This is a genomic window from Phocaeicola plebeius, assembly GCF_003437535.1.
Taxonomy (GTDB): Bacteria; Bacteroidota; Bacteroidia; order Bacteroidales; family Bacteroidaceae; genus Phocaeicola; species Phocaeicola plebeius_A.
Map to the genome: position 1 here is coordinate 57672 of NZ_QSQT01000014.1, position 43922 is coordinate 101593.

A 43922-nucleotide genomic window follows, 5' to 3' on the forward strand; every position below is an offset into this window, starting at 1 on the left:
CTTCTGCATTCGCTGCCGGAAGTGTACGGAGCTTCCGTACCTCGTTTACCATACGGTCAATATAAGGTACGATTCCTGTCACAATCGACAAACACGCCTTTTTCACTTCATTCTGACGCTTGTTCTCCATCAGGTGAAGCTCGTGGACGTACTGTTCTTTTTCCAGTCTCTGCTGTTCCTCACCTAACGAAACCAGGTTCATGCCATGTTCCAGCGTCCAGGCCAGGTAAGGTAATAGCAATCGGATAAGTGTCTGCTCCTCCTTCCGCACAGGAACTGCAAACCACATCCACAGTTTTCCTACAATCACCTCCCTGTCGGGTAATTGAAGGTCGTACACCAACGAAGGGCCCTCATGCAATTCCCCGGTTTCTTCTTCCGTCTCTTCCTCATCGCAGAATGTAATGCACACGTCACGCACCCCAAACAATTCCGACAGCTCCGGTTTCATCACCTTCACTACGGCATCGGCCACCTCTTCCCGGCTGGTTGCCGAAACAGGTACCGCTCCCGTAATCTGTTGACAAAGTCCTAAAATGCGTTTGAGTTCCGTGAGATACATCGTATTCTTCACCCTCCAGGAACGGTTCAGCCAGACAAACAATACGACCAGCACCAGAAAACCCGCCGCCACAAGCCACAGCAGCACATTCAGCTGTCCGGTCTCCTTTTCCAATGCCAGGAAACGGCTTTCCAATTCCTTATCCTGCCGGGTGTAGTCCAGAATATCCAGGTACACATTGCGGTTATAATCCGATTCCGCCTTGCATCCCATGGCAGAATACGTACGACTCAGCTGTTCCCGCAACCGGGCTATCCATTCGGGTACCGTATTGATGCCCTCGTCATTAATCCATTTCAATTCGATGGAAGTACCGTCTCCCGGCAAATAGGCCTGCAAACGGTCGAGCGAATCCTTGCAATGATAATATTTCTCGTGATGCAGATTAACATAATTCAAAGCTCTCTTCAAATTGACCAAAGCCTTTTCGGGCTGTCCCGTATAATTATAGAATGTTGCAATGGTACGATAAGTGCCCGAAATCTGATACCAGTCACCATAACGCTTAAACAAGCCCAACGCATCTTTGGCAAAGACCAGCGGCAGACTGTCCACCGGCAAGTTATCCGGATTGACCAGGCGGAGCATACCCGCCCTCTTCTCGCTCAGCAACAGACGGTTGCTTCGGAACACTAACAACTCAGCCATAGCCTGAAGCGCATTGGCCTCGAAATAAGTATATCCCCTGAGTTGGGCCACCTGCAGACACTGCACCAGATAGCCAAATTCTCCAATGGTCACTTCTTCACGTGTAGGCGCCTCGTACATACCACCCGACCCGCGCATATACGCATAGTACAGCCATTGGGCCGTGTCGTTTTTCAAAGCCTCTTCCGGCACGGCATTGATAGCCTGCATGGACTCCTTGTCCTGCTGCAAATAATAATAATAAATTCCCGAAACAATATAAAACTCCGAAAGCGCATAACTCAACCGACCTTCCAAACCGTTCTTTTCAAGCGAAGAACGATCCTCATTAAGACGCCGGATGCGTTGCAATGCACTGTTATGATAATCGTAGAACTCCTTGTTCATGGAAGTACGCTGACAGATTTTCATCATCCCGACATCGGCCACCAGACGCTCAATCTCGTTGTTACTGGTTTCTGAAGCCTTTCGGAACAAACGGGCTGCATGCTCGAAGTCCATCCGCATGAATGCACAAAACCCCATGTTGTTCAATGCCTCTGCCCTGCCCGACGCATAGCCGTCGGACAATTTCCAGGCTTCCGCAGCTGCCTTAGAAGATAAAGAAAGATCCTTGTAACGGGCCTCATACGCCACGCGGTTCAATGAATCCACGTGTGCATACATCCTCTGATGTACCGGACGTTTGCACGAAAGCCACAGCATACCACACACGGCACACATCACACACACCAGTCCAATCTTCCGAAATCTCTTCATAAACACGTTCGTACAAGTCCACACAAATGTACGAAGTTCCCCTTTAATAAGCACCCCGCCGTGTGATAAAAAAACAAAAGAGAGATTATAGCGTGCATCTTAACCGCACCGGCTATAACCTCTCTCCCTCAGACATGAGTCCGTCTTGAAACTATTTATTTTTTTGACTCTTCCAGAGATACTTTTCTAAATTCTTTCAAAACTTTTTCCAACTCCAAGGATGCCTTACGGGCACGAGTTCCTGCAGCTTTGTTTCCTTTTTCAGCCTGCAATTCAGCATCTGCAACCAAAGCAGCATTCAATTCTTTGATTTTTGCAATTAATTCGTTCATAATTCTGACTATAATTTAAATTAAACGTATTCAAAGTAAATACAATTCCCTCAATGTGATAACTTTACCCTCTCTTTTTTTGCATCTTTTAATACAAAAATCTGCAGATTATGCAATTACACAAACTTTACCTTCATTTTTATGACCAACCGCGTCTCTGGCATCACTCTGAAACGATTATCTACCCGTTCATTGACGAGCCACACGATGCGGTCGCCATCACACACCACCCACTGACGCTCTTTCTCAAAACGGGAAAACTTTTTGTCACGCAAATAATTACGTACCGATTTAAAGCCTTTCATTCCAAATGGAATAAATTTGTCGCCCGACTGCCACTTGCGTAAAGTCAATTCCCCATGTACCATTGACGCATCGATATACGCTTCCTCATTAGTATGGGGTACTAAAAAATCGGTATCCACTTCCATTCTCTCCACACACAATTCGGGCTGAGGTTCTACTTCACCTGACGGACGACGTATCAACCGATCACGATCTATCAGTAACGTCCATTCGCGGCTGTGAAACATCCGCCCTGATTCTCCATGCAACGCACGAAACACATCACTTACCTGTGCCGCATTGAAACCCAAGGGGTATAGCAGTTCAAAAAGCAGATTCTGTGCGCCCGGCTCCCTGCACAAGGTAGGAATATTAATAGTTTCTCCATCAGGCATTACCCGTTTCCTGGCTGCTTGTATGGCCTCCTGATACACTTGCGCCACATCAGCCAACCTGCGTGCGGTTTCCACAATCGTATCACTCACTGACGGATTGATGGTTTCCAGCATCGGAATCACATTCAGACGAAGCTTGTTGCGCACAAACTCATCCTGCAGGTTAGTGCTGTCTGTCACATAATCCTGTCCCAACGAAGAAAGATAGTCCAAAATCTCCGCACGACTTACACACAGTAACGGGCGCACTACCTCTCCATTCACCGGGCGGATGCCTTGCAAGCCATTGATGCCTGTTCCTCGCACCAGGTTGAGCAGAAAAGTTTCCACACTATCATCACGGTGATGTGCTACAGCCACTACCTTTGCTCCGCATTCCTGCCGCAATTTTGCGAACCAGTCATAACGCAACTCACGGGCCGCCATCTCGACCGATACATTATGAGAAGCTGCATAAGCGTTTGTATCAAAATGAATCACATGCAAAGGCACTCCTAAGCTTTCAGCCAATGCCCGCACAAAACGCTCATCGCGCACCGACTCTTCTCCCCGAAGATGGAAATTGCAATGAGCCGCCTCACATACATAACCCAAACGCAGAAGCACTCGCAACAGAGCCACCGAGTCGGCCCCGCCGCTCAATGCCACCAGCACTTTGTTGCCAGAGCCCAACAAGTGCTTTTCTTCTATAAACTGACTGACTTTCCTTATAAACATAGTACAAACTTAGAGATAAAAAATGAAAAAGCCCCATACAGATGTCGTAATTTAAAAACATTCTAAATAGTTTGCAGAAAAAGATGCAATGCCCTATCTTTGCATCGAATTAAAACAGTGAATAAAACATGAAACTCTCTGAATTGAAAACTGGCGAAAAAGGCGTCATCATCAAAGTCCTCGGACACGGAGGATTCCGCCGTCGCATCATTGAAATGGGGTTCATTAAGGGAAAAACAGTGGAAGTGGTACTCAATGCACCGCTCAAAGACCCCATCAAATACAAAATAATGGGTTACGAAGTATCCCTCCGCCGACAGGAAGCCGATATGATTGAAATCGTCAGCGAAGAAGAAGCACGACGTACAGCCGCCACAGATACTTACCATGAACCTATTTCGCAGGGTATCCCCGTAAGCGATGAGGTAATGAAAAACATTGCTCAGGGAAAACGACGTACCATCAATGTGGCATTGGTGGGAAATCCGAACTGCGGGAAAACCTCACTTTTCAACGTCGCTTCAGGTGGACACGAACACGTGGGCAACTACAGCGGTGTGACCGTAGATGCCAAAGAGGGTTTCTTTGATTTTCAAGGTTATCATTTCCGCCTGGTAGACTTGCCGGGTACTTACTCCCTTTCGGCCTACAGTCCGGAAGAGCTCTATGTACGTAAACACATCATCGAGGAAACACCCGATGTGATTATCAACGTAGTGGACGCAGGCAATCTGGAACGTAATCTCTACCTCACTACTCAGCTTATTGACATGAACGTACGCATGGTAGTGGCACTGAATATGTACGATGCCCTGCAGCACAGCGGCAACAAACTGAACTACCACAAGTTGAGCGAATTGTTGGGAGTACCCATGGTGCCGACGATAAGCCGTACGGGTGAAGGCATTGACAACCTGTTCCACGTCATCATCGGCTTGTATGAAGGAGCCGACTTCATGGGGCAGAAAGAAGAAATCAAGAACGAAATTCTCCGCGACTTCCGCGAATGGCACGATGCCTATGTGCCCGGACATAAGTATGAAGGGGCAGGCGAAGAAGACAACTTCACCGCCAAAGGTTTTATCCGCCACATCCACATCAACCACGGACCGGAAATTGAACGGAGCATCAACAACGTAAAAAGGGAAATCAGTAAAAACGAAAATATCCGCCACAAATACTCTACCCGTTTTCTGGCCATCAAGTTGCTGGAAAACGACAAGGATATAGAGACACGCGTCATCGCTCCCCTGCCCAACGGAGCAGAAATCCTAGCTATCAGAGACAACGAAGCGACACGCCTGCGTGAGCTGGGCAACGACGACAGCGAACAATGCATCGCCGACGCCAAATATGGCTTTATCTCAGGAGCCTTGAAGGAAACCTTCACCCAAAATAATCATGACACGGAAGCGTTTACACGAGTGGTAGACAGCATCGTGACCAACCGTTTCTGGGGATTTCCCATTTTCTTCATCTTCCTGTATATCATGTTCGAAGGTACCTTTGTGTTGGGAGAATACCCGCAACAAGCCATTGAATGGCTCGTGGGACTTATTGCACAGGGAACAGAGACCTTCCTGAGTCCGGGCCCGCTGAAAGACCTGATTATCGACGGAATCATTGGCGGCGTAGGAGGCGTGATTGTCTTCCTGCCGAACATCCTGCTGCTCTACTTTTTCATCTCCTTTATGGAAGATTCCGGCTATATGGCACGTGCGGCCTTTATCATGGATAAAATCATGCATAAAATGGGACTTCACGGGAAATCGTTCATCCCGCTCATCATGGGATTCGGATGTAATGTACCTGCCATCATGTCATCACGTATCATCGAGAGCCGCAAGGCACGACTGGTCACCATGTTAGTGAACCCGCTCATGTCGTGCAGTGCCCGCCTTCCCATCTACCTGGTCATGATCGGCGCATTCTTCCCCGGCAAAGCCAGTCTGATTCTGTTGTCCATCTATGCCATCGGCATCCTGCTGGCCGTACTCATGGCCCGCATCTTCACCAAGTTCCTGGTGAAAGGCGATGACAGCCCCTTCGTGATGGAACTTCCTCCCTACCGTATGCCGACCGCCAAAGTCGTACTGCGCCACACATGGGAAAAAGGAAAGCAATACCTCAAAAAGATGGGCGGAATCATCATGGTAGCCTCCATTATCATCTGGTTCCTGGGATATTATCCTAACCACGAAGCGTACGAAACCACTGCCGAACAGCAGGAAAATTCCTATATCGGCCAGTTGGGAAAAGCCATTGAACCAGCCATCGAGCCGTTGGGATTCGACTGGAAGATGGGTATCGGTATCCTGTCGGGAATCGGAGCCAAAGAACTTGTGGTAAGTACCTTGGGAGTACTCTACACCAACGAAGACGATGTGGATACCGTCGACCTTTCCGAACGTATCCCCATCACACCGCTCGTAGCCTACGGATACATGTTGTTCGTACTGATTTACTTCCCGTGTATTGCCACCTTAGCTGCCATCAAGCAGGAATCAGGTGGATGGAAATGGGCCATCTTTGCCGCGACCTACACCACCATATTAGCCTGGCTTGTAGCATTCGGAGTCTATCAGATAGGAAGTTTATTCATCTAAAACTATTCGTAATATGGATATTCAAAACGTTCTCGTATATATCATTGTAGTCTGCTGCCTTCTCTGGGCCGGCAGGCACTTCTTCCACACCCTCATCCGCCGAAAAGGGAAATCAAACGGATGTGGATGCGGATGTAGTGGGTGCAACGGATGTCCTTCACACAAGGACTAAAGAATACTATTTCTCGCTCATTTCAAAATGCCATTCTCCGGCAGCCAGCGTCAGCTGACGTTCGTTTTTCAGTTCGCCGTTCACACTCCAGCGCTGGAATTCGGCAGGAAGCACTACCTGTGCGGAAGTTCCTTCCGGTACCCGCAGGTACATGGTTCCACCGTGAGCCGACTTGTCCATTTCAAACACGATGCGACGACCGCCCGACAACGGCACCTGGGTACGGATGAAGTTCAAATGTGCCGGATGAGGTGCCACACGGAATGTACGGAAAGCTGGTTCCAGCGTTTCAATGCCGGCGATGTATTGTGAAAGAATGGTCAGCGGACCGCCGCTCCAAGCGTGATTGTAGGTACCGCCTCCGAAACCTTCACTGCCGATGCCCCAGCCTTCCCAAAGTGTGGTCAGCGGACTTTCTATCATGGCGCTATAACGCAACTTCATGCGGTTCAGGGCGTCCTGATAATACCCCATCGTGCAAAGAGCTTCGAGCACATATTTCTCCATGTACGGACTGGCATGATACCAGGTGGAAAAGAAAGGACGAATCACCGGATACAGTTCTTTGGGCAAGACTCCGGATACGACGGCCAGTGCCTGCGCACGGTCATCGGGTTTGCCCTGATAACCCGGAGAGACGTAGTATTTTCCGTTCCAGAACGTACGGTGAAACTCTTTACGCAGCTTGTCGGCGGTGGTACGCGCCCAGGCAGCTTCTTCTGCCTCGCCAGCCAACTGGTTCATTTCTTCGTATCCTTTCAGGGCAATCGCATACCAGAGGTTGAACAGCAGGGTCATGTCCTTGTTTTCTCCCCAGTCGCCCCAGGTCCATCCGTCGGAACGGGGTATCACCAAGCCTTGGGCATCTGTTTTCCACACATGGATGTATTTCTTTACCCGTGGCAGCACGTCGGCAATGGTCTGCTGGTCGCCCGTACCCATATAGTAGGTCCAGAAACCGTAATGACTCACACTGGCTAGCATCTGCATGGGCAATTCATCCTTATAGTTTCCAGCCGGAACGGGTGCAAAGATGGTGCTATCGGCCCGCTGCCACCCCATCAGTTCATGAATACCCTTGCGAGTCAGCAGGTGAGCCTTTTCGTCGAGGGCATAGAAAGCTTCGCCCAATTCGTTCACCACGTCGCCCCACCACTGGGCACGCTCGCGATCGGGACAGTCCATATAGGTTCGCGCATGGTGATGTAGAGCGTACGCTGCGACTTGTCCCACAAACGGGTGAGCATCGGGTCATCGCAGGAGAAACTGCCGGCAAAGGAGGTGTCGTAACCCGTCTCACGGTACTTCACATCAAGCACTTCCACACCTTCCGGAAGTTCATACAGCACATAGTGGCCGTTCATCCAGCCCTTGCATTCAAATGTCTGTTCTCCTTCACACGTGCGATATTCGGCAAATACGTTGGTGGCCGAACCGCCCCGGTAATTATCCGTACGGATACGGATGCACTTGCCAGCCGGTGCTTTCAGGCGGATGTAAGGAGTTATCTGTGCATTGTAAGGCAGGTAAGCCCGCAGCAACGTATCGCCCTGCATCTCTGTCTTCGCATAAGGCTTCAGCCCATAATCTTTCCAGAACGGAATGGGGCGGTCTACCAGCTGATTCCATCCGGCTTTTTCCAGTGTTATTTCCGTGGCTTTCTTCCATTTCTTGTCATCATAATCGGGCGACATGAAAGGGATATCTTTCACTGCATCGAACCCGATGTTTGACTCTGCCAGACGATAGTTGGGCTGTTCGCCCTGCGGCACATAATAGGCCGGATGCTTTTTCACCCGCCATTTTGCATCGGGTTCCACCTCCTTGCCGTTGCAAGAAAGGGAGAAACTGATGCCTGCCGTAGAGGAATTGCGATGGCTGAAACCATCCTTGCCAAAGTACCACACCAGCAAGGCTACGGTATTCTCGCCCGCACGCAAGGCGGGAAGTGAAGTTATCACATCGCAATAGGTGTCCAAAGGGTTCGGACCGCGTTTCAATCCTCCTTCCGACACTTGCAACTCGCCGTTTACCCAAAGCCAGTATTTCGTATCGGCAGCCAGACGCAGTTCCAGTGAACGGGGCTGTTCGTCCAATGTCACCGTATTACGGAAACACCACCATGTGCCGGGAGCAGCCGGCTCTTTCTCTTTTAAAGTCCAGACCTGTGCCTGTACATAAACAGACAGGCAGCAGACTAACATACATAACCACTTTTTCATTTCACTTCTATTTTTGCTGTACGGAATGGAAGCACCGGCATATCCGCATCTGTACGGAGACTGCCAATGGTCGCTTCATCAAAACAATAATATACCTGATAAGGTGCTTTCAATCCTCGCAGCGGAATCTGCAAGCTCTTGCCTTTCAAGCGGGCATTAACTGCAACCTGTTTCCCTGTACAGTCTACGACCGTCAAGCCTGTCACCTCTTTGGTGGTGGAATGCAAGGTATTAAAATTCCCCTCCAACGTGACTTCCAGGTTTCGCTTCACCACGCGAGCATCGTGCAGACACGGACTCTCGTAAGCACCGGTGAACTGTCCGTAGACTTTGTCCATAGCCAGACAGGCCAGACGTTCTCCAATGGCCCGCTTGTTACGCGGATGAATGTCTTTTACATTCTCCACCAAATCAGAAATATTGATCATGGCAGTATTCTTTACCTGTCCTAACATGAGTTCCTGCTGCTCGCGCAACAAAGCCGGGGTGTTGTTCTTCGCTCCGTACGTATGAGGTGCAATCTGCACGTAATAGAACGGGAAGTCCCATTCGAAATCTTTTCGCCACGCCTCCACCATCTTGGATACCAGACGGGCATACGAAGGTGCATTTTCGTGATTGCTTTCTCCCTGATACCAGATGCATCCGGCAATCTGATAAGGCACCAGCGGATGAATCATCTGATTATACAATACACCCGGCTTAATCGGCCACCAGGGATAGTCTTTTAATTTATTCTTCGAAAGTATCTCATCTTTTTCCACGATTTCGGCCGGTGTCCACACTTCAGCCGGTGTACCTCCCCAGGCGGATACTAAAATTCCTACGGGCACTTTCAGATGTTCAGTCAGGTAGCGGGCAAAGAAGTAAGCAGTGGCACGCGCATACTTTCGGGAGTAGCCACCTCCCACTTTGTGCGGCAGTCGGTCTGAGGTGTATCGGCTCCTTGCTTGGGATTATGGAAGATACGCACAGACGGGCTAGCGGCCTGTTTCACCTCCTGCTCGCCATTCATGATTCCCATATTGGCCGACCATTCCATGTTCGATTGTCCGCTGCACAGCCAGACTTCACCCAACATCACATCCGACAATTTCCGGCTGTCGTTTCCGCCTTTCACTTCAAGTGTATACGGACCTCCGGCACGTCCGGTCGGCACCTCTGCCTTCCAGCGTCCCTGATTATCGACCACCGTACGCACGGTGTCACCCGGATTCCATTCGGAGAGAATCATCAGGGTTTCAGACGGATTTCCCCATCCCCATACGGCTACCTTACTGTTCTGTTGTAACACCATTCCATCAGAGAAAACCGACGGAAGCTGAATCTGTGCCTTCACCTCCATTCCGAAAGTCAAGGCCAGCATTCCTAAAATAAGATGCGTTGTGTTTTTCATTGTTCTATGTATTCATGTGAAAATTCCTGCAAACAAAGGTAGAAGAACTATCCCAAGTTTGCAGGAAAAAATGATATTTCTGTGGTTATTTTTGATTTTTGGCGGAAGACAAAATACTTAAATCTTTCGCATCGACTTCAGAAGAAGGATTGAAGCGGTCACTGCACATGTATTTCTTCAAGCTGTAGAGTAACTGACGGGCTTCCGTACGTTTATCCATGTCCTGCCAGAAATCGATTCCCGATACAAGTAGCTTGCCCTTACCCACCTTCGCTTCGAACAGCAAAGCCAGCGGACGGTTCGTAAACCAGTCGTCGATAACCCGTACAATCGGCTGCAAGTTCTTGTTAATCTTGGCCACTTCAATAGCACCGGAATGACTCATGGCATCCCACCACTGATAATCACTGTAATACTCTGTGGGGAACTCTGAAAGTGCCGGATGAGCAGGGTTACACAAGATACCTAGCGTGTGCGGTGCTTGTCCCAGCGTCCAGGCCGTATTCCAGAAGATGCTGGAGAAACCTATCTCAACTTCACCTCCCGCTTCAGCAGGCAAGGAGCCTTTCCGTAAAGAAAGCAGTACGTTGCCACCTTCCTGAAGACGTTGCAACGCTTTTGCATCCAGACGGTCGGTCATCAGCAGTTGTGCTTCATCAGCTACTTTCTGTACCGCAGCAGGATATACCCAGATGTGCCAGCTGTTGGCGTAATCTCCCAATGTAGCTTCCAGTGTCAGGCATGAAGGAACGTCCACCTTATCCAACGGAATCTCCAGTTGTCCCAGCGGAATACAGTTGCCGATACCTACCGGCTGATGTGCCAGCTTGCCCGAAGCGATAGTCTTTCCTTCTTTTGTTTTCAGAGTCCAGGCAGTAGAGGTCACCTCCAACGGAGCGGCTCCGAAATGCGCCACTTCCAGACTACCTTTCACGGTTTCCTTGTTGGTATAAATCAGCTTCGGCAAACGCAGCAATGGCACCGTGCTGTTACAAAAACGACGGTATTCTTCCGGACGGATGTAGCCTTTCTCTTCCCAAAACGCATCGAGCACTCCTACCAGCGCCGTACCCTGACCCGGGAAATCAGACAAGCCCAACAACTGGAATCCACCGAAGTCTTTTGTACGCAAGGCGGCTTCAATATCGGCCTTATAACACAAAGCCTGCAATTTTCCGGAAGCCAACAGGAAACTGTCTGCCAAATGTGCCATACCGTTTTCAGCCAGTGTTTCCTGGAATATCTCAAAGTTGCGCGGACGCATCACCCCATCGTATTTAGCCATTTCCTTAAAGTTGGGATATACACACCACTGACCGATTTCGTGGCTCACCATCGGCTGCTGGAAACGCCCGACATATTCCGACCAGTCATAATCGGTACGCGGTGCCTGTGCATTGATAATACTCTTTACTCCTTGTCCCCATGCCTGAATACGAGGGTTAGAATCGCTCAAGAAGTCGTTAACCGGCAAATTGGGCCATCCGGCACCCGAACAATATAAACGGCGGGCATCGCGCTCTTTCCAGGTAGTAACGAAATTAGTCAGATAGGCATTACTTCCCTCACCAGCCGGTTCGTTACCGTACATCATCATGCAGAAAGAAGGATGGTTACCAAACTCACGGACGATGCGTTCACTTTCCTCCCAGATAAAGCGATCCAGATCACCTCCGTCGCCAATGGTAGTCGACTGGTTAGCCCAGGAAGAACATTCTATCTCCAGGTACATACCCATCTCATCGGCAGCCACAAAAGCAGCTTCCGGCGGACACCAGGAATGGAAACGCACGTGATTCAATCCGTGTTGCTGGCAGGTGGTATAAATCTTTTTCCAGGACTCTACATCCGTAGGTGGGAAACCGGTCTTCGGGAATACGGCACAATCCAGCGTACCACGCAGGAACAAACGGCGGTCGTTAATGGTCAATTTTCCGTCTACGACCTTCACATCGCGGAAACCAAAGCGTTCCGTATAGACATCCGTTTCACCGCTCTCTGCATCCTTCACACTCAGCTTCAAATCATATAAGGATGGAGAAAACTCATCCCAGCACTTAATATCTCCCTTCATGGCCAGCGACATCACCACCTGATTCTTGCCCGGCTTCAAGGTAGACTGTTGCTGTACTTTTTCATTGCCTACCGTCATTTCGAGTACCACACTCGTTTCTTTCTCATAACGGTTCATCAAGGAAGCCGACACACTGACTTTCTTGGCCAGACGCTCCGGCATAATCTTGACAGAAGACACATTTACTTCCGGTTTTACCTCTAAGAACATGTCACCCACTACCCCATTCCAGTTTCCTTGCGTATGGTCGGAAATGCTGTGTGAGTTCTCCCCCGGATCGATGTTCTTCACCCGGTTATCCACACACAGCATCAACACATGCTTTCCAGCTGAAAGCTTGCCTGTCAGGTCATAACGGTGAGGAGCACCCAGGGCATTCCGCATACCGATTTCCTTTCCGTCTACATACAAACGGCTTTCCCAGTGGCAGCGTTCCAGAAAGAGAGAAATATCCTTTCCTTCCCAACTGTCCGGAATCACCACTTCTTTCTGATACCACGCCTTACCTTTGTAATATTTTACCGGTTGAAGCCAAAAAGGCACCTTGATATTTCCAGCCTCACGGTATTTGGCATACGAAGGTTTAAAGAAATAGGAAGAATCTACAATACCGCCTGTCCAATCAGTCCCCACGGCAATATCTTCCCCCAAACCGTTGGAAGCCATTGATCCCGGCAGTTCAATCACCCGGCTCCAGTCCATACTGTCCGTAGAGAACGTCCATGAGCCAGACAGATCAATCTTGTCAGTCTGCTGACTGCAAGAAAAACAAAGCAAAGAAAATGAGAGTAATGCTGCTGCTTTCATATTATCAAATTTTGAGTTTACAAACCATTTCACAGATGACAAAATTACGCATAAACCACCATCTCCGAATGTGGTATTTTCGCAAAAGGATGTAATATTTTTCGATTTTAAGTTTTATCTTTCTGAAAGGAGAAATCTCTTCAGGAAGTCTCCACTAAAATCCAAATAAATACCTACATTTGTCCTCACAAACAAATACACTATGGAAAAGAAGAAAGACGGATTCCCCAATGAGAAAGCCATCGTCATTCCTCAAGAGAATCTTTTGAAAATAAAAGAAAACCCCATGACTCGTCTGCTGCATCCCACAGATGTTGGCTACTATCCGCATGCGGAAGGTCACTACCGGGAACGTGCAGAAGGAAGCCCGCAGCACATTCTGATTTACTGCCACGAAGGAGAAGGCTGGTACAATATCGGAAAAGGAAGATGCACGGTAAAAAAGAACGATTTCTTCATTATCGAAGCGGGTACACCGCATGTATACGCCGCTTCTACCAGCCATCCGTGGAGCATTTACTGGATTCATTTTACCGGTGAACAAAGCCACCTGTTTTCCGAGCTGTTCAACCGTACCATCTACATTGACGATTCGCCTACGGCCCGTTTCAACGACCGCATCCAGTTGTTCAATGAGATTTTAGTAAACCTTGAAATGGGATACAGCATTGAAAACTTAGAGTACATCACGCTCTGCCTATGGTACCTGCTCGGCTCCTTCCGGTACATTCCTCAGTTCCGCGAAATCAACAAGCCCAAAACACAAGATACCATACAGAAAGTCATCAACTACATGAAGGCTAATCTGGACAAGCAACTGACACTGGAAGACATGGCCAAAAGCGTGAACTACTCACCTACTTATCTGAGTACACTCTTTACACAAAAATCGGGTATGTCTCCCATCAACTATTTCAATCAGTTGAAAATTCAGAAGGCATGCCAGCTCTTGGACTTTACCGACAAGAAAGCAAAAGAAATAGCTTTTGAACTCGCCTTTAATGATCCGTATTATTTTTCAAAAGTATTCACCAAATACATGCACATGTCACCTAAAGAATATCGGATGAAGAAAAAGGGATGAGAAAAACTCATCCCTTCTTTTTTTTAAATATTATCGAACAATTTACCCCTGAATCACCATCCTTCACTTGGTGTACACAAATCATTTGTCTCCAACTCCTTTGCAGGAATAGGATAATAATAATAACGGTTCGTACCATTCACTACACCCGTCATAAACTGCGAATAACGTACAGGATTACAAGTCTTCAAGCGTTCCTCTAACAGCCCCCAGCGGCGCAAGTCGTAAAAACGTTCCCCTTCCACAAAAAACTCAATAGCACGCTGATGTTCCAAGTCCTCAAAAATAGCATTTTCTGTCATAGCTCCGCTGTAATCATTCAGATTAGCCCGCCGACGTATCTCATTGATATAGGAGACAGACTTTACCAAATCTTTCTGTGTCGGACTGAACAAATAACACTCGGCCAACTGTAAAAGAACTTCCGCATAACGGATTGCACGCTCATTAATGCTTGACATACAACTAGCCGGTTCCCGTTCCATCGTATTCCAATTCTGATATTTCAATATCCAATACGTATTCCAATCCGCTTTAGGAAACACATCGCGGAACGGACGCAAATAATACATACATTCTGGATAATCCCATGCCACACTCATACGTGCGCGATAATCATAGTTCCCGTCCTTGTCACGTTCTTTCAGGAATATATCCATCATCTGCTGAGTGGGTTGGGCTTCAAACCAACCTCCAACTTCCTCAGCAGCATATTCTACCGGACGACTGTTTGTCTGAGTGGAATTAATATTCTCCCCGTCTCCCCAGACATCCGTCCCTCCGACTTGGTCTATCAACAGTTCAAAAATACTCTCCTCATTGTTCTCGTGTGCCTCATCAAAGTTCCAAGCAAAATCCACCAGTTTATATGTATAAGGCGAGTGGGTCAATGGTTCCAACACCTTGATAGCTTTATCATATTCCTCCATATATAAATAAATCTTCCCCATCGTAGCATAAGCCGCACCTTTACTCGGTTTTCCTTTTCCTGTCGGCTGAATCGGCAAAAAGGAAGCGGCTGCATCCAAATCCACCAATGCCTGGTTCCATACCTCCTGTTGGGTAGATTTAGCCAAAGGGAAGGTAGAGGGAGACTGGGATGCCGTCAAACGTAAAGGCACGTCCTTAAACTCCTTGGCCAACTGAAACAAATAAAAGCCACGGATAAACAAGCATTCTCCTTTTACCTTGTCTATAAAGTCAGCGGACAATATTTCCTGTTTTTCTTCCAGTCTCTGCAAAATGGAGTTCGTGCGATACAAGGCATTGTAGAACTGATAGAACATACCTTGCGACAAGGAATTTCCATTCGAGTTCGTAAAATAACATGCCTGATACACTTCACTAATATCATTTCGAAATTCTACTTCATCGGCACGTGCAATACGCATCATCACACCACGTGTCCCATAGTACCCTCCATTCAGCGCATTTTTTAACGGAGTGTAACAAGACACTAAAGCCTTTTCAAAGTCTGCTTCATTTTGCCAGAAAGTTTCTTCAGTAGCAGCATTCGGATTGACCTGATCCAACTGTGCATCACAAGAAGACAACAACACGATGCCCATCAATCCCATATAAAGTAAACTATTAATTCGTTTCATATTTTTTTCTTTAAAGTAATACATTTGTCGTATCGGAATGAATACTCTTCTCATTTAAAAGGTAACATTAATACCCATCATAAATGTACGACTGTTCGGATAAATAAACTCATCGAAACCACGACTATACATATTAGTAGAGTTCACGTCGGGAGAATAGCCTGTGTAAGACGTAATAGTAAACAAATTATCTCCACTGACATACACACGAGCCTTCTCTACAAATCCTTTGAACCATTTTTTCGGGAAAGTATACCCTATCTGCAAACTACGCATACGGAAATAAGATCCGTCTTCTAAAAAACGGTCAGACTCAGAACGCGCATTTCGATTCGTATCATTCCAAGTCAGACGGGGCACAGAAGCATTCGGGTTTTCCGGAGTCCAGTAATCCAATACTGTACTCATATAGTTACCGCCTCTTGTCACATCTTCCAGTTCCAAGCGAGTGGCATTATATATCTTGTTGCCCAATACTCCTTGGAAAGTCACAGCCAAATCCCAGTTTTTATACGTCACATTGCCGTTTATGGAGAAAGTAAAGTCCGGGAAAGGACTTCCACAATAGACACGGTCATCATCGGTGATACTTCCATCATTATTGGTATCCTTGAATCGAATATCACCGGGTTGTGCGCTCGGTTGAATCAATACTCCATCTTTCTGATGCGCATTCACTTCTTCCACACTATTGAAATATCCGTCACATGGAATAAGCCAGAAACCTGCAATCGGGTATCCTGCCAAAGTACGTGTAGTCCATGTACCTCCATGAATAGTACCACCTGTAATAACCTGTGAGTCTGTCCCCATATTAATCACCTCATTTCTATTAAATGAACCGATAAAGTTCGCACTATATGAAAAATCATTATTAATACGATCGTTCCATCCAATATTGAATTCAAAACCTTTATTACGAATCTTACCAGCATTACGTACGGGATCGTTAGCCCCACCTGTCGAAATAGGAATTGGAACAGATAATAAGATATCTTTTGTATTCTTAACATACCAGTCAACAGTAAGACTCAACCGATTCCTAAAAGCCATAAAATCAATACCGACATTTGTCATAGCCGTTTCCTCCCAGCGGATATCTAGGCTAGCAAAATTTTTCGGGAAAGCCCCAACCAACAATTCACCGTCTCCATCTGGATAGTTAATACCAGTAGTCACGACAGATGTATACTGATAATCATCAATTTCCTGATTTCCCAATACACCATATCCTCCTCTAATCTTTAACTGGTCCAACCAACTTAACTTGTTTTTAATAAAACTTTCTTCAGCCATATTCCAACCGACAGACACAGATGGGAAATTCCCGTAACGGTTATTACTTCCAAACTTAGACGAACCGTCCCTACGAATAGTAGCCGTAAACAAATAACGGTCTTTATAAGAATAAAACACACGTCCTAAAATAGAAGTCATCACAGAACGTGTACTATTCCCCTTAACACTCATTCCATCAGCAGAAGCATCAATCTCACTTATTCCAGCGGGCATATTCCGTCCGCCTCCACTCAGATAACGATAACGTGTATCCTGATAAGTGTAGCCAGCCAGCACAGAAATCTTATGCACATCAAACGTACGGTCGAAAGTCAGCAAATTCTCAACTAACACATTACGCGTACGAGTTTGAGTTTCAGTAGTCTCTGTAAAATCTTTTGTATTCAAACCAAAATCATATTCTTCGGTATGGTTATTATAGCGATAAAACTGAAAATCAGGTGTAATATTGATTTTGTACTTCAACCCTTTAATCGGTTCAATTGAAGCGTATGCATTCAGAAACACTTTCGTATTATCTTCCTGGCGCTTCATCAAGTTGTCATCGGCCATCCCTAACGGATGATACAAGTTAAACACATCCCCATACGTTCCGCCGTATCCGCCTGCATTATCAGAATCATACTGAGCCAGTGTCGGTATAGACTGGATAGTTTGTCCCACCATACCACCACGAATATCACTCAACAACGGTTTGTTCTGGTCATAGGTAAACACAATGTTCGTTCCTGCCTGAAAGATACCTTTTTTCAAATCCAGCTTGCTCTGCAAAGTATAACGCTGGTAATTTGTACCTTTCATAGTCCCGTCCTGATTGGTGTATCCCACACTGGTATAATAAGTGGAATATTTTCCACCACCTTTTACCGAAAGATTATAGTTCTGCATCAGCGCAGGATTGAACATGATGTCTTGCCAGTCATTGTCTTCCTTATTAGCCAAATCCTGAGCCATCTCCAAAGGAGGTAGTCCGGCCGCCTCACGCGATTTAGTCGTTACAGAAGCCCATTCCTCGGCATTCAGCAAATCCAGATACTTGGAAGGCATGTTCACTCCTAAATTCGCTGAGAAATCAATGATAGGTGCTCCTTCTGTGTTCAGCCCGCTCTTTGTGGTGACGATAACCACTCCATTGGCGGCACGCGAACCGTAAATAGCAGCAGATGAAGCATCCTTCAACACATCTATGCTTTCTATATCTGCCGGATTAATATGATCTATACTGGTCATATACATCCCATCCACAATATACAAAGGAGAAGCGTTATTCAACGTTCCGATACCACGAACCATGATTCGTGTACCTTGTCCAGGCAAACCACCTTGTGAAACGATATCCACACCGGCAATCTTTCCTTGCAACGCTTGACCGATATTGGCATTACTCTGTGTGTTAAGTTTGTCCGCGTTTACGTTAGCAACTGACCCTGTCAAATCCGCTTTCTTCTGCACTCCATAGCCAATAACCACCACTTCATCCAAGATTTCATTGTCTTCCTTCAACACGATATTGAATGTGGAACGACCATTTACCGGAATCGTTTGTGTTTTATATCCCACAAAACTAATCTCAATCGTAGCATCTGAAGGCACATTATTCAAGATAAAACCTCCCTCAAAGTCAGTAATAGTCCCGTTAGTAGTGCCCTTCTGAAGTACACTAGCCCCAATAATAGACTCCCCGTTTGCATCAAGCACTGTTCCCTTAATGGTTTGGTTTTGTGCCCAAATTGTTCCCACCATCAATAGTAGAAAACAAACATACAATCCCAGCCGCTTAGACCATGAATTACATGCGAAATTCTGAATTGTATTTCTCATTGCATTTAAAATTTAAAGAGTTGAACAATATAGATAATATCACTATAACATTTTCCTGTTTTTAGTCATACAATACACAGGCAATGACCTTTTCGCCCGGTGTGGTATCCGCCTCGCGCGGAAAATAGACTGGTTCATCGGCCTGCATAGGCAGAATACGTAATTCCAACTGTTTGACACCCTGAGGCAAGCGCCATAGCCCATACAAAAACTCACGGCCATTGTAGAAATTATCAGCCAACAACTTGCCATCTGCGTAAAGACGGGCACAGTCTCCCTGGTATTTGATGGACAGCAATCCTTTTTCTGAAGGAACATCTATCCGATAAATTGCAGCTTGTTCAAAATCGGCATCAACTGGTTCTTCAGCTACACCCGCCACACCGATAGTGATTTTACGAAGTAGACCGGCATCCTGTTTTTTATGAAACGAAACTGGTATGGAAGATTGTACTCGATACTTTTCTTCTTCCGGCAAAAACAAGTTTTCAGCCTCAGCGGAAGTAAGCAAATAAATATTCCTATATATCGGTGAAACAAGCCCTTTTGCCCTCACATTGCGCAATACCTTTCCATCCACTGCTATTTCAGTGGGGATGCCCACTATTTGTTCAAGATAAATCTTTCCATCCCGCTTGGCTACAATCTGAGCAGTCGCATATTGTATACCGTCAATGTTAACTGGAAAAATACAACAGGTACCCGCAGGAACGATCATTTTTTTTTGAGGAAATTTCACACCACACACCTCAAACTGTACACCTTTTTTATCGGTTATATTTTGCAAGCGCTCATAATTATTGACAAAAACAAACGCACTATTATCCTTTTGACGATAACTCCAACGCAAATAACTGTCTATTCCCTTTGTTTGAGGCTTGTCAGCCTGTGGGAAAGACGCATCCATAGAGGCCAAAGTCTCGCCATAGTCATGCATAAACAAATGAAGTTTGCGTAAAATATAATAATGAGGGTTTTTCTGTCCGAACTCTCCCAAAGGAGCTTGAAAATCATAAGTCTTAACCGGAAGATCATTCCAGTTTGTATAAGGCGTGCGCTGCATCTCATTCAGATAAGCGTGACCTTCCGGATTGGTTCCCCCATGATACATATAATATCCCAAGAGATTTGATCCAGACCCTAGTTTTACAATGGCAAGAGAATAAGCATCCTGAGGATAGACATACACCCGACGATGGTAACTAGTCATCATCCCTCCTCCTAATTCACAAGTAAAAAAAGGATACAATTCATCCCCCTTTGTAATCCGTCCGTTCACCTCTTTCAACTGCTCACTGGCGATGGCAGAAGAGGAACGAAACGGTTTGAAGTTAAATGCTTTCCAATAATCTCCTGCAGTTTCTTTAATGCTGCGATCCCAAAAACCATCCGCATAATCTCCATAAAGTGGAATCATCTCACCGTATGGAATAGGAGTTTTCAATTCCGGCCAGCCTGTACGCGTATAAAACGGTAAATCAAAACCTATTTCTTGAGCGATATGTTTCAAAGCCATCAAATAGGAGCTTTCACCTCCATACTCATTATCAAACTGACAAGCCACTACCGGCCCACCATCCTTCCACAAAAGCCCTTGAACTTGAGTAAAAATCTGCCGATAAAGCAACTTGACATAGTGTAAAAATTTAGGGTCCTCACTTCTCAACTCCACATTCTTCTCCAGTATCCAGTCCGGTATACCGCCACAACGAACTTCTCCATGGCAGAAAGGACCGATACGCAGCACTACAGGCAAGTTCTCATCCTTACACAATTCCAGAAAATGCCGCAACGAACGTTGTTTACTCCAATCAAAAACTCCTTCTTTTTCCTCGACGTGATTCCAAAATACATAGTTGGCTATCATCGTTACTCCTCCAGCCTTCATCTTTTGCAGTTCCTGACGCCATTCATTCTCAGGTATACGTGAATAATGTATTTCACCCATCACAGGAACCACGCGTTTCCCATCAAACAATAAGCTTTTGGAATCCCACTTTACGGTCTGCCCCAATGATTGACCATACATAGGCATACAACCAAACATTACAAACAAAAGTGCTGAACAAACATGTTTCATATTATAGATAAATAAAGGTTAATAACTAAAAGTTTTATAGTTCTTAATTTGTCTTACAAAGGAAATAAATCAAACCATTCTTAGAAATGTACTTTTTTACTTTTTACATGTATTTTCTTAAGAGGAGGGATACTGTAAAAAGTGAGCACATAGCCTTATCCACACATTTCCAGAAGTTGCTTTCCGGCCTGATGGTTGATGTCCAGACGAGCTACTTCAGACAGGAATTTGCGAGCCTGTTCCTTGTCACCCAATCCGAGATAGCCCATACCCATCACCAGGTTGCAGTGAATCTGGTTGCGTACGTTCAGGTCGTCGTCCCAAATCAGCAAGTCGGGAAGTGATACAGCAAAGTAGTCAATCTTCACCTTGTCGAACAGATGCTTTTCACCATGCTTAATCAGGCGGTTAAAGCGACTGCGTGCCTTATCTTCTTCACCCAGCTTACGCCATGCCAGTCCCTGATAGAAAATCTTGTCGGGCTGCTGATCGTTATAGAAGAAGGCGATGGCAGGTTCAGCAGACCCCTTGGTAGCTTTTGTAAAGTATTCCTTAGCCAACGCTTCTTCGCCAAGACCCTCGTAAGCACATCCCATCCAATAGTGGATGTCGTTCTCTTCGGCCATGGAAAGCTTTCCTTCACCCAAATTATCCGGATATTTTTCTGTTTCCTTCAACAAGCGGACCGCATCGGCAAAACGCCCCTCACGGATGGCAATCTTAGCCAGTTCCACACGGCAGAGTAAATACTGACTGGTGACTTTTCCTTCACCTCCCTCCCACGGATGGAACTTACGGGAATTAATCAAATCGTATGCTTTCTGGTATTCACCCAACTGGTTATAGAGCGTAATTCGTTCAATACACAAGTCGTCACGCTGTTCTACCACGTCAGCATGTGCTTCCAGGAAGTCCAAGCGCTGGCGGTGCGGATAGCGAAGTTTCTTGTAAAGCTGGTCGAGCTCCATCAGAATACGTGCATCGGTAGTATCCAAATTGTACGCTTTTTCCAGTGTAGCCAATGCCTTCTGCGGATTATGTTGTTTGTTATAATAAGCCAATGACAGGTTACGCAATACTGTAGGATACGTATCATCGATAGATGCTGATTTTTCCCAGCAAGCAATAGCTTCATCGTAAATACGAGCTGCATAGTGGAAGTTACCCAAGTAATAAGGTGCCTTAGCTCCTTCCGGATTAAGCGACATCGCATCGTTCAGCATCAGCACTTCTTCCAGCTTGTTCGGGAAGCAGTAGTCCGGACACATGGTTTCAGCTTTCTTGTACAGATTCAGCGCTTCGTCTTTCTTACCCATCTTGGAAGCAAAATAGCCCAGTGCATAATATACCATCGGATAAGTGGCTTCATCTTCTTCTGTTACAAAAGACAATAGCTGAGCAGCTTCTTCATACATACCAGCCGATGCATAGTCGATGGCATATTCCAAATAGCTGTGTACGGCACCGCGCATCAAAGCTTTCATTTCAGCCTTTGCTGCAGCGGCTGCTTCGGTATTTCCCTGCAATGTATGAATCAGATAAGATTCGAAACGGCATCCCATATTGAACTTATCCATCGCCAAAGAGTCATTGATAAGCGCCTCAGCCTTCGCAAAATCACCAGTCTTACGCAGGAAGGAAACCTTCAGCTGACGTCCTTTGTGATTCAGCCAGTTGCGATACAACGAACGGTCGATATGGTCAAGTCCGTTTGCATAGTCCTCACGGATCATGTCTATCTGTGCCAGGCCCATGTAACCAGAATCTTGCCATGCGGCATTCCAGGTAGCCTTGAAGAAAGCATCGTATGCCCCGTCTATGTCGCCTTGCATTTTCTTGCTCCAGCCTAAATTGTAGTAAGGTTCTCCCTCGTATGGGTTCGGGTTACGTTCTGTCTGTGTCTTGATGGCACGGTCGAAATATTTCTGAGCTTCCGCAAAACGTCCGCGACGCATAAGGAGCAACCCTACGGCATTGTTACAACGGATGTCGCTTTCATCACGACTCAGAGCCTCCATATAATAATCCATCGGCAAATAAGTAGCATGACGATACTGTTCCAGGTGATGACCTGTCAGGAAAAGCTGCTCCATGCTGGCAATCTTCTTCGGGTCGAGTGCTGCCTTAGCCGGTTCTGGAATCGGTCTGATTTCGGGTTTTGCAGCCTGGTAACTTACCAGTACCTTGCCTTTTTCATCAAGTACGGTCAGTTTTAAATCCTCCATCTTTTGCGTATCACATGCCACAATTTCTGTATAAGAATTTTCTGGAGAAACAGCCGTCAACGCATCCAGATAAATCTTTCCATTTACCGTATTGGTCAGCATGACACGTACTTCACGGTGAGCCGCAGTAGTATAAAGAATTACCTTCATACGTCCGTCTTCCACCGGCTGCAAGTTGATCAGTGCATCACGAGTAGCGTTCTTCACCATACCTACTTTCTGATAAGGCATAAAGTACTGCACCCATGATTTTTCTTCGTAAGGCTGCAACCAGGTAAAGTCAGGCTGGTTATCGCAGTACATACCGGTCATCAGTTCAATGTATGGTCCGTCTTCATCCGTCAGGTTGCGGTCCCAAGCCTGTCCGAAATCACCGTTACCCCAGGTCCATTGTTTCTTACCGGCATTTACATGATGATCGGCCACATGCAACAATCCTGCTTCAATATGTTCTTCATAACCACCCACAAAATCAAATTTCGAATTGATGGCCATGTAAGAAGTCGGCACCGGAATGTTTTTGTAACGTGAAATATCTACTCCGGCAGAATAATCCACTTTATAATATTCACCTGTGGCTATAGGGAAGCTGGATACAGCACGTTTTCCATGGTCGAACACGGCATTCACATCGGGCGGGAACACAGAATAATAGTCTTTGTTCACTACTACCGCCGGATTAGCCCACCACAAGAAAGTCTGCGGGAACGGAGTGCGGTTGTATACCTTTGCCTTGATTTCGATGTAAGCTTTTCCCGGATAGAGGGTAAAGCCTGCCATACCTTTGGTACGGAACATACGTTCTACCTCACTACACCAGATGGTCTTGCTTCCATCAGGGAATTCTTCAATCATGCAGTCAGTAGGAAGATATGTACTGGGACGATGGTGCTGCGGCCAGTTAAACTCAATACCACCAGAGATCCACGGTCCGGTCAGTCCCACTAATGCCGGTTTGATTACCTGATTATAATATACGAAATGACGCTTCTTTACTTTATCGTATGCCATTTGAATACGTCCGCCCAGTTCCGGAAGAATCATCAGCTTGATGTATTCGTTTTCAATAAAGAAAGCTCTCCAGGGACGGTCATGCTTTTCATCTTCAATCTTTTCAACTACCGGATAAGGATATACCGAACCGGAGCTTCCCTGATACACGCGTTTCTCAAGAAATATCGGATTTTTTTCTTCTTTACCAATGCCATATGTAGGCAACATCACAATCTCTTCCCAAGCTCTTACTTCAGAAGTATTTACTGTGCTTTGAATCAAATATTCTGTTATTTTTTCCATGATAAGTTAGATTGTTTTCTCAATGTTCTGTTATTTTTCTGGTACAAAATTCGGTAAAACTATGTACCTGAAAAATGGAATAAAAAGCGGAAAAGATGTATTATTCTTCCATCTGTTTATTTAATCAATTCTTTTTCCAATTCTTCCAGCGACTTGCCTTTGGTTTCCGGAATACGGCGCCATACAAACAGGAAGCCGCAGAAACAAATAACGGCATAAAGCAGGAAGGTACCTCCTGTGCCCAGTCCGGAATTCAGGAAAGGGAATGTGTAGGTAAGCAGGAAAGAAGCAATCCACAATGCAGCCGTACATACTGCCATGGCTACGCCACGCACCTTATTGGGGAATATTTCAGAAAGTAGCACCCAAGTGACAGGGCCTAACGACATGGCATAGAATCCGATGGCCAATACCACAAACACAATCATGATGAAGCCTTTGAACTCAAAGAAATAGCTTAAGCCCAACAGGGTATAGATGCCTGCCAGCCCGATGGAACCGGTCAGCATCAACGTCTTTCTTCCCAAGCGGTCGACGGTATAGATGGCCACAAACGTAAAGACCAGATTGGCAATACCTGTCACGACAATGTTCATTAGTACGTCTGAAATGCCATAGCCTGCTGCCTGAAAGATCTCCTGCGCATAGTTGAAGATGACATTGGTACCGCTCCACTGCTGGAACATAGCTACCACAATACCGATAATCAGTACATTCCGCATTTTAGAAGAGAAGAGCAAGGACAATACACCTTTTTCGGCATGTGAAGCAGCACCTGCACGAGTATAATTTTCAATTTCACTGTCTGCATACGCTGCTCCCCCAATGGAACACAGCACTTTTCTGGCTTTCTCCATCTGCTTCATACTGGCCAGCCAACGCGGACTTTCTGGAATAAACAACGCTAATAGGAAAAAGAGTCCCGAAGGAACGCATACAGCCCAAAACATCCAGCGCCATCCGGTCTGTCCGTTCCATGAGTTCAAGATATCGGTCGCCGTAGCACCTTCCGGTACCGGCTCTGCAATCAGCATATTTACAAGCTGTGCGCCAAGAATTCCCAATACGATATCAATTGGTTCAGTGTAACGAGTTTACCACGAATCTGAGTAGGTGCCACTTCCGCAATGTACATCGGAGAAAGGTCGGCTGCCAGTCCGATGGCCATCCCTCCTACAAGACGAGCGATGATAAAGGTAGGAATAGTTGTGGCAGCTCCTGTGGCCCACGAAGAAGCAAAAAAGATAAAAGCGGATAACACCAGCAGCTTCTTACGTCCGTAACGGTCAGCCAGGAAACCTGCCATAGTGGCTCCTAACAGACATCCTAACAGAGCGATACTCATGGCCAATGCCTGCATGCCCTCATCGCCGGCAATATGAAAATATTCTTCATAGAAAGGTTTGGCACCTCCTATCACTACCCAGTCGTACCCGAAGAGGAGTCCTCCCATGGCAGACACCAGGCAAATAAAATAGATAAACAATTGATGATTTTTCATGGTTATACGGTTATAATAGATTTTTCATTAGTAAATACCCTTAGCTGGCTGTTTCTGGTTACGTGCAGTTCCAAACATATCTTTTATTTTATCCAGTCCTTCCAACTGAGTGGGAGCAAATTCCTCACTGTTCATGTAGTTCAGGATAGAGTAAAGCATCTGACGGGCTACCGGACGTTTGTCAAGAGCGGTCTGCAAATCAAAAGTGGCCAGCATCAGTTTTCCTTCTCCTACACGTCCTTCATACAAGGAAGTCAGGCGACGGTTGTGAACAAAATTATCTACCATCTCTACCACAGAAGCACCTCCCTGCAGGCTGTCTACTACCAAGGTGGTCGAATTAATGTTCAAATCCCACCATTGCCAGTCGGTGTGCATGTCGGTCGGGAAGTCAGCCAAAGCCGGATGAGTGGGGTTACAAAGTACACCCATGGTACCAGCCTGATTCGGGAAATGTACCGGGCTCCAGAATACAGGTACAAACTTTCCTTCAATGCCTTGAAGTGTGCGCCAGTCAGGATTGAACAATACTTTCTCACCTTTCTTGAGCAACGCCATTGCTTCGTCGTAACTGCGGGTGTATTTCACGTCTCCCCATTTTGTGTCTACGGATGACGGATAAACCCATACGTTCCAGCGATTACGGTATTCTGTTCCGTCAAGCGACAAGCAAACTTCTAATTTCGAAGCGTTGGTTACCTGTTGCAACGGAAATGAAATTTTTCCCAGTCCACCGTTATGACCGAAAGCCAATGCAGCTGCCGGAGTCTTTCCCTTGCCCAACGAGCGTCCGTCTGCGGTAATCTCCCAGGAAAGAGTGCTGTTCTTCAACTCATCCTTTCCGTAATTACAAAGTTCTATTTGTGCTTCGAATGTTTCATTATTCGTATATACAGCTTTCGGAAAACGCAGCAACGGAACTACCGGTGCGCAGAATTCACGGAATTCTTCACCAGTAAGAATGCCTTTGCTTTCCCAGAATGCATTGAGCAGTCCTACCAGTGCCGTTCCCTGTCCCGGAAAATCGTGCAGGTCGAGCAACTGGAATCCGCTGATGCCCGGTGTTTTCAAAGCACGTTCTATTTCTTCTTTATAAAGAATGGCAGCCAATTTTCCGGAAGCCTGCAGGTACTCAGGAGCTTTGTCTATCAATCCTTTTTTCTCCAAGTCTTCTTTCACTGCCATGAAATTCAGCGGCATCAAAGTTCCCGTATATTTAGGAATTTCCGTAAGATCCGGATAGACAGAATACTGTCCTACTTCATGGGTCACCAAAGGCACTTCCATACCGTCTATAGATGCACGGAAATCTTTATCAAATGACGGCAGTTCCTGATTGAATACTCCCTGTCCACGTACCCATCCTTTCTTGGTCCACTGAGTGACGAAGAAATCATCCTGGTTTTCCGGCCAGTCGCCGTGACCTTTTTCAAATGTAAACGAAGTGGTGGTATATAAATGGCGGTCGTCTGCAGCCTTCATTTCACCCAACATGGATGCCAAAATATTGAAATCATACTGCAGCTCATTTCCGATGCTCCAGAAGCAGAAAGAAGGATGATTGCCATATTCCTTACTTATACGCTTTGCTTCGGCACGCAGGAACTCGACCGTAGCAGAATCTTTTCCAAGCGTCACACTCCATACAGGAAGCTCTACCTGTACATAGAATCCCATTTCATCGGCTACATTAAACGCAGCTTCCGGCGGACACCAGGAATGAAAACGGAGATGATTCATTCCATATTCGCGTGCAGAAGCATAAAGTTTTTCCCACGAAGCCTCATCTGTAGGAGGTGTGCCGGTCAAAGGAAAAATGCAGCACTCCAAGGTACCACGAAGGAATATCGGTTTGTCATTCAACACCAGTTTGTTTTCTTCATGCCGTATATCACGCAATCCGAAAGTTTCGGTTGTAAGTGAAGTCGATTTTCCGGATACTAATTCTACAGAAGCATCGTAAAGATAAGGATTGAATTCATCCCACAGAGGAGCATTATCCCCTAATTGGCAGGTCAGTTCTACCGTTGAATAACCTTTCACGGCTTCTGCTTGAGTTTCGACAGAAGCGTACGATTTGCTATCATCCTTTCCTTTTACCTGCAGGCTAAGATTAACCGGTGCAGTCTGTGAAGATGAATTATATACAGAAACTACAGCCTTTACTGTACGTGAAGCAGCATCCGGATAAAGCTGCAGACTTTCTACGCGTGTTTTCTCCACAGCCTTGATGTACATGTCACCTAAGATACCATTCCACTTCACCTGAGTGGCATCTGTATAGGCATGTGCCAGATCATTCACCGACATATCATAGCGCTTGCGGTTGTCCACTCTGACAGTCAGTACCTGTTTTTTCCCAGGCTGAATATAAGGAGTCAAGTCATACTCATGCGGAGTCGTCAGACTTTCTTCATGACCTTCTACTTTCTGCCCGTCTATCCATACTTGTGTATCCCATAACACACGTTCCAGATGAAGGATACAATCTTTTTCTTTCCAGTCGGAAGGTACCTGAATCTCGCGTGAATACCAGGCCGGACCTACATAACTGTAGGCACGGGTAAGATGGAGCAGCTGCGATTTCTCCAATGCAGGTTTCAACGTGCATTTAGTGCCCAGATGAGCTTCATCCGTTGTACCCGGAAGTGTAATGGAGGTATCAAACAATTTTCCGCCATAAGAAGCATCCATCCCCACATCGGTACTATCCAGACATACCGTCCACTGTCCGGAAAGATCCATCTGTGTAACAGGACTTGTACACGAAGCAAAAGGAAGACAGAACAACCAGGCGATGAGTGTATTTTTCATGATATTTTTTTGTTATATTGTATTACGGATGCAAAATAACAAAAAACAAATAGGGCAGGAAATGGAATATTTACCGGATAAGATGTAAAAAACTACGAAAAGGCAGACTCTACCGATGAAGTGGGAAAAGAATGGTCAGTCTGCAAGGAAAAAGCAACTACGTTTTCCCAGTACTTCCGTGGAAGTACTGAAGTACTGCAAAGGAAGTACTACAGTACTTTCAAAGAAGTACTGCAATCCTCCTTAGAAAGTACTGCGAACCGCCAAGCCATTGTGTATCAGTCTCGCCCCACTTAACCCATCAACTCATCCCACATAAAAACACATAGCCCGCCCCTTTTTTCTGAAAAAGGAACGGGCTACAGTTTCCCGAAGGATATAACCAACTTAATCGTCAATATCAATTACGCGCATCTGGCTGTCGAATGTAATCTCCCATCGGTTAGAGAGTTTCACTTCATATTCATTGCGTTTGCGCTCTATCTGAATGATGGAAGCGTCAGGGTAATTATTCTTCACATACGTGCGGATGGCCGACGGAACAATCTGAGTCGGTACGCCGGATTTACATTTCACTTCTGTCCAGTCGCCGGACTTGTCAAACTCAATCTTTTCGCCGTTGGTAAAAATCACATCGTATGATTTGCTGAATAAATCGCTGTCCTGTTTTGCCAAAGCTACTTTATGTCCTTTGAAGTAAGTAGTGATGAAAGTCTGCGCCTTCGTAGGCAACTGTCCTACCTGAATCGGTTTTTCGTTATCTGCCATCGCCACGGTTGACACTGTAAACACACACACGAGTAAAAAAACTAACTTTTTCATAATGTTCTATTTTTATAAGATGAATACTTTAATGATTTATTTGTACTGCAAAAATGGGATGTAATTCTGAAAAGAATCTGAAGATTTCCCCTTTTTCAACAAAAAAATCAAGAAACAATAGAAAAAATATGCTGCCCGTCTTCAAAGGTATATGAAAGAGTGAGATGATAGGCCTTACAGATGGAGTCTACCAAGGCCAGTCCAAGTCCTGTAGAACCCTCGGCTTTTCCTTCTTTATAGAAACGTTCAAAAATACGGTTCTTATCCAATGAAGCGTCTCCGGTATTGCTGATACGGAAAGAAGAAGCCGTAAAAGAAAGAGCAATCACTCCACCTTCCGTCACATGCACAAACGCATTTTTCAGCAGATTGGTCAGCAGGACGATAGCCAGCGACTCACTCATTTCCAAACGGAAACATTCTTCTACGTGCACTTCCACTTGCACATAACGATAGGCATATACCTCCTTGTAATCATCCAGATACTGCAAAAGCAGCTCATTCAGGCACAAAGATTTTACGTCTGTAAACTGACGGTTCTCTATCTTGCACAATAGTAACAGCGACTTATTCAGGCGTGTCAGATTTTCAAGTGTCCGATGGGTCTTCATCAGTTCGGAGAGCTGTTTCTCGGTCAATGTTTCATCCTCCATCAGCATTTCCAGGCGGTTACGGCAAATAGCCAGCGGTGTCTGCATCTCATGTGAGGCATTTCCGATAAACAGTTTCTGCTGCTCATAGAGTTTCTCACTGCGTTCTGAGAACATATTGGCCGCCTCATTCAGTTTCCGGAATTCCACAATCCGAAGTGATTCATCGAGCGGTTTTTCCTTCGTTCCCAAACGATAATCTTCCAGCCATTTCAACAAAGTATAAAGTGGCCGCATATTGCGATGGAACACCCAGGCATTAACCGCTAAAATCATCAGGAACAGCAGTACATAAAGAAAGACAATCCACCCTAAAACGGCACGCTGAAGGTCGAATTTCTCAATGGTAGGAGTATAGACCACCAGCTCCATGTATCCCCCATCCTCCTTCTGGAAAATGGTCATTAATATTCTGGCAGGTTCCGTCTCTCCTTTTTCGGTAATATATACCATTTCGTCCCGATAGGATATATTAGGATAGGAGGCTGCATATTCTGGAGTGACCTCATACAGAAAATACTGATTGTTCGAGCCGTTGCTTGTATCAGGCATCTGTTCTCCCGACAGGGAACGGATAATCAACGACTCGGCATAATCGCTCAAGGAATCATCCACTTCGTCGTTCACCTCCTCCATAATGGCCAGATAAAACAATACCGCCCAACACGTCAGTATGACCACTAAGATGGTGGACATACGCCACATGACCAACTGAAACAGTTTCATTCTTCTACCAGTTTATAACCTATACCATACACTGCTTTCAACTCCACCGTAGCACCGGCTTCTTTCAGGTGTTTGCGCAGATTCTTGATTTGTGCATAGATAAAGTCAAAATTATCTACCTGGTCAATATGGTCTCCCCATACAGATTCAGCCAGTGTGGTTTTGTTTACCAATCTTCCGGGACGCAGCATAAAATACAGCAGAATATCGTATTCTTTCCGGTTCAGGTCCAGTTCCTTCCCTCCTACTGCAACCTTAAAATGGTCTGGGATGACTTCTACATTGCCATAGCTTACCTTCTTCTCTCCTTCCCGCTGGTTACGACGGAACAGACTCTTCAATCGCGCATGGAGCTCGGCCAAATGATAAGGCTTAGGGAGATAATCATCCGCTCCTAAATCCAATCCTTTGACTTTGTCTTCCAAAGAATCCTTGGCCGACAGTATAATGACATTGGTCCGTTTTCCCAACGCATGCAATTCTTCCAGTAAATCAAGTCCGGAACCATCCGGCAACATTATATCCAGCAATATGCAATCGTAGTCGTAATCCTCTATTTTACGAAGTGCCGTTTTATAATCTGGTGCCTGCGACACGACATAACGTTCTTTCTCCAACGAACGGGTGGTAATTTCCCGCAAGTCTGCATCATCTTCAACGATTAATATTTTCATGGCATATAGTTTTTGAAAACAAAAAAAGCCATTCCGGATATCAAAATTATCCGGAATGGCCTGTTTATATGATTATCTGAACAGACAGAGGTCTTTATTCATTAAACCAGCGTACATAGCAGAAATCCTGACGGTGAGGCAGTGCATCGTTCTTCGGGAACATACGGTAAGCTACCTTAAAGCTACCCGCATTTGACAAACCTGCAATCATTTCGAAAGTAAACAAGTTGCCTTCACGTTTCACCATCTTCATCGGGTTAACCGCATAAATGTATTCACGGCCTTCTGCATTGGTATAAGTAACCACCTGTTCGATACCGATTGCATCGTCCAAGCCTTTTTCATCTACCACGCAAGTAAGCTTGTAGTCTTTACCGCTTTCTACGTTACCGTTGCACAAATCCTGGCACTTGTTGAATGAAACAACCTGAATTTCATCCCATTTAGCAGCTACTTCTTCCTTCCATGCAGCCAGTTTCTTCACTTGTTCGTAGTTGTTTGCTTCAAGCGCGTGGAAACGTTCAGCTTCCTTACCATAGAACTTAGCGAAGTAATCATCCAACTGACGTTTCATGGTATAATGAGGAGCAACCTGAGCGATAGAGTTCTTAATAGTCTTTATCCAGCCTTCAGAATATCCTTTCTTGTTTCTTGCATAATACAACGGCAGGATTTCTGTTTCCAGGATACTGTAGATAGTAGCAGCATCCAGCTGATCCTGATGTTCCTGGTTCTGGTAAGTACGTTTTTCAGTCAATGCCCATCCAGCACCTTCACGGTAACCTTCCAGCCACCATCCGTCCAATACAGAGAAGTTAACCACACCATTCATCAAGGCTTTTTCACCTGATGTACCAGATGCTTCCAACGGACGAGTCGGAGTGTTCATCCAGATATCTACTCCAGATACCAGGCGACGAGCCAACTTCATATCATAGTTTTCCAAGAAAATAATCTTTCCTAAGAATTCCGGACGGTTAGAGATTTCGATAATTTTCTTGATCAATCCCTGACCTGCTCCATCGTGCGGGTGAGCTTTACCAGCAAACAAGAACTGAACCGGATAGTCAGGATTGTTTACAATCTTAGCCAAACGATCCAAGTCAGTGAACAACAAGTGTGCACGCTTGTAAGTAGCAAAACGACGAGCAAAACCAATCAGCAAGGCATTCGGGTTAATCTTATCCATCAAAGATACCACACGTGACGGGTCTCTCTGGTTCTTCAACCATGTATCACGGAACTGATCGCGGATGTAGTTAATCAGTTTGTTCTTCAAAGCCACACGAGTCTTCCAAATTTCTTCATCAGGCACGTTGTAGATACGTTCCCAGATTTTCGGATTTGACTGGTCGTGCATGAAGTTCTTGTCAAAGTATTTATTATACAAAGCTTTCCATTCAGAAGCACACCAAGTGGGGAAATGTACACCGTTAGTTACATAACCTACATGATTTTCTTCAGGGAAATAGCCTTTCCAGATTCCAGAGAACATTTCCTGAGAAACCTTTCCGTGCAACCAGCTTACACCGTTCACTTCCTGACAAGTGTTGCAAGCAAATGTAGACATACAGAAACGTTCGTTCGGATCACCCGGATTGATACGTCCCAAGTCCATCAAATCCTGCCAGCTGATTCCCATACGCTGCGGATAACCGCCCATGTACTTACCGAACAATCCTTCATCGAAATAGTCATGTCCTGCCGGAACCGGAGTATGTACAGTATACAGAGAAGAAGCACGAACCACTTCTAATGCTTCGTCAAATGACATTCCGCTTTCTACGTAGTCACACAGACGCTGTACATTACACAATGCCGCATGTCCTTCGTTGCAGTGATATACATCTTTCTTGATACCCAGTTTCTTCAGCAACAGCACACCACCGATACCCAGCAAGATTTCCTGTTTCAAGCGGTTTTCCCAATCACCACCATACAACTGGTGAGTAATAGAACGGTCGAATTCGCTGTTCATTTCATTGTCTGTATCCAACAGATACAAAGGTACACGACCTACATTGACTCTCCATACGTATGCATGTACATAATAGTTCAAATAAGGTACATCCAATACCATCGGCTGGTCGTTTTCATCCTTCACGCGTTCCAAAGGAAGGCTTCCGAAGTTCTGAGCTTCATAGTTAGCAATCTGCTGACCGTCCATTGAAAGGCTCTGTGTGAAGTAGCCGTAACGATACAAGAAACCGATACCGCACATATCCACATTACTGTCTGAAGCTTCTTTCAGGTAGTCACCGGCCAAGATACCCAGACCACCAGAATAAATCTTCAGTACATGAGTCAAACCGTATTCCATACAGAAATAAGCTACAGACGGACGGTTTTTGTCTGGTTTTACAGACATATATTCAGTAAATCTATCATAGATTGCATTAATCTTACCCAACATTTCTTTATCTACAGACAGAGCTTCCAGCTTTTCGTAGTTAAGACGTTCCAGCAAAGCCACAGGGTTCTGTCCGACAGCACGCCACAATTCCGGGTCAAGTTCTCTAAACATTTCAGTAGCATCATCATTCCATGCCCACCAAATGTTACGAGCCATCACTTCCAGCATCTTCAAAGATTCCGGGATGCGAGATTTCACATTAATTTCTCTCCAAACAGGAGTATTAGCATAGTTTGTTTTGATTTTCATATCACTAATGTTTTATAAGTTCATTTTTGTTTATAAGATTTGCAACGTTCTTTTGCATTGCGCAAAGCCACGTCGTATGCTTCATAATAATAGCGTATAAAATGTTTCCACAAAGCCTTTTCAGCAATGTCGGCCGCATTTTTTCGAATTATCTGTACTTCAGATTCCGGCAACTTAGCAAATTCGGTAATCGTGTCACGAATTACATCTGCCACTTCCGAATAATTGTAGTCGGTACGATGAATAACTTTTACACCGTCTTCCAATGTACCGGGATGACCTTTCAATGAATTTACCCACAAGCCGAATCCTGCCAGATCCGTCGTAATGGCAGGCACTTTAAAAGCCACACTTTCCAATGGAGTATAGCCCCATGGTTCATAATATGACGGATATACGCTCAAGTCTGCCCCTATAATCAAATCGTAATAGGTTTCATTCAATATTCCGTCGTTGCCATCCAGATAGCAAGGCACAAATATAACCTTTACTTTTGACTCCGGAGAGTTAGACATGTTCAAATATTTCAACATATCCAACACCTGGTCATGGCTCATATTATGCAACCAGTGCGTAATAAAAGGACATTCCAGCGGTGTATTGTAATCATCATTGCTTTCCAGACGTTGTTTCAAGTCTTCACGGGCATCGCCTACCCATCCTGGCACATTGACAAAAGCCACGACTTCACGGTTCAGGCTCTTTTTACGTGTCAAACGGTTCAACGCTTCCAGATACACGTTTATACCCTTATTCTTGAATTCATAACGACCGCTTGTTCCTACAATCAGCGTATCATCGCCCAAATGAGTACCCAGCAACTTGTTAGCCAAATTCAGCAACAAAGCGCGGGCATATTTTCTTTTCTTTTCAAACTCTTCTCCCTTGGGAACGAAATCATCTTCAAAACCATTCATCAGGACCACGTCCGCCTCTTTGTCCAACAATTCCTTACATTCATTGTTGGTAATATCGCTGACTGTAGTAAAACAATCTACATGATGGGCTGTCTGCTTTTCAATAGAGTGCTTTGACTCTACATTCAGTTCACGGGACATCTGGTCACCATTATAAGCAAACAAGTAATCATAGAGAGGTTTGTTATTTCCTGCAATGGAACGCCCGATAGTAGTAGCGTGCGTAGTGAAGATTGTAGCAATTTCAGGAACGTGTTTTTGCAAGTATAGTGCGCCAAGGCCAGTCATCCATTCATGAGCTTGATATATGACCTTATCGCTCATTGTCAGGTTGTAACGATAAAAGCTTTCAACTACTTTTCCCGCAGCATACGAGAACATAGAAGCTTCATCATAATCTCCATAAGCATGCAAGGAATCTACTTGAAAATCGATCCATGCCTGAGTATATATCTCATTTTTATCCTTATAGAAAGGAGTGAAATCGACTAAAATAGCAATCGGCTTACCTGGAATATTCCAACGCCCTACGCGTACTTTCAAATCATCTTTCTTGATTGCATGCTCTCTCCATGCCTGAAGAAGCTTTGAATCTTCCACAAACAACGGATTTTCCTTACCCGACCAGAAATCTGGTCCTATAAAAAAAATTCGATCAGGGAAAGTATTCTGCAAGGTTTTTGCTCTTGTAGACAATACAGTGTATATGCCACCCACTTTATTACATACTTCCCAACTGGATTCGAAAATATAATCAGGTGTTAGTAACTGTTTCATCATCGTCTCATTAATATCTTCTAAATCAGCCGCGAATATACAAAAAATATTTAATCGGAAGAAAAAAAAGGAAAGTTTTGTATTGCTACACTAATTTATGCCTGCCAATAGTAACGAAAAGATACAGAGATGTTTCTTTTTCAATACGATACGAAATCATATTCCACCATAGAATCATATATAAAAAAGTCCCCGCTGTACACTAACAAAGAGTGTGCAGCGGGGCAAAGTAGATAAATTAAAAAGAATTCTGAAGATTATGCCAAAGCAGATCCCATCAAGAAGGTAGCAGCCAAAGCTACGATTGCATACAATTCAGGGAATACGGCCAAAATCAATGTATTACCGAATACGTTATGTCCCTGTCCGATAGCTGCAATACCATTAGCACAAACTTGTCCCTGACGGATAGCTGAGAACAAGGCTACCAAGCCCAAGCCAATACCTGAACCCAATACGGCACAAGCCTGAATACCGGTAATTTCCGGAGTCAGTACACCAAAAATACTCTGGAACATAAAGTAACCGGCAAATCCATACAAACCCTGAGTACCAGGAAGAGCTGTCAATACCAAGAAGTTACCAAATGCACTGTCGTTCTTTTTCAATGCACCGATAGATGCGTTACCTGCAATGGTTACACCATACGCACTACCAATACCAGACAAACCTACCATAATTGCGATGCCAATATAGGCAATCAAAAGATTCATTTCCATAATTATTTGTTTTTTAGTTTTTAATACTTTGTTTATTAATTCTTGAAAGGATTATATTCCTTTCCTCCTCCTTCGTATCCGGCATTCTTGAAGAATTCCACGAAGGTCAAACGCATCGGATGTACCATAGCTCCCAACACGTTCATAAAAATATTGATGGCATGGCCGATGACAAAGATCAATACCATCACAATCGGACCGGCAATCACGTTGTCCGGGCTCATACCTACCGCCAGACTGTTAAACACACTGGCCAGGATGCCACCTGAAAGTCCTAAGGCAAACAGGCGGACATACGACAGAATATCACCTAACAGACCGGTAGCCATATTGTAGCTATCCCACAATCCCAAACCGATATTCACAAAAATATTCTTGTCAGGACTGTTATACAGATAAGCCATCAAGCCTCCTATAGCCAATAATATCAGATGTACTGTTCCTCCCATTGCCATCAGTCCGGGAGCTGCAAAAGCTACTGCCGTACTGACCAGAATCAGAATCCAGCCAATAGTTGCAATCGCATACTTCACACCAAACTGAATAGTCTGGTTTACCGCCTTCAGTATCATACCAAAAATGATCTGCACACCTCCCAAAATCAGAGAAAGGTTGAACATTTGCTGGTTGTCCAGCGAAATAGTTTCCTTTAACGTCTGGAAGAAAGGAACCTGAATGTCATACAGATTAAATCCAAAGCATGTACCCGTGAGTAAACCACAAACCATTGTCGAAGCTCCTAAAATCTGCACCAATGTCAGGATGGGCTTCATTGAGGCACTCAGTTTCTTGGCAAACAGACGATACAGGGTTACCGCCAATAACATGAACAAGCCATAACCGGAATCGCCCAGACAGAGACCGAAAAACAACATAAAGAACGGAGCAAAGAACGGTGTCAAATCCAGTTCATTATATTTCGGCAGCATATACAGACGCATGATAGGCTCAAACAGTCTGAAGAAGCCTTTGTTTTCCAGCAGGATAGGCACATCATCCTCCGGTGTCGGAGCAGCCGTTTCATAATATACCTCCTGTGTACGAAGGTATTCGGTCATTTCCGGCAGACGTTCCGAAGGAATCCATCCTTCCAGCAACATCAGTTTATTGTCGGCCAAAGCATCCGTGCTGAGTACGACTTTCGAAAACTCAATCTGAGAATGTACCTGATGCTGGGCAGCCTTCAAATCTGAAATCACCGTTGCAGCCAAGTCTTTCAATTTTTCTTGAAGAGCTGTCTGCTGTGCTTTCAAATCGGCCACCTTTGCTTGCAAGGCTGAAAGTGAACTATCCGGCAACTTAGCCGTTTCTACTTCCAGTTCCGGCAGCACCATTCCTTTTGTCACAGTGACAAAATACATCTTCGAGCCAATCCGGTTGATAACCGTTGCGTGATACAAGTCTACCCATTCCAGCTTAAACTGCTTTTCGGAGCAAATATAAAAGCTCGTCTGATAGCCAGCTTTATGCAAACGGGATATATTTTGTGGGTCAAAATCACCCCACGGTTCCAACGCAGCCAATTCTTTCTCGGCAGCCTGTACACGATGCGTAAGCTGCTGTGACTGTTGCAGCAACTCATCGGTCTGCTTTAAGGCTTGCTCTCCTTTGGCTGCATCTCCTTCACGCACTTCGGCAGAAGCAGTTTCCATGCCCTGCAGCAATTTGATAGCCTCAGCATAACGTGCAGACAAACGAATGCTTTCCTGCAAAGCCGCATTCTCAGCACCTCCCTGTGCTTTGGTGGCTACATGTACCACTCCCAGGTCACGGATATTTTTCAAAAAGCAATCATACTCTTTATGGTATACCAAAAAAGTAACTTTTGTCATTTTTGCAATCATTCTTCCGCCTCCTTTCTTTTCTCCTGGATAGACTTCAAAATCTTTTGAGAGGATTTTGACAAGTTTTCCTCGTCTTCCATAAAACGTTTGATTTTCCGCAAAGCGTCCTGATAACCCGGAATCTGCACTTTCTCAAAAAGGTTTACTTTCTGAGTCGTTTTCTTACGTGCATGTTCCAGCAAATCCAGCTTGGCAAGAGCAAACTCTCTTTCAATGGCAGTCTGGGCAAGTTTTTTCAATAGATGAATACCGTCGGCATACCACTTCGGGCTACAGAACAAACTAAATGGCCGGATATCAAACTCCACCTCATCCAGCAACGGAACCCGGACACCCGCAATCTTCCGCACACCCAGATGCACATCTTTCACCCTTACCAATGAAGCGTCAAACTCATTCCAAAGGGCATGCATGTGCTCGTATGACGAGATTTGCGTTTCCAGTCGTTCCTCCAGTTCGGCAGCTTCTTCTTTGCAGCGTTTCACTTCCATGCGCAGGGCACTCTCCTTATTCTTAATGATAGGGAGCGTACGCACACGGACCTTCAGCTGCTTTTCAAGCTGTTGCAAAGAGGTCTTGTTATACTGAAATTTTATTGCCATTTTAAAGTCTTATAAATTTATTTCTTCCAATACTGATCTACGAACTCTTTCTTGATGTTCACTTCTTCCGGCTTGAAGTATTTGCTGAACAAGCCCCAGGTTACATCCAACATTTCTGTCGTATTCAAGTTCACATCAATAGCCAGCAGCTGGTTGGCATAATCCTTGGCAAAGGCCAGCGCACGTTCGTCGTAGTTGGTCAGGTCGAAACCGTTTTCCATCTTTGTCTTGGCATTCGCTGCATCGGCATACAGACGTACGGCCGCATTCATCACCTGCGGATGATCTTTACGTGTCTTCTTACCACTTACCAGCTGTTTCAAACGTGACAACGAACGGAACGGGTCGACAATTACCTTACCTATATCACTGTCACGACGCAGGAAGAGCTGACCTTCTGTGATGTAACCGGTATTATCCGGAACTGCATGAGTAATATCACCACCGGAAAGAGTAGTCACCGCAATGATAGTTATAGAACCACCACTCGGGAACTGTACAGCTTTTTCGTAAATTTTAGCCAAATCAGAATACAAAGAACCCGGCATAGAATCCTTCGAAGGAATCTGATCCATACGGTTAGACACAATAGCCAACGCATCGGCATACGAAGTCATATCGGTCAGCAGTACCAATACTTTCTGGTTATGTTCTACGGCAAAATATTCAGCCGCAGTCAATGCCATATCTGGAATCAACAGACGTTCTACCGGCGGGTTTTCTGTCGTATTCACAAAGCTGATGATACGGTCCAGCGCACCTGCATTCGAGAATACATTCTTAAAGTAGAGGTAGTCATCGTTTGTCATACCCATACCACCCAGAATAATCTTGTCTGTCTCTGCACGCAGAGCTACGTTCGCCATTACCTGGTTAAAAGGTTGGTCAGGGTCTGCAAAGAACGGAATCTTCTGCCCGGATACCAGCGTATTGTTCAAGTCGATACCGGCAATACCCGTAGCAATCAGTTCAGACGGTTGTTTACGACGTACCGGATTCACTGACGGACCACCAATTTCCACTTCAGTTCCTTCTACCTCCGGTCCCCCGTCAATCGGTTCACCGAAAGCATTGAAGAAACGTCCGGCCAGCTGGTCACTCACTTTCAGCGTAGGAGACTTGCCCAAGAATACCACCTCTGCATTGGTCGGAATACCTTCCGTACCTTCAAACACCTGCAGGGTCACTTCATCTCCGGCAATCTTCACCACCTGCGCCAGCTTGCCGTTCACCATAGCCAGTTCGTCATAACCAACCCCTGTTGCTTTCAGCGAACAGGTAGCCTTGGTTATCTGGCTAATCTTTGTATATATTTTTTGAAAAGCTTTTGTCGCCATTTTCTACCCATTTATTGATTTCACTTATTTTACTTTTCTTTCGGCAACCAGCTCCTGCAACTGTTTCTGGAATTCCACATATTGCGGAGAACGGAACTGTGCATAGTTCATCTGCTTGCAGATATTAATCATCTTCTTGAAGTAATCCATTACTTCTACGAAATTGTCAAAGCTGAAATCTGTATGGCAAATGTCGATTACCATATTCACGATTTCTTCCTGACGTTCCATCGGGGTCACCGCATCCACTTCATCAAAGGCATCCTGCTGCAAAATGACAAAGTCAATCAGTTCTGACTTCCAGAAAATCACGTGATATTCTACAGGCACACCGTCATCACCCAAGATGTTAATCTGTTCGGCAATTTCCTTACCACGCAACAGACGAGTCTTCAGTTCAGTCACCTTACCCGTCCATTCTGCGTTGATATGTTCTGTGATATACGCTTCAAATTCAGGATACTCCAGATACTTAGAATAAGAATCAATCGGGTTCACAGCCGGATAACGTTTACGGTCTGCACGTTCCTGTTCCAATGCATAGAAACAGCGGGCTACTTTCTTCGTATTTTCTGTCACCGGTTCCTTCAAGTTACCTCCGGCAGGCGATACGGTACCGATAAAGGTAATAGATCCCGTCGCTCCATTGTTCAGATGTACATATCCTGCACGACCATAGAAGTTAGAAATAATAGCCGAAATATCCATCGGGAAAGCATCCGGCCCAGGAAGTTCCTCCATACGGTTAGACATTTCACGCAAAGCCTGTGCCCAACGTGAAGTAGAGTCGGCCATCAGCAAAACTTTCAATCCCATGGCACGGTAGAACTCGGCCATTGTCATGGCGGTATACACAGATGCTTCACGAGCCGCAACCGGCATATTAGAAGTATTTGCCACAATGATGGTACGTTCCATCAACTTACGTCCTGTATGCGGGTCGACCAGTTCCGGGAACTCTGTAAAGATTTCTACCACCTCATTGGCACGTTCACCACAAGCCGCGATAATTACGATGTCAGCTTCCGCCTGTTTGGAGATGGCATGCTGAAGCACCGTCTTACCCGTACCAAACGGTCCCGGAATAAATCCTGTACCACCTTCTACAATCGGGTTCATTGTATCAATCACACGTACACCCGTTTCCAGCAGTTTGTAAGGACGCGGTTTCTCCTTATAATTAGTCATGGCTTTCTTCACCGGCCATTTCTGAATCATATTTACAGGGATGTCATTACCCTCTGCATCTGTAAGTACAGCTACGGTATCTTCAATGGTATACTCTCCTTCCTCTACTATGGACTTTACTTTATAAGTTCCCTGCAATTGGAACGGTACCATGATTTTCAACGGCTGATGGTTTTCTTCCACTTCTCCCAGCCAGGCAGACGGTCCCACTTCATCACCCGCTTTCACAATAGGCTTGAACAGCCATTTCTTTTCCTTGTCCAGCGGATAAGTATACTGACCACGTTTCAGAAATACTCCCTCCATTTTATCGAGATCATTCTGCAACCCGTCATAATTCTTCGAAAGCATGCCAGGTCCTAATGTCACTTCCAGCATGTGGCCTGTAAATTCAGCTTCCGCACCCACTTTCAGTCCACGTGTACTTTCAAAAACCTGCACATACACATTCTTTCCTACCACCTTGATTACTTCGGCCATCAGGCGGTCACCTCCGGTCGAGATGTAACAGATTTCATTCTGTGCCACCGGACCGTCGACTGTCAATGTAACCATATTGGCGATTACGCCTAAAACAGTTCCTTTTGTTGCCATTCTATTTTATTTTTACTATTTTCTAAACTCTTCCGGAATCTGTACCTCTTCCTTCAGATGCTGAATCATCTGGCGGAACAGTTCATTTCCTTTTTCTTTGTCCAGTGAAATCCATCGTTCAATCATTTCCAGCTGTAAGAGGAAAACGAACAAACGCTCTACCGTGAAATAATTAAAGAACGACTCATCTTCCAGCCATTTCCAGGCCAGCAAGTCTGTCTTCTTTTCACGTTCCACCAGTTCCTCCATTTCTGCAATGCGCTGCAATTCTTCCATATAAGCCAACTGTTCTCCCAATCCGAAATCACGGGCATTCGAAGTTCTCAGTTGCTCACACACTTCCGTGTCTCCCACAATCCGGGGAGCCACTTCCATCTTGTATTTGCGCAAAATAAAAGCAGAGAGGATATTGTTCACATTCAGACTAAACTCAAACCAACGGCTTATGAAGCGATTTCCACATCTCATGGCATACGCATAATAGGCAGCCGCCAGCGCCTCCTCAGCCACGAAATGCTCCTCACCTGAATTTTGTAGATACAAAGCGATGAAATCATACAAGTAAGAAGGGAACTTTTTCTCGCAAGCATCTCCTTGGCGAACAGCCTCTATCAGAAGCAGCAATTCTTCTGCCGAGAAGTTACCTCGTTCATCAATTCCCGCATCTTTGTCCTTTAAAAGTTTCAACAGATTTATATTATCAAATTTCAGGTAAAACAAATCAATCAGCTTTTTGTCTTTATCAGACAGAGAAGGATAAAGTTCAGATTTAAAGTTTTCAACGGTATAACTCAGTTTGCCATCGTCCAATGACACAGACGGCAAACCAGCTACCAGATAATAATAGTTGCTCATGCCACTGGATTAAAACAACATTTTGACTAACTGAGGACGAAGGAATTCCTTGAAATAGTTCTCAAATTCTTCCTCTCCAAAATTTACTTTATAGGAACCATCCGCAGGCGAAATAGAGAATAACATCTTCATTCCGTTCACCTGATTAATAGTTACTCCTTTATCCAGCAAAGCTTTTGCCTTAGCTGTAAAGTATTTTTTCAGACTGTCCGCATCTTTCACCGAAATTTCAATCGGTTCATTTGCTGACCATTTTTCTGCCAGTGCCAAAATAAATTTATAAAGAAACTCTTTGTCGGCAGTAAATCCTTTTACCGTTTCTTCTACAGTCTGATTCGTCAGCAAGTTTGCCACTTCCGTCTTCAATGCATTTACAGCCTGTCCGGCAAAAAGTTTCAATTCCGATTTAGTGTTCTCATTCAATTCGTCGGCTGATTTCTTCGCTTCAGCCAATATAGACTCAGCCTGCTTTTTTGCATCTTCAATCAGTTTTTCCGCCTGAGCCTGAGCCTCGCTCACAAGGCGTTGAGCTTCCTCATTTCCTTTTTCCACCCCTTCACGGTAGATTTTATCAGTTAGCTCTTGAATCTTGTTTTCCATGATGAATTTATATTTATTAAAGATTACTGCATTTATATGAGGTTTTTAAAACCGCCCAAATATAGCAACTTTTTTATTCAAAGCAACTAAATTCATCATGAATATTGTCTGAAATATCGCTAAAAGCAGCTCAGGTTACATTATTGTATACTGAATCCAAAACTTATCCAGAAACGTACAAACACAAAAAAAGCCCTGAAGCGTTTCTGCCTCAGGGCTTCTGTTAAAACGGCGACTACCTACTCTCCCACTTGCG

General features: G+C 45.2%; 28 protein-coding genes and 1 pseudogene (1 of these 29 only partly in view). 3 read left to right on the forward strand and 26 right to left on the reverse strand.

Annotated features, from left to right (window positions below; all coding sequences use genetic code 11):
- From DXD04_RS08765 to tilS, 3 genes are all read right to left on the reverse strand, one after another.
- On the reverse strand, nucleotides 1-1969 hold the 5' portion of the coding sequence (locus DXD04_RS08765; protein WP_117672669.1) for a DUF5112 domain-containing protein. Its footprint begins 2456 nt before the window's first position; only the first 1969 of its 4425 coding nucleotides appear in the window; its start codon is at nucleotides 1967-1969; its stop codon lies off the left edge, out of view.
- A 155-nt stretch (nucleotides 1970-2124) separates the two neighbouring features.
- Nucleotides 2125-2301 carry a histone H1 gene (locus DXD04_RS08770; RefSeq protein ID WP_007561922.1) on the reverse strand — a complete coding sequence of 59 codons (177 nt, stop codon included), beginning with the start codon at nucleotides 2299-2301 and terminating at the stop codon, nucleotides 2125-2127.
- A 116-nt stretch (nucleotides 2302-2417) separates the two neighbouring features.
- Nucleotides 2418-3698, reverse strand: coding sequence for a tRNA lysidine(34) synthetase TilS (gene tilS / locus DXD04_RS08775; protein WP_117672671.1), 1281 nt, complete (start codon nucleotides 3696-3698; stop codon nucleotides 2418-2420).
- A 128-nt stretch (nucleotides 3699-3826) separates the two neighbouring features.
- On the opposite strand from tilS, the gene feoB reads away from it, so the two are divergent.
- Both feoB and DXD04_RS08785 read left to right on the forward strand, forming a co-directional pair.
- On the forward strand, nucleotides 3827-6304 hold the full coding sequence (gene feoB / locus DXD04_RS08780) for a ferrous iron transport protein B (RefSeq protein ID WP_117672673.1): 2478 nt from the start codon (nucleotides 3827-3829) through the stop codon (nucleotides 6302-6304).
- 13 nt (nucleotides 6305-6317) lie between these two features.
- The gene (locus DXD04_RS08785) at nucleotides 6318-6476 is read left to right on the forward strand and encodes a FeoB-associated Cys-rich membrane protein (protein WP_117672675.1); all 159 of its coding nucleotides are present in this window, start codon (nucleotides 6318-6320) and stop codon (nucleotides 6474-6476) included.
- 6 nt (nucleotides 6477-6482) lie between these two features.
- Here the strand turns inward: DXD04_RS08785 and DXD04_RS16895 are convergent, their stop codons facing one another.
- The 5 genes from DXD04_RS16895 to DXD04_RS08805 all read right to left on the reverse strand — a co-directional run bounded on the left by DXD04_RS16895 (nucleotide 6483) and on the right by DXD04_RS08805 (nucleotide 12975).
- Nucleotides 6483-7661 carry an alpha-L-rhamnosidase-related protein gene (locus tag DXD04_RS16895; RefSeq protein ID WP_259299539.1) on the reverse strand — a complete coding sequence of 393 codons (1179 nt, stop codon included), beginning with the start codon at nucleotides 7659-7661 and terminating at the stop codon, nucleotides 6483-6485.
- Nucleotides 7613-8698, reverse strand: a complete 1086-nt coding sequence (locus DXD04_RS16900) for a hypothetical protein (RefSeq protein WP_259299540.1) — start codon at nucleotides 8696-8698, stop codon at nucleotides 7613-7615. Before DXD04_RS16900 ends, DXD04_RS16895 begins: the two co-directional genes overlap by 49 nt.
- The gene (locus tag DXD04_RS08795) at nucleotides 8695-9609 is read right to left on the reverse strand and encodes a sialate O-acetylesterase (RefSeq protein WP_181977475.1); all 915 of its coding nucleotides are present in this window, start codon (nucleotides 9607-9609) and stop codon (nucleotides 8695-8697) included. Before DXD04_RS08795 ends, DXD04_RS16900 begins: the two co-directional genes overlap by 4 nt.
- Nucleotides 9546-10094 (reverse strand): hypothetical protein, encoded by a 549-nt coding sequence (locus tag DXD04_RS08800; protein ID WP_117672680.1) that lies wholly within the window; start codon nucleotides 10092-10094, stop codon nucleotides 9546-9548. Before DXD04_RS08800 ends, DXD04_RS08795 begins: the two co-directional genes overlap by 64 nt.
- An 85-nt stretch (nucleotides 10095-10179) precedes the next feature.
- Nucleotides 10180-12975 carry a sugar-binding domain-containing protein gene (locus DXD04_RS08805; protein ID WP_117672682.1) on the reverse strand — a complete coding sequence of 932 codons (2796 nt, stop codon included), beginning with the start codon at nucleotides 12973-12975 and terminating at the stop codon, nucleotides 10180-10182.
- Between the two features lie 202 nt (nucleotides 12976-13177).
- Here DXD04_RS08805 and DXD04_RS08810 point away from each other — a divergent pair, with 202 nt between their 5' ends.
- Nucleotides 13178-14059 carry an AraC family transcriptional regulator gene (locus tag DXD04_RS08810; protein WP_117672684.1) on the forward strand — a complete coding sequence of 294 codons (882 nt, stop codon included), beginning with the start codon at nucleotides 13178-13180 and terminating at the stop codon, nucleotides 14057-14059.
- A gap of 53 nt (nucleotides 14060-14112) precedes the next feature.
- Here the strand turns inward: DXD04_RS08810 and DXD04_RS08815 are convergent, their stop codons facing one another.
- The 18 genes and pseudogenes from DXD04_RS08815 to DXD04_RS08900 form a co-directional block, all read right to left on the reverse strand.
- Nucleotides 14113-15663, reverse strand: coding sequence for a RagB/SusD family nutrient uptake outer membrane protein (locus tag DXD04_RS08815; RefSeq protein WP_229035377.1), 1551 nt, complete (start codon nucleotides 15661-15663; stop codon nucleotides 14113-14115).
- A 54-nt stretch (nucleotides 15664-15717) separates the two neighbouring features.
- The gene (locus DXD04_RS08820) at nucleotides 15718-18783 is read right to left on the reverse strand and encodes a SusC/RagA family TonB-linked outer membrane protein (protein ID WP_117672686.1); all 3066 of its coding nucleotides are present in this window, start codon (nucleotides 18781-18783) and stop codon (nucleotides 15718-15720) included.
- Nucleotides 18784-18844: 61 nt separating this feature from the next.
- Nucleotides 18845-20863 carry a beta-galactosidase gene (locus DXD04_RS08825; protein WP_117672688.1) on the reverse strand — a complete coding sequence of 673 codons (2019 nt, stop codon included), beginning with the start codon at nucleotides 20861-20863 and terminating at the stop codon, nucleotides 18845-18847.
- Nucleotides 20864-21018: 155 nt separating this feature from the next.
- Nucleotides 21019-24384 carry a DUF5107 domain-containing protein gene (locus DXD04_RS08830; protein ID WP_117672690.1) on the reverse strand — a complete coding sequence of 1122 codons (3366 nt, stop codon included), beginning with the start codon at nucleotides 24382-24384 and terminating at the stop codon, nucleotides 21019-21021.
- Nucleotides 24385-24500: 116 nt separating this feature from the next.
- Nucleotides 24501-25885: pseudogene (locus tag DXD04_RS08835) on the reverse strand (sugar porter family MFS transporter).
- A gap of 27 nt (nucleotides 25886-25912) precedes the next feature.
- Nucleotides 25913-28699 (reverse strand): glycoside hydrolase family 2 protein, encoded by a 2787-nt coding sequence (locus tag DXD04_RS08840; RefSeq protein WP_117672692.1) that lies wholly within the window; start codon nucleotides 28697-28699, stop codon nucleotides 25913-25915.
- Nucleotides 28700-29086: 387 nt separating this feature from the next.
- Nucleotides 29087-29521: a PepSY-like domain-containing protein gene (locus DXD04_RS08845; protein ID WP_007560299.1), complete on the reverse strand. Its 435-nt coding sequence runs from the start codon at nucleotides 29519-29521 to the stop codon at nucleotides 29087-29089.
- A gap of 107 nt (nucleotides 29522-29628) precedes the next feature.
- Nucleotides 29629-30897, reverse strand: a complete 1269-nt coding sequence (locus DXD04_RS08850; RefSeq protein WP_117672694.1) for a sensor histidine kinase — start codon at nucleotides 30895-30897, stop codon at nucleotides 29629-29631.
- A complete protein-coding gene (locus tag DXD04_RS08855) occupies nucleotides 30894-31571 on the reverse strand; it encodes a response regulator transcription factor (RefSeq protein WP_007560296.1) in 678 nt (225 codons plus the stop codon). Before DXD04_RS08855 ends, DXD04_RS08850 begins: the two co-directional genes overlap by 4 nt.
- A 94-nt stretch (nucleotides 31572-31665) precedes the next feature.
- Entirely contained in the window at nucleotides 31666-34233 is a 2568-nt protein-coding gene (gene glgP, locus DXD04_RS08860; RefSeq protein ID WP_117672696.1) for an alpha-glucan family phosphorylase, read from the reverse strand.
- A 20-nt stretch (nucleotides 34234-34253) separates the two neighbouring features.
- A complete protein-coding gene (locus DXD04_RS08865) occupies nucleotides 34254-35930 on the reverse strand; it encodes a glycosyltransferase (protein ID WP_117672698.1) in 1677 nt (558 codons plus the stop codon).
- Between the two features lie 254 nt (nucleotides 35931-36184).
- Nucleotides 36185-36646, reverse strand: coding sequence for a hypothetical protein (locus DXD04_RS08870; RefSeq protein WP_022053121.1), 462 nt, complete (start codon nucleotides 36644-36646; stop codon nucleotides 36185-36187).
- A gap of 35 nt (nucleotides 36647-36681) precedes the next feature.
- Nucleotides 36682-38490, reverse strand: a complete 1809-nt coding sequence (locus DXD04_RS08875; protein ID WP_117672700.1) for a V-type ATP synthase subunit I — start codon at nucleotides 38488-38490, stop codon at nucleotides 36682-36684.
- A complete protein-coding gene (locus DXD04_RS08880) occupies nucleotides 38487-39092 on the reverse strand; it encodes a V-type ATP synthase subunit D (protein WP_007560286.1) in 606 nt (201 codons plus the stop codon). Before DXD04_RS08880 ends, DXD04_RS08875 begins: the two co-directional genes overlap by 4 nt.
- Nucleotides 39093-39109: 17 nt before the next feature.
- A complete protein-coding gene (locus DXD04_RS08885; RefSeq protein ID WP_007560284.1) occupies nucleotides 39110-40429 on the reverse strand; it encodes a V-type ATP synthase subunit B in 1320 nt (439 codons plus the stop codon).
- A 24-nt stretch (nucleotides 40430-40453) separates the two neighbouring features.
- Complete coding sequence (locus tag DXD04_RS08890) at nucleotides 40454-42211, reverse strand: V-type ATP synthase subunit A (RefSeq protein ID WP_117672702.1); 1758 nt, start codon at nucleotides 42209-42211, stop codon at nucleotides 40454-40456.
- Between the two features lie 15 nt (nucleotides 42212-42226).
- A complete protein-coding gene (locus DXD04_RS08895; RefSeq protein ID WP_117672704.1) occupies nucleotides 42227-43066 on the reverse strand; it encodes a DUF2764 family protein in 840 nt (279 codons plus the stop codon).
- 9 nt (nucleotides 43067-43075) lie between these two features.
- Nucleotides 43076-43666 (reverse strand): hypothetical protein, encoded by a 591-nt coding sequence (locus DXD04_RS08900; RefSeq protein ID WP_022053116.1) that lies wholly within the window; start codon nucleotides 43664-43666, stop codon nucleotides 43076-43078.
- Nucleotides 43667-43922: the final 256 nt, after the last annotated feature.

What these genes read in the sequence shown, in the direction of transcription:
- DXD04_RS08770 (WP_007561922.1), bottom strand. Translation starts at nt 2,301, where the DNA reads ATGAACGAATTAATTGCAAAAATCAAAGAATTGAATGCTGCTTTGGTT.
- tilS (WP_117672671.1), bottom strand. Translation starts at nt 3,698, where the DNA reads ATGTTTATAAGGAAAGTCAGTCAGTTTATAGAAGAAAAGCACTTGTTG.
- feoB (WP_117672673.1), top strand. Translation starts at nt 3,827, where the DNA reads ATGAAACTCTCTGAATTGAAAACTGGCGAAAAAGGCGTCATCATCAAA.
- DXD04_RS08785 (WP_117672675.1), top strand. Translation starts at nt 6,318, where the DNA reads ATGGATATTCAAAACGTTCTCGTATATATCATTGTAGTCTGCTGCCTT.
- DXD04_RS16895 (WP_259299539.1), bottom strand. Translation starts at nt 7,661, where the DNA reads ATGGACTGTCCCGATCGCGAGCGTGCCCAGTGGTGGGGCGACGTGGTG.
- DXD04_RS16900 (WP_259299540.1), bottom strand. Translation starts at nt 8,698, where the DNA reads ATGAAAAAGTGGTTATGTATGTTAGTCTGCTGCCTGTCTGTTTATGTA.
- DXD04_RS08800 (WP_117672680.1), bottom strand. Translation starts at nt 10,094, where the DNA reads ATGAAAAACACAACGCATCTTATTTTAGGAATGCTGGCCTTGACTTTC.
- DXD04_RS08805 (WP_117672682.1), bottom strand. Translation starts at nt 12,975, where the DNA reads ATGAAAGCAGCAGCATTACTCTCATTTTCTTTGCTTTGTTTTTCTTGC.
- DXD04_RS08810 (WP_117672684.1), top strand. Translation starts at nt 13,178, where the DNA reads ATGGAAAAGAAGAAAGACGGATTCCCCAATGAGAAAGCCATCGTCATT.
- DXD04_RS08815 (WP_229035377.1), bottom strand. Translation starts at nt 15,663, where the DNA reads ATGAAACGAATTAATAGTTTACTTTATATGGGATTGATGGGCATCGTG.
- DXD04_RS08820 (WP_117672686.1), bottom strand. Translation starts at nt 18,783, where the DNA reads ATGAGAAATACAATTCAGAATTTCGCATGTAATTCATGGTCTAAGCGG.
- DXD04_RS08825 (WP_117672688.1), bottom strand. Translation starts at nt 20,863, where the DNA reads ATGAAACATGTTTGTTCAGCACTTTTGTTTGTAATGTTTGGTTGTATG.
- DXD04_RS08830 (WP_117672690.1), bottom strand. Translation starts at nt 24,384, where the DNA reads ATGGAAAAAATAACAGAATATTTGATTCAAAGCACAGTAAATACTTCT.
- DXD04_RS08840 (WP_117672692.1), bottom strand. Translation starts at nt 28,699, where the DNA reads ATGAAAAATACACTCATCGCCTGGTTGTTCTGTCTTCCTTTTGCTTCG.
- DXD04_RS08845 (WP_007560299.1), bottom strand. Translation starts at nt 29,521, where the DNA reads ATGAAAAAGTTAGTTTTTTTACTCGTGTGTGTGTTTACAGTGTCAACC.
- DXD04_RS08850 (WP_117672694.1), bottom strand. Translation starts at nt 30,897, where the DNA reads ATGAAACTGTTTCAGTTGGTCATGTGGCGTATGTCCACCATCTTAGTG.
- DXD04_RS08855 (WP_007560296.1), bottom strand. Translation starts at nt 31,571, where the DNA reads ATGAAAATATTAATCGTTGAAGATGATGCAGACTTGCGGGAAATTACC.
- glgP (WP_117672696.1), bottom strand. Translation starts at nt 34,233, where the DNA reads ATGAAAATCAAAACAAACTATGCTAATACTCCTGTTTGGAGAGAAATT.
- DXD04_RS08865 (WP_117672698.1), bottom strand. Translation starts at nt 35,930, where the DNA reads ATGATGAAACAGTTACTAACACCTGATTATATTTTCGAATCCAGTTGG.
- DXD04_RS08870 (WP_022053121.1), bottom strand. Translation starts at nt 36,646, where the DNA reads ATGGAAATGAATCTTTTGATTGCCTATATTGGCATCGCAATTATGGTA.
- DXD04_RS08875 (WP_117672700.1), bottom strand. Translation starts at nt 38,490, where the DNA reads ATGATTGCAAAAATGACAAAAGTTACTTTTTTGGTATACCATAAAGAG.
- DXD04_RS08880 (WP_007560286.1), bottom strand. Translation starts at nt 39,092, where the DNA reads ATGGCAATAAAATTTCAGTATAACAAGACCTCTTTGCAACAGCTTGAA.
- DXD04_RS08885 (WP_007560284.1), bottom strand. Translation starts at nt 40,429, where the DNA reads ATGGCGACAAAAGCTTTTCAAAAAATATATACAAAGATTAGCCAGATA.
- DXD04_RS08890 (WP_117672702.1), bottom strand. Translation starts at nt 42,211, where the DNA reads ATGGCAACAAAAGGAACTGTTTTAGGCGTAATCGCCAATATGGTTACA.
- DXD04_RS08895 (WP_117672704.1), bottom strand. Translation starts at nt 43,066, where the DNA reads ATGAGCAACTATTATTATCTGGTAGCTGGTTTGCCGTCTGTGTCATTG.
- DXD04_RS08900 (WP_022053116.1), bottom strand. Translation starts at nt 43,666, where the DNA reads ATGGAAAACAAGATTCAAGAGCTAACTGATAAAATCTACCGTGAAGGG.